This window comes from Candidatus Paracaedibacter symbiosus (genome assembly GCF_000757605.1).
Taxonomy (GTDB): Bacteria; Pseudomonadota; Alphaproteobacteria; order Paracaedibacterales; family Paracaedibacteraceae; genus Paracaedibacter_A; species Paracaedibacter_A symbiosus.
The window spans coordinates 1,500,739-1,558,409 of record NZ_JQAK01000001.1 but is presented as its reverse complement, the minus strand read 5'-3'; the positions used below and the strand labels follow the sequence as shown (position 1 = coordinate 1,558,409).

Sequence of the window (57,671 nt, the reverse complement as noted above, 5' to 3'; positions counted from 1 at the left end):
GTTCAGAGTGAAATGTCCCGTGTTTACCAGTAAATCCCTGACAAATCACTTTAGTATGACGATTAACCAGAATAGACATTAGGCAGCCCCCCTTATGGATTTAACAACGCAGGCTGCAGCCTGGGACAAATCGTCTTCAGAAATAATTTTAAGAGTTGATTCTTTAAGGATTTTTTTCCCTAATTCACCATTTGTTCCTTGCAAACGCACCACCATCGGGACCGAGAGATGTACTTCTTTGGCCGCTGCCACAATGCCTTCAGCAATCACATCACACCGCATGATGCCACCAAAAATATTGATTAAGATCGCCTTCACATTTTGGTCAGCCAGAATGAGCTTAAACGCGGCGGAGACTTTTTCTTTAGTAGCGCCACCACCAACGTCCAAAAAGTTGGCTGGCTCACCGCCATGGAGTTTGATAATGTCCATGGTTGCCATCGCCAGTCCCGCCCCATTGACCATACACCCAATACTGCCATCAAGTTTGACATAGCTTAGTTCATATTCGTGCGCCTGAGTTTCTGCGGGGTCTTCTTCATCCGTATCCCGAAGCGCCTCTATATCAGGATGGCGAATCAGACCATTATCATCAAAGCTCACCTTTGCATCCAAAGCGATCAGATTGCCTTGCGTGGTGAGGACCAGTGGATTGATTTCAATCTGGCTACAGTCAAGTTTTACAAAAGCCTGATACAATCCTGCTACCATTGTGATCATCTGCTTGATGGCCTGAGCTTCCAGCCCCAAGGCAAATGCTACTTTACGGCCATGGAATGGCTGGAATCCAGAAACGGGATCAATGGAAAAAGTCACAATTTTTTCTGGCATCGAAGCAGCCACTTCCTCAATATCCACGCCACCTGCTTGAGAGGCCATGACGGACACAGATTCTGTTTGGCGATTGACGATCATACTGAGATAAAATTCTTTATCAATATCGCAGCCTTGTTCGATATAAACTTTGCGAACCAATTGTCCTTTAGGCCCCGTTTGGTGAGTCACCAGGGTTTTGCCAAGAATCTTGCTTGTAGCGGCTTTTACTTCATCCAAAGATCGGGCGAGAATCACGCCACCCGCTTTACCACGCCCACCGGCATGAATCTGGGCCTTAACAACCCAAAGGGAGCCGCCAATTTCATCCGCTACTTTCACAGCTTCTTCAGCGGAAAAAGCAACTTTCCCTTTGGAAACGGGAATACCATATCCCCCCAATACTTGCTTTGCTTGATACTCATGTATATTCATTATAGGGAGTCCTTTAACTTGCCTGGCTGGTGATTTTTTGAGTATCAGCGATAAGAGATCTCACCCCAACAACTGATTTAGCGAAGGCATCTTTTTCATCCGCTGTGAGATCAAGTTCAATCACCTTTTCAACCCCACCAGCGCCAATGATCACCGGAACACCAACGTAAAGGTCAGAAACGCCATATTCGCCTGACAACCAAGCAGCACACGGCAAAATACGCTTTTGATCATGCAAATAAGATTCCGCCATCGCGATTGCCGAAGCCGCTGGCGCATAAAAAGCAGAACCGGTTTTAAGAAGGTTGACAATCTCACCACCGCCATTACGCGTCCGATCAATAATAGCATCGACCTTTTGTTGGCTAATCATCCCTTTTTTAATGAGATCAGGCAAGGCAACGCCAGCAACTGTCGTATAGCGCGGCAGTGGTACCATAGCATCGCCGTGACCACCCAAAACAAAAGCTTGGATATCTGAGACAGAAACTTTGAGTTCATCGGCTAAGAAATGACGATACCGGCCGCTATCCAAAACACCAGCCATGCCAACAACTCGGTTATGGGGCAGCCCACATTCTTGCCACATCACCCAAACCATGACGTCCAAGGGATTGGTGACAACAATCACGAAAGCGTCAGGACAGTAGCGTTTAATATTGCTGCCGACGGTACGGATAACACCAGCGTTAATCGATAACAGATCATCGCGGCTCATTCCGGGTTTACGCGGCACTCCAGCCGTAATAATCACCACATCAGCCCCTTTAAGGAGAGAATAGTCATTGCCACCGGTAATATGGACATCAAGACCATCAACCGCTGCAGCCTGGGATAAATCAAGGGCCTTGCCTTGAGGAATTCCTTCGGCCACATCGATGAGAGCAACGTCCCCTAATTGCCGTAAAGCAATTAGATGCGCCAAAGTCCCCCCAATATTTCCACTGCCAACAAGGGCGATTTTACGACGTGCCATTACACTCTCCTTTAATTAATTTTTCGATCCGATTTTATATCCAAAATATCTGAAGAAGCCGGTTGCTGGCTTCACATCTGCTTCCCAAAATCATGTTCCTTCAAGTATTTTGGATAGATGAAAAAACCTGGCCTAGAAACTGTCCGCCAAGTGAAATACCTTCCAGATCAATGCTATGTCCTAAGCCATGGCAGGTATGTGTTTTCGGCGTAAATCCTAAATGATGGAGCTGATTTGCACTTTCTCCCATCATCGCATAAGGAACAACCATGTCTGCCGTTCCATGCACGAGAAGCACTTCTGCTTTAGAGACACCAGCCTCAGGCGCTGACAATGGTGGATAGAAAGCCCCAGAATAGCCCAAAACTGCCTTCAATCCAGGCAAATGAAACAGCATCTCTAATGCCAACATTGTTCCTTGCGAAAATCCTACTAAACTCAGGTCCGATGATGTTAAGTCACGACTCCTTAATAAATGCTCAAGATACTCGCACAAAATAGGTGCTGCTCTTTCTAGACCAGCTCGCATATTAAAAGGATTAAAATCCGTCAAGCCAAACCATTGATACCCAAACGGAACTGACTCGCAAGGCTCATGGGCGTTGGGTGCATGAAACTCAACATCAGGCAGAGATGCTGCCCACATATCGGCTAAATCGATAAGGTTATCCCCGTTCGCTCCGTAACCATGCAATAGTACTACTAATTTTTTGGGAGAAACACCCGACTTAGATTTTTTTTGAGGACCTGATAACACGGCTGAAGACTCAATTACTAAAATTTTATTACATTCTTTCTCATCCTACTCCTTTCTATAGATGCCTTCAAGACAGTAAAATAATCCCTAAAGAAAATAATATTGCTGGCGTAAAGGGATACTCTTTCTGGCCATACCAGCGACGCCAAAAGACAGCTGTTACTCCTCCAAAAAAACCACATAAAATCAAAAATATGGACATTTTATCCATTGGCAGCCAGGCAAAACAGCTCGGGATCAACAGACAATCAGCCAGCCCCAACATCTTTTTGTGAACACAATAAAAAAGTCCACTAAAAGCCAGAAGCATTAGTAAGAAGAGATAAAATAAGTCAGGATGGGTGATAACACCATAAGCAACAGACGTCACCATGAATAGGAGGATTAAAAATAAAGGAATTGCTTTATCCCGCCAATCATAAAACAAAATCAGGCATGCATTCAGGACCACCACCATGGGGAGCCCTTGTAAAAAAACGGATATCAATGTAGAAGGCAAGTTTTTCCCCCATATTATAGTAACTTTAGATGGTAGACCCATAAGTGATGGGCCATCGATTTAAGATTAACTATTATCCACAGTATCTTCCTCATCCTCTGACAAATATTCTCCCGAGGGATTTTCCAGAGTATCTAATTTTTTTATCTGTTGAGAAAGCAGAGATGAAGCGGGAGAAGCAGGTGCTTCCTGCACTGCCTTTCTCTCAATCGTGGGGGAGGGAGTGTTTGAACTATCACTCCTTGATTTTTGAGAAGAAACTGAACTAACTGATACCTTTTTCAAGATTGCCATCTCAGGAGTACGCGCTTCTGAAGTTGATACACTAGATTACTTCCTAATTTGTTGTCTTTTTGGGAATTGCAATTGGCTGAGTTTTGTTAGTTGGATAAGAACCTTGTTCATTCTCATCTTTCTTTTCCTCATCTTGATCGTTATTGCTCGTTAAAATGAATCCTTTACCCATTGGAAAGTCAACATCTGAATTTATATTAAATAAATCTGAGCGTATGGTAACGGGGGTTGGAATTTCGTTATACCCAAATGTTTTGCTTAACAAGTCTTGATAATAAGAAATTCCTTTATCATTTCCTGGTTTTAACAAGACAGATTCATGCTGGCTTAATAGCTCAAGTGTTACCACATATTTTTCATATACAGATAAAATCAGTAAAATATCAGCCCTATTTTTATGTTTATTTTCTTCATCTCGTTCTTTTTTATATTGTTTTAATTTGCTCTCATAATCAGCAGAGGCTGCCCAATCTTTCTTGGATAAATTTGAATCGCCCCAAAGTTTTTTACGTCTTTTCTTAGCCCCCAAACTTGTAATACTACGATCCAGGGGGCCGCCTCCTCTGGTATACTTATATTGATCGCACAGTATAGCACCCAGCTTTTCTTGTAGGCCATTTTCTCCTCCAAGAAAATTTAAGCCTTCCTTTAAATCGTATTGAATCGTTTTATAATTCGGTAACTCAACTTGATTGGCTAAATCATTGATAACCCCAGTGATAGATTGAAGACAAGCATAGACATAATCTACCTTTAAAGAAGCAATTACCATCTGATTGTAAAGCCGCAAAGCAGTCTCTTTATGTTCCTCCAATACATGCTGATCCAATCCATTATAACTGGGGCTCATTGGTATCGTCTGCTCAAGTCTTCTAATCTCTTTTTGAATGATGTCGTGGGCATCTCGAACATTTAAAAGACTTATCTGTTCCTTAAACTGCTCCTCAGGTTTTTTTGGAACTTCGAGGTAGGAACCGCCAGCCTTGATAGCTCTTCCTACCCAACCAACCACTTGAGATCCAGGCCCAAGCCAGTCCATACCCTGACTTGGCATCACTGCTCCGGTAAAAAAAATTGATAAAACAGGTAATAAAGTAAGCAATGATAATCTTTGTTTTTTTAAGTGCATGAGACCAAACTCCCCCTTCTGATGAAATTTCAGAAAACATATAGTGCCTTATAATAAAACTAAATTATATCAAGTTAAAAAAATAAATTCACAAAATTTTAATATAACTGCAATCTTTTTTTAACGATATACTAATATTGTTAAGAAATTACTAGATTCTTGTAGAGCGATTCATGCTGAAAACTTATTTTGCTGTTGGATTAGGCGGCGCGCTTGGCGCCATGTCACGGGTTTTTCTTTGCCATATTATCCCAGCCAGCCTTTGGCGTTATTTGCCTTTACAAATTTTAACCGTCAATGTGCTTGGTTGTTTTATCATGGGATTGCTCACAGGAATTATGAGTTTTTATTGGCAACCCAACCCCGCTATAAAATCATTCCTCACCACTGGCTTTTTAGGGGGATTTACCACCTTCTCTTCTTTTTCGATGGAATTTGGTTTACTTATTGAACGAGATCTTATCTTCCCCGCTATTTCCTATGTGATTTTAAGTGTTGGTCTTAGTCTTATCTGCTTCTTTGTTGGGCTTAAACTGGTTGAAATCCACTCCTAAATTGCCTACCTATATATTAGGCAACCAAATTTAAGAAGCTTTTCCAAATGGACGTTGATATTTCTCTCCTTGACTGGGCAGCAATAATGGCACGATACGACACTTTTCTCGTCGATTTGGTCGGGGTGGTCTATAATGGCATTGATGCTTTCCCAGAGGCGATTGCTGCTTTAAATCAGTTCCCTCAAAATAAGAATCTTATCTTTGTTTCAAACAATCCACGCCCCTCAGAACTCTCCCTAAAGAAATTACAAAGCTTTAAGGTGAAACCGTCGTTTACTGTTGTGACGTCGGGTGATTTTACCAAACACAATTTGGACCTTGACCAAGAGGCTACCTATTATCACTGGGGGACAGAACGAAATACGGACATTTTAAAGGGGATTGATATTAAAATAACGGATACCCTTCCCCAAGCTGACAAAGTGCTTCTCACCGCCTTCATTGAGGCTGAGGAGGACGAATCACAGTTTGACGCTTTAATCGATCAGATCCTCGCGCGCAAGCTCCCAGTTTTTTGTGCCAACCCTGACCGGTTTGCTTTTTATGGTAAGGAAATACGTAAATGTGCGGGTTACTTTGCCGATAAGCTCATCGCTAAAGGCGGAGAGGTGACGATGTGGGGCAAACCTAATAAAAGCCTCTATGACTTTGTCGGCACTAAATTTCCAGAAGCAACTGTTGATAAAAAAAGATGTCTGATGATTGGCGATACGCTGGAAACAGATATTTTAGGTGCCCAGCACTATGGCATAGATTCTTTGCTCGTTTTGTCAGGCATAACAGGCGCATTGCGGCAAAAGAAGATGCTTTTCTCTCACGCACCTTTAGCAGACATTCATCCAACGTATATCTGGAATCATTTAGGTTCGGCGGAGCCAATTTATGTACAATAGCTGAAAGGGGAACCAAACTAGGCAGTGCCTAGATGCTAGATCCCTTTAAGAGCAAATACATCATCACGCAAAGAACACTTCCAGTAGCAAACACATACCTTTTTTTAATTCCATATTCTTGCCAAAGAGATCTCCAACTCCCTCGTCTTTCTTCCTCCTCTGGCGCCTCATCATTTAAGTTTGAGTGAAAAGACGACCTCGAAACTGGTGAGTTTAGAGGATCGTCTTCTAGGAGAACTGAATTTAATTTCAGAGATTTTGAATCACTGGGCTTTAGGTCATCTTTGTTGCTATCTTTCTTTCTTTCTTTTTCCGTTAAAGTTTCTATTTCTTTTTCCGTTAAAGTTTTTATTTTTTTTTGAGTTACTCCTTGCTTTCCGGTGTTGGTGCCTTTTGTGGCTGATGCCTCAGCAGGTATGACTTCCACACCGGTGGCAGTGGAAGAAGTACTGCTCTGCTCGGCAAAGTCTTGCCCCTTAACAATGGATTGAAGTACCCCGCCGCTAATATCATTGGATGGCCTAAGAGAACCTCCATTGGCTGCCAACGGGCTATTATAGATAAACCTGGATGACTCAGAGTCCAACATAGAAGAGTTTTCCTCCCTTCCGACAGATAATTGTCCTCCTAAAGCGTTACGTAAATCACTTAGATCATGGAGTAATTGAGCAAGTTGAGCCGAAGAGTCAGAGGATTTGGAAAGAGAAGGAGTAACCTCACTTAATTGAGGGACTCCTTCTAATTCAGCCTTGCTGTCAACACTAAGATCAACATTAGAACTATTGTCTATGTCATTTTTTTTTGAACCGTCTTTGCTACCGGTTTTTAGAGATGCCTCTTGCTTTTCAATGCTACTAACCACCTCATTGGTGAGCCCCGTCATAGCATTTTGCGTTACTGCTGTTTCGGGTACTTCCTCTCCTACTGCTTGTGTTACTGCAGGAGGTGCAGCATCAGTTTGTGGATCATCTTTTTTTTCGACTATGGGTTGTGTATCAGTTGTGGGTTGTTCAGAAGAAACACCCCGATGTTGCTCCTGACCGGAGGATGTTTCAGCACTAGGTTCAGTTGTGGGTTGCTCAGGAGAAACACCCTGCTGTTGCTCCTGACCGGAGGATGTTTCAGCACTAGGTTCAGTTGTGGGTTGTTCAGAAGAAACACCCTGCTGTTGCTCTTGGCCGGAGGATGTTTCAGCACTAGGTGTGGTTTTTGAAGGCTTTACGATAGGTTTCATCGAATTGAATTTCTCTTGATCTTCTTTACTAATTTCAAGATAACCTAACAAAATATCCAATGCCTTTTCATAGATCTCTAGCTGAGATTTTTTAGCTTCACCCACCTTAATAACCACTTCTTTTTTACTTGAAACGGCCTCCTTTAAAGCGTCATACATTGTTTTTTCAGCAACCAATTTAGCCTGGGGATTTTGGGCCACCATTCGATCTAATGTAATAAACTCGGGATATTTTGCACGATCAGTAGTGCTCCAAGAGAATATACTTACAAGCGTTTTTACTCCCCCCGAAAAACCTTTATACATAAAGATTTTTTTAAGCATAGCATCTAGATCTGCTAATGTCTTTGAATTGGCTTTTTCTAAGCTATCAAGGGCCCCTTTACTCTCTGCTTCCAGGTCAGTAATTTTCTTATCTAATTGCTTTATCTCTGTTTCATGCTCAGCCTCAGCTTTAGCAAGATCTGACTTGAATCCATCCAGTGATTCTTGCCAGAGGGCTATATCTCTTTTATTTTTGGTAGGCTTTTGATTCTCTTTGGCCACCAATGCTTCAGTAGTATTAATTTGGTCTTGGAACTTATCCTGTATTAATTTAAAGGTTGCTTTTTTTTCTATTTTTTCATTATTAACGGTTATCTTTAGGTTTTCTAATGAATCATCACATTTTTGTTTTTCTAACTCAAAAGCACCTTTACCTTTTTTCTTTCAATCTCGACCAAGTATCGATAAGTAGTAGCAGTCCCCATCATACTATAAAGCCGATCAAGTGTTTGTGCGTCTTTTGATCTTGCTTTCTTAACTTTTGTCTCAGTGGAGCCAATTAATGTCGCATCGAGCAGACCAAACAAAGTCTCAACAATTTCTTCTGTGCTCTTGTTAATGGCTCTTACTAAACTATTTTCACCGCCGTCGCTCAGCTCTAAAAGTAAATCATTTAATAATTTTGGTCTATTTCTATCGGTTAGAATTTGAGCCATCACATTAGTAGCTGCACCAAAATTGTTACCAGACTCAGCAGTCAAATCTCCAGTAGGTGAAAAAGTACTGGGAATAATTTTTCTTACTTTTCCATTATCGCTATCTTCTTCAGCAAGCTCTTTTAGCTTCTTAATAGTGTTTGCCACTACATCTTGGTCGCGAACATCTTCTTTTTCCGCTGCAATGGTTGATGGAGCAGAGATAATGGAAATGCACAGTGGCATGGCCGCTGTTAAAAACAGTCCCAGGATCGGTGTTAGTCCTTTATTTTTATTTGAAGCACGCATTCTTGATTTCTCCCAAATAATTAAGTTCAGTCAATCCAATTAGCTATTTTCAATGGAATTTGGCGTTTTCCATCCCAATTGGAAATCATCTCGTGGAACCGTTTTTAAAATCCACTTACCAAAGCCTAATGCAATTTCAAAACAAAGTTAAGAATAAAATTATTATTTTAGTAAAAATTTTACCTTAATTTAGTATAATACGGCAAATCTTTAGTATTATTTGGGTCGGATGCCCCAGCTGGAGAGAGGCAGTGTGACTTATAGCGAGTTGAGTTGGGAAATATACATTTTATAGCGCGATTTTGGAGGAATTTCGAGTCATAAAAACCATGAGTAGCAGTCTCTCTTTAAGGTTTTTAAGACAACGAAAGCACGCCAAAAATCAGCTTAGAAAAGGTAAGTTTTTGAACTCAATTCACTATTATATAGCCGACCGGATTTTACCAACGATCTGTCTATTCCAATTGTTAATCGGAAATTCTAAATAATTGGTAAAGTCTGCAATATTAGAAATAAGTTGAAGGCGGGAGAGCAATGACATCAAAGCCACTTCGGCCGCTTTTAAGTTACCATCATCGATTTTAAGAGCAATTCCCCACTTTCTTTTGGGGATTGCCGCTGAGAAAACGCCATCGGCACCCATCTTGACAAGAACCTCACCGCCTGTCTTTTCGATAATATCCGTGCAAAAGCGCCCGGTTCCGGCTATTAAATGAGGATACTGTTGCATCGCTTCCACCACGCGGGCGCATGACCGTTGTAAGGATTCACGCATATTCTTAGGGTCAACCAATTTGGCCATTGCCATGGCAAGCCCCTGGAGTTCCATTCCAATGACCGGAATCTGACATCCGTCAAATCCTTTAGGGGCCAAATCCACATCCGTTCCCGTCATCTCTGCGATGAGTTCATTGACCTTTTGTTGAGTTGAATGATTAAAGTCCGTATACCCTTTTAATGGAGCCTCTAAAAACTTCGCCAAAGTTAAGAATCCCGCATGTTTACCAGAGCAAGCATTATGCAACGTTGTGGGCTTTTCACCTCGAGCCGCTAATGCTTTAGCACTTTCCCTCCCCATAGGAGCATGAAGCCCACATTCTAAATCCCCTTGCGTTAAGTCTAATCGATTAAGCCAGGCGTGAACGACCTCCACATGCTGCTCCTCACCATTATGAGACGCGCAAGCAAGAGCTATTTCTTGTAAACTCACCTTATATTGATCAGCAGCCCCGGACTCTAACATTGCTAGGACTTGGATAGGTTTTAGAGAAGAGCGTGGATAAATAGTCTGGCGGAAATGACCAGTCGCAGTGATCAAATCACCCTCTGAATCCACTACAACATAACTACCGCGATAGCTATTTTCCACTAAATCGCCCCGAATTAAATTAACGAGAACTGGATTTGTATTCATTATTATTTTCTCTATTATTTTCTGTTAACTTACTATCAATTGTGAAGTTAACTATATCACAGCCCCATATAAAAACCTAGGTTCTGATAGAGCGCGCTATCGGCAGAAAATTTGAGTTCACAAATTCACTCAAACCCTATGGCTAAAATTCCTGATTTTCGTGTCACGAGGGGTATAGCTCCCTGTGTTCAGTGATAATTTTCTCTCCCAAAGATGTCAAAAAATCTGATAATTGTTCAATCATAAAAACAGATCGATGCTGCCCACCTGTGCATCCAGCCGCAATTGTCAGATAACTACGGCCAGATTTTTTAAAACCATAGATGGTTGGAATAAGCATTTGTTGAATTGATCGATACACCGTTTGCCAAGCATAGTCATTATTTAAAAACTCAACTACAGCTTCATCTTTTCCAGTCAAAGGGCGCAAACTCTCTTCATAAAAAGGATTTTCTAAAAAGCGAGCATCCAGCACAATATCTGCATCGGGCGGAATTCCGTGACGATAGGAAAAGGACATTAATCGGATTTCAAGATTAGGTGAATTTTCTTGGGCAAAAATATTGTTTAAAATACGTGTGAGAGTCATGGAGGTCACAAAAGAGGTATCGATGATGTGATCTGCATAGTTAACAACGGGCGCCAAGAGTGCTCGTTCACGCTGAATCCCCTCAAGAAGCGTTTTACTCCCCAATGGATGCCGATGTCGAGAGACATTATACCGTTTTATTAAAATATCATCTTGGCATTCCAAAAATAATAATCTAACGACAATGCCGTCACGGATTGAAGCAATCATTTCCATGGTTTTTGTTGCACAGCCAGCAAAGGATCTTAACTCAAAACCGACGACGAGGGGAAGTTGAACATGCCCCGCTTTAATCCCTTTTAAAAACTCAGGAAACAAAAATGCTGGCAAATTATCAATAACTGCGTAGCCAATATCTTCGAGAACCTTTAAAGTTGTAGAGCGTCCTGCCCCCGACATTCCGGTGACAAAAATCAAATCGACATTTAATTTTTTCTGCGTCATATTGCCCACCTTGATTTTGGGAACGTTTTTGGACGAGGATCATTTTAAGTCATTTTTTAAGCGATAATACCTTTAAAGTGTGCCCTACTCATACTCTTAATTCAAGAAATTTGGAAGGCTGCACAAAAAAAGCAAAAATGAGATCGCTTCGGATATGTTTCAGGAACTTGTCCTAGGTTCTATGCACCTAATTCGCGCAAAACACTGCCGGAAAAATCTAATTTAAAGATTGCGCTCCCCTGCGACAAGTTGTCTCTTATATGGATCTTTAGAAAGGAGTATGAAAGATCTACACTCAAAATACTTGAAAAAGTCGAGTTCTGGCTTCTTCAAGTATCTTGGGTATATCAAGAAAATTGACTAATTTGAGGTAATGATGCAACTTAAAACTTTCCTAAAAACTTTAGCCCTCTCCCTCATTCTGCTTTCCCCCGCCTTCGCTGACGTGATTGTCGGGAAGTTAACTTTGAGCAACGCCTGGGTTCGCGCTGGCACTATGGATAGAAATACAGCCGCCTATGTGACAATCAACAATCCTTCTCTCACAAAAGATAAATTAAGGAGTGTCACTTGCCAGGCGACGAAATTTACAGAACTCCATGATCACATTAATGAAAATGGCGTAATGAGAATGCGGCCAGTAGAGGCAATTGCTATAGGAGGCAGCACCGTTGAGCTTAAGTCAGGAAGCCTTCATATTATGTTGATGGGCCTTAAGAGAGATTTAAAGGATGGGCAAATTGTTACAATGACCCTTGAGTTTGAAAAAGCCGGTAAAGTCGATGTCGATTTTGCAGTGGTTGATCCCACAAAAAAAGCATCCTAAAGGAATTCTGCTGACCATTGATAGCCTAGAATGAATCCCAAGCCTTCGGTAAAAGGCTCAGGCATTTCCTTACTCTCAGACATCATTGCGCGGAAATTGCCCCATGCGCTTGGCTCATTCGCAATGATATCTTGGAGATTTCACATATAATCACGAACATATAATCATGATAAGTATAGCCAATCTAGTATAGATTGGCTAATCTCCCCACCGTGATTATGTTACTTGCTGCAGTTGGCGAACAATAAAGCTCAACAACCCAAAATCAGGACGAACAGTACCACCAACACCTGTCATCAGAGATTGTACTTGAATAAGATGGGTCTGATTATCATCAATCCAGCTTGTTGCATCGCCATTCTTTGATCCTGCCAGTGCCTGTTGCAAAAGTGACATTGCTACCATTCCCACATCATTCAAGAGACTAAGCTGAGCACTCCGTTGCCACTCTGTTTCGATAGCCAACTGGTGGATCATCGTTTCCAACCAATCAATCCCCACGGTTGATTTAATATTGAAATAGGTTTTAGCCGTCAGCAAGACATCTTCTTTTCCAGAAGCAACTGAAGCTATTTCTAAAATAGACGGTAAAAAGAGAATCGTTGCCAATTGTTGGGCGGTGAGCCGATCAACACCTTTGGTTTCAAGCTCGTGGATGCGAGCCTGCATCTCGATGACTTGTTTTGCCGAGAGCGTGGCAGGCAGATGGTGCACCAACTGGTCAATCACGTCTCTACTTGGCACTGAACATTGAGTCCCTAATAAATGAAGAACAGTAACACGCAGGCTTTGAGCAATTCTTTGATACGCATCAAGTTGCACATCTGAGATCATTTTCTCGTCGAGGACATCGATACGGGCCCATAACTCATTTAAATTAAATAAACGATTGGCAGTGAAGAAAGCTTCCACCACTTGGTGAACCCGCAAACCGCTAGCACTACAAATCTCGTGAGTAAAAGTAGGCCCTACACGGTTAATCAATTCATTTGCTAAAACAGTTGCGACAATTTCGGCGCGTAAAGGATGGCCTAAAATACCCCTTTCAAACTGTTCACGTAAAAGCGCAGGGAAGTAAGCAGATAGCAAAGGGTTAAAGATATCTTTAGTGACGTTGCCAGAATAAATCAATTGGTTATATAAATGAATTTTTGAATAAGCAAGAAGAACAGCCAGCTCAGGCCGGGTTAACCCTTGACTTTTTGTGCGACGGCGTTCAATTTGCTCGTCATCTGGCAAAAATTCAATACTCCGATCAAGCCCTGCTTCAGCTTCTAAAATCTTAATGAGCGCCTGGTAAGAGCTGAGTGCCGACACATCTACTCTTTCTAATATTGAGAGAATTAATGTCTGACGATAGTTATCCTGTAAAACAAGCTGAGCAACCTCATCCGTCATGTGGCGCAGGATTTGATCTCGTTTTGTCCGTTCAATTTTTTCTGGCAGCGCGTTAAAGAGAATTTTAATGTTCACTTCGTGGTCCGAACAATCAACTCCTGCCGAATTATCAATTGCATCTGTATTTATACGCCCCCCATTTAAAGCATATTCCACACGTGCCAATTGCGTCATCCCCAGGTTTGCCCCCTCTCCAATCACTTTAGCGCTTACCGATCTCGCATCAACCCGGACATTAAGATTTGCAACATCCCCTACTTCAAGATTCGATTCGGTGGTTGCCTTAATAAAGGTTCCAACCCCCCCAAACCACAACAGATCAACCTCTAGCTTCAACAACGCTTTAATAAGCGCATCGGGTGAGTATTGGCTCTCAGATAACCCAAAAGCACTTCGCGCTTCAGGGGTTAAATAGATAACCTTCTCATCACGCGCAAAAACGCCACCCCCTTTAGAAATAAGTTTAGGATTATAATCTGACCAACTGGAGCGGGGCAACTCAAATAGTCGTGCCCGTTCCTTAAAAGCAATCATCTCATCCGGATGAGGATCAAGGAAGATATGACGATGGTCAAAAGCGGCAAGTAAGCGTATTTTCTCGGACCGCAACATACCATTCCCAAAAACGTCCCCTGACATATCTCCAATACCAATAACGGTGAAGGGCTCATTTTGAACATCATGCCCCATTTCACGGAAGTGCCGCCTCACTGATTCCCAAGCACCCCGGGAAGTAATCGCCATTTTTTTATGGTCATAGCCCGCAGAACCACCTGAAGCAAAGGCATCGTCCAACCAGAATCCATATTCTTGTGAGATAGCATTCGCAATATCAGAAAATGTTGCAGTCCCTTTATCTGCAGCCACCACTAAGTAAGGATCATCCTGATCATAACGAATAACTTGCGCCGGCGGCACCACATTGCCATTCACCAAATTATCCGTTACATCTAAAAGCCCACGAATCATCGTTTGGTAACAGCAGATGACTTCTTGTTGCAGATCATTACGATTAACAAACTCAGGTTGGCGCTTAACAATAAAGCCGCCTTTTGACCCCAGGGGAACAATTACCGAGTTTTTCACCATCTGTGCTTTCATCAAACTTAGAATTTCAGTGCGATAATCTTCATAGCGATCAGACCAACGCAAACCTCCACGCGCAACTTTGCCGCCACGCAAATGAATCGCTTCCATACGGGAAGAATAGACATAAATTTCAAATAAAGGGCGGGGTTGCGGCAAATCTTCAAGCTCAGCACAGGTGAACTTAAAGGAAACATAATCTTTCTGGTTCCCCTGATCATCCAATTGATAGTAGTTGGTACGAACCGTTGCTTGCAATACATTTAATAAGCGGCGGAAAATCTTATCATGATCGAGACGCGTCACATTTTGTAATTGGGCTAAGAAATCCGCCTCAATGGCTTCGATTGGCCTTAAATTTTCTCGGTTGACTTGGAATCGACCTTCAAAGCACTCAACCAGCAAAGCACTTAAGTGAGGATAGTCTGCTAAGGTTGACTCAATGTACCCTTGCGAGTACGGCAATTTAATCTGTAACAAATATTTGCTATAAGCCCGCAGCAAAGTCACTTGACGTACCGTAAGTCCTGATTTCAAAATTAATTGATTAAAGCCATCGTTTTCAGTGGTTTGCTTCCAAATCTCTTGGAATGCTACTCCTAAGAAAACTTGATTTTTATGCCAATTAGCGCTGGTATCAAGATGAATATCAAAATCATGGATGTGAAAGTTCGTTTCCATTTTTTGAATATGGTAGGTAGTCTCCGATAAAACTTTAATACCAAAATTACTTAGGATTGGCAGAAGAACGGCCAAAGATAAAGCCTCACCCATATGATAAATTTTGACTTTTAATTGATCCGTCTTGGTCTGGTAAAGACGTAAATCAACACCATGCGAAGGGGTTAAAGATTCCAAAATTAAAATGTCAGCAAAGGCATCCTTAATACTAAAATGCTCCTGATAGGCTCCAGGGAACCCATGCCGATAGAGAGATAATGTTTGAGAAACAGCTTCTTCTGATGATTCTTGCTCGTTGTACTTATCAAATCGGTCAACCCAGCTTAAAGAAGCCTCCGACAATTCAGTTTCTAATGCATCAATATTGATATCAACATGTTGCGGTTTAATATAATTCAGCACAAAAATGATCCGCGCATAGGGCAGGTCACCTACTTGGGCTACACTAGAAGCCATATCCCCTTTTAGGCGATCACAAACGAGCTGGCCCAAACGCTCTTTGAGGCTGAAAGAATAACGTTCCCGTGGCAAATAGACCATTAAAGTTAAATAGCGACCATACAGATCATGACGGGCAAAAACAGCAACATCACCGGGCCGCTCTTGCAGCTCTGAAACCCGGCGGCAAATATGGGTGAGTTGATCCTGATCATGATAAAACATTTCATCACGGGGAATACTATCAATAATCGAAATAAGACTTTTGCCATCATACCAGGAAGGATCCACATTAAATTTGCTGAAAACAGTTTGCGCCTTTTTTTGAAGCCAGGGAATGTCAAAAGCCGAGATATTAAATAGCTCTTTTTTAAAGATCCCGATAAATTGGTAAACCCCTTGGATTTTACCTTCTTCTGACCAATCCAAGACCTCAACCGAATCAATACGAGAATGACGATGAATAGGAGAACGATGACTGGTTTTTAAGACAGATACCGATGGGAAAACAGCATTAGGGGAGGATTCTTCGTCTGGAAGAATCTTAGCCCGAGCAATGGCTGGCACCAAATCGTCAGCAGAGGCAATTAATTCATCCCGAAACAATCCTGTGATCTGACCTATCCCCTCTTCTTCTAAACAGAAAAAGGAATTATTTGTTTCTGAAACTTTTAACTTAAAATAGCGACCGCCTAAAAAGAGGAAATATTTACTGCGCAACCAATCAAGAAAATCCTTTGTCTCCTTGCTGTCATCCGGACACCATTTGGAAACATTTGCTAGATTGAGGCGCGATTCAATATGCTCAAGATTGCGATGCAAGGTCGCTTGATCATCCACAACCCAGCACAGTTGTTGCAACATGCGGTTGAGATCAGCCTCAAACTGAGACAACTCAACGTCAGAAAATTTATATTTGGCCATAATAAAAATGACAGATTCAAACCGTACTTTACCTGATTTTTGCGTCGCTTCATGATAATCGGGGTAAATTTCTTGTAAAATACCAGACTTATCTCGTTCTACCCCAATAACGGGGTGCAATAAAATCTGTGGCTTGAGATTCCAGCGCGCCAAAAACGACTGCAAGCTATCGATGATATAAGGCCGATCCACATTCACTAAAGTTAAAAACAAACGGGGTGTCTTATGAAGGGAGACAGCTTCACGACGAATAGAAACGATCGGGGCATTTATCAATGGCTTGCAAAAGCTTTCCCAGGTCACTGTAACAATTTTCTCCAAGTCCTCATCGGCCAATTTGTTTAAGAGATTAAAAGGGAGGCGGTCAAACAGCAAACCTGAAAATTGTGTTACTTCTGCAATACTTTGATCAGGAATATGTGTAGCAGCAGCCAAATTGGCGATGATTTTTTGTTTAAACTGATTGAGCATCATCTCGGGAACCTAACTTGTCGTTTTATAATAAATTTGAGTGTAGCATAACAAATCTTACTATAAAGTTGAACTAGCTTCTGTGCGTATAATCCATTCACAAATGATCTTGAGACATTTTTAGCCGAAAATGGTGGTAAATTCGATGGAATATTTTATTTATTTGTAGAAATTTGCAAGCAAACTTCTGTTAATCGATTTACGGAAATGAGAAGCGAAAAAACTTTAGACGTGAAAGTTATTTTAGGTGACAAACGAAAAGGATTTCACCGCTAAGAAGCCATTCGTCCTTATAAGAAAACTCCTTCATGTTTGCTGGGGTTGCCTAAACATAAAAGAGCTTTCAATCACCATACTAGACCTCTTGTTTTTAAAGGCAGCATTTAAACCGCTATCTGATTTAGTTACTAAATAAAAACCCTAAATCACTGAACATGTCTTTATCTTGCATATTATTAAGTTTTACCTTAAAAGAATCAATTTTTACTTCTAAAATAGCGAGGTTCACTAACTCATTGTCTGTTTTATAGACGGACATCTGCTTATGAGAGGATACATCAAGCTCCGTGACCTCCCCCCTTTTTTTCCACAAAAAGTCTTACCTCTCCACAATACGCAGATAAAGAAAACAGACATAGTCTGGTAATTGTTAAAAGCTTTTTTTATTTTATTTTGCCTAAATCAATAAACATGAAATGCTAAAAATAGTTCTTGTGATCCTTAGCATCCAAAAGATAAAATAAGCATGGTCAATAAAAATTCAACGTAAATAAAACGTAAATAATTTGATGATAGTTTACGGACCGATGAAAAAAGGGGATAGTCATGTATGAATGGAGCGGGCGAAGGGATTCGAACCCTCGACACCAACCTTGGCAAGGTTGTACTCTACCCCTGAGCTACGCCCGCTTAAGAAGAGATTATCACTACCTTTTTTACCTATTTCATCAACTTTTTGCAATAGTTTTTTTAAACATTTTATTGAGAACTTATTTATACCTTGTTTTTATTAAATTTTCCCCCTATTAAACCCTCCTTAAACCTGGCATTCACCTCCTTTTATATCGCTTCTGTTATATTAGCTCTTGAATTTGAGGCTAAAAATGTCCATGTATGGTGCAACCAAAGAAATCTAACTTTTTAAAACTATGTTGGCGAAATTAAAAAACATCACGTCTACAGATCAATTACCGACAGAAATCCCCCTCATTTTGCTACGCGGGGCTGTTTTGCTGCCTAAAGCCCATCTCCCTGTTCCTATTTTTGATACTGTTCATCTGTCTTTAGCTGATGAAGGATTAAAAGAACAAAAGTTAATTGGCCTGATTCAACCAAATGCTTCCTTAAGAGAAACTCCTAATTTTGATGATTTAGATCTTTTTTCCATTGGGACTCTTGCTCGCATTACAGAGATTGACGAAATTACCAATGAAAAAATGATCGTGACCTTGGAAGGGATTTGTCGCTTTAAGCTTGTGGAAAAACGTGAAACAGACGAGGGATATCCCATCGCTAAGGTGACTTATGAGCATTTTTCAGCAGATTTAGTGGAAGAAAATGACTTCATGCTGGATCGAGACCGCCTTCTCAAACTATTGAAACCTTATTTTGAAAGGTTGGAAATTAACCTTAATTGGGATGAAATTAAAAAAGTATCCAACCAAAAATTAGTTACAGCGCTAACAATGGCTTGCCCGTTTCGCCCCTCCGAAAAGCAAATTTTATTGGAAACACAAAATCCTAAAGATCAATCTTCAGTGATTACAACTTTAATTGAAATGGCGGTCTATTCGAGTCAGAATGACATTATCACTTATCATTAAGAGAGACTAAAATGAAACCAGCTGTTGACCCTAAACTTCTTGAAATTCTTGTTTGCCCGTTAACTAAAACCAGGCTCACCTATGATAAGGAAAATAATTTATTGATTAGTGAGGCAGCAGGACTTGCCTATCCAATTCAAAATGGAATTCCCATTATGCTCATTGACGAAGCCAAAATTATTGATGAAGCAAAAGCCGAAAAATATCGCCATTTTTTAAACGAAAATTCCCATGCCTAAACTTACCCATTCTTTTGAAGTTTGGCCGCTTAAAGTCACCCTAAAAAAGGAAGGATGTATCCTTGAAATTGAATTTGATGACGGGGAAAATTTCCATTACCCAGCTGAATATTTAAGGATAGAAAGTCCTTCTGCTGAGGTTCGGGGGCACGGGATGGCACAAAAACGCCTCATCGGTGGTTGTAAATATGTAACGATCACTGCCATTGAATCTGTTGGCAATTACGCCATTCGTATCCTCTTTGATGATGGCCATAGCACAGGCATTTATTCTTGGTCGTACTTACATCAATTAGGTCTCAATCAGGCTAGTAATTGGCAGCGTTACTTATATATGCTCGAAGCTTGGGGCCTCAGCCGCGAGGCTTGATAAAAGCGGTTGAGCTGTAATTCAACGCTTCCTTTTGTTTTATTAACTGATTGTTGTAAGAGTCAACTCTCAACCAATACACAACAACCGCTCTATAAGGCTGATTAATCCCGCCTGCGGCCTCTCGCTTCATACCTTGCTCTACAGGAAGGTCTTAGGCACTCTTATTGCGCGAGAAGGGCGAGAATTATGGATCTTAACTGCGGCCCATTGTGTCAAGGATAAAGGTCTGGATGATTCGAACTTTCCCGCAGATTTATTAAAGAGACTCAACATCCTATAAGAGAAAAATAATAAAGTTACCGAAAGAATGGTGGAGTTTTGTATTTTCATAGTAAATCTCCATTACAAATACGGCTTTAAAAACTGCCCAGTATAACTTGTTTCACATTGAGCCACCGTTTCTGGAGGACCAGAAACAACCACCTGACCACCGCCATTGCCACCTTCTGGTCCCATGTCGATAATCCAATCGGCGGTCTTAATCACTTCGAGGTTATGCTCAATCAAAACAACCGTATTACCCTGATCGACCAATGCCTGTAATACCTCCAGCAATTTACGGATATCCTCAAAGTGCAATCCCGTAGTTGGTTCGTCTAGAATATAAATTGTTTTACCTGTGGCTCGGCGGGATAGCTCTTTGGCAAGCTTAACGCGCTGCGCCTCACCGCCTGAAAGTGTCGTTGCCTGTTGACCCACATGAATATAACCAAGCCCCACCTGTTGCAATGTTTGAAGTTTTTCCCGCACGGACCGATGCGCATCAAAGAACTCCACTGCTTCATCGACTGTCATATTCAAAATATCGGCGATGGATTTTCCTTTGAAATTGATTTCCAAAGTTTCACGGTTATAACGCTGGCCATGGCATTGATCACACTGAACATAAACATCAGGCAAAAAATGCATCTCAATTTTAATAACACCGTCTCCCTGGCAAGCTTCACAGCGCCCCCCCTTCACGTTAAAGGAAAAGCGACCAGGCGCATAGCCACGGGCTTTACTTTCTGGTAGCTGCGCAAACCATTCACGTATCGGCGTAAAACATCCAATATAAGTCGCTGGGTTAGAACGTGGCGTCCGACCGATGGGAGACTGATCAATATCGATGACTTTATCTAAATGCTCGGTGCCTGAGATAGACTCATAGGCCCCCGCTTGCTCCCGCAGACCATGGAATTGTTTTGCCAATGCTTTATATAAAGTTTCAATAATCAGGGATGATTTTCCACCACCAGATACACCTGTTACGCAAGTGAGGGTTCCTAAAGGAATCTCAACAGAGACATTTTTAAGGTTATTGGCCTTTGCCCCGATAAGCTTAAGAGTACGACCCTCAAGACCAGATCTGCGCTGGAGAGGCACAGAAATCTGACGCACTCCCTTTAAATACTGACCCGTCAAACTTTCAGGATTATCAATCACCTCTTGCGGGGAACCCACAGCGATAATTTGTCCCCCATGTTGCCCTGCTTGCGGCCCCATATCGATGACATAATCAGCCGTGCGAATCGCATCCTCGTCGTGCTCGACCACTACCACCGTATTGCCGATATTACGTAAGTGTTTAAGGGTCTCCAAAAGGCGGTTGTTGTCTCGTTGATGCAAACCGATGGAGGGTTCGTCTAACACATACAACACTCCCGTCAGGCCAGAGCCAATTTGCGAGGCTAAACGAATACGCTGACTCTCTCCCCCAGAAAGTGTCCCCGACGAGCGGGAAAGAGTCAGATATTCTAGACCAACATTGACTAAAAATTCAAGACGGCTATTAATTTCTTTCAAGATTCGATGAGCAATGTCCTGTTGTTTTTGGGTAAGATCCAACCTCTTGAACCAATCGGCCGCATCAGTGATGGAAAAATCACAGACCTCGCCAATCGACAAGCGATTAATCTTGACGCATAAAGCTTCCGGCTTCAAGCGGTGGCCGCGACAGACCGTGCAAGGATTGGTTGTTTGATATTTGGCAAGCTCTTCACGCATCCAATCGCTTTCTGTTTCTAACCAACGCCGTTGCAAGTTGGGAATCACCCCTTCAAAGCTGCGCATTGTCTCAAACTTGCGATAGCCATCGTCGTAAGTCATAGCGATCTTTTGCCCCTCAGAGCCAAACAGTACAATCTTCTGCAAATCTTGTGGCAAGTCTTGGAACGGCTGGGTAATGCTGGCGCCAAAGTGCGTCACGATAGAGTCAAGCGCTTGCATATAAAATTCATAAATGTGCGCCTTTTTGCCGGCGCCATCACTGGACCACGGTGCAATCGCCCCCTGTTTAATTGACAACGCCGGATCCGGCACTACCATCGTAGAATCAAAGGAAATCTCAACACCCAAGCCATCACAAGTGGGACAAGCCCCGTGCGGGCTGTTAAAGGAAAACAGGCGTGGTTCTATTTCTCTTAAAGTGAATCCAGAAACCGGACAAGCAAACTTTGATGAAAACGTGCGAATCTCGTGGTTATCCGCATTTTCAAGGTAGACCAGACCATCGCTTAAGGCCAAAGCCGTTTCTAATGAGTCGGCCAAACGCGTTCTAATTTCACTAGCAATGGCGAGACGATCAACAACCACTTCGATATCGTGTTTGATTTTTTTATTGAGCTCCGGCGCATCATCAAGGTCATAAACAACACCATCAATCTTGACGCGCTGAAATCCTTTTTTACGCAAATCCTGCAGCTCTTTTTTATATTCGCCTTTCCGACCTCGAACAATGGGTGCCAGGATTAAAACACGTGTTTTTTCTTCCAAAGTCAAAATTTGATCAACCATTTGGCTCACCGTTTGCGCTTCAATCGGTAAACCTGTGGCTGGCGAATAAGGAGTCCCTATACGGGCAAAGAGAAGGCGCAAATAGTCATAAAGTTCTGTTACCGTCCCGACAGTAGACCGGGGGTTTTTAGAAGTGGTTTTTTGTTCAATAGAAATTGCTGGACTTAAACCATCAATGGAATCCACATCTGGTTTTTGCATGAGCTGGAGGAATTGGCGCGCATAAGCAGATAAACTTTCTACATAGCGACGCTGTCCTTCCGCATAAAGCGTATCAAAGGCCAGGGAGGATTTGCCAGAGCCACTCAATCCGGTAATCACAACCAATTGGTCGCGAGGGATATCAACGTTTAAATTTTTTAAGTTGTGTTCGCGTGCGCCACGAATCGTGATGTACTTGCTCATTTTAAATCTCTCTTGTTGCCGCGCGACTGAGGCGGTCATTAATCGCAATACCTAACCCCCAATAAGGAATAGGTGCAACTGCGATGGCACGGTTGACAGGATTATCCAACAGTCGCATCATGCGAAATAGATTAGCTGCGGCTTCTCCTAAATCACCTTGCTCGCTTAAGTTTAAATCGCCCTCGACGTTGCCAAAGCCGAGCATAACCTCATTTGCTTGTTTTTCCAAGACATTGAGACGCATCGGGATAGATGGCGCATAATGTCGCTTTAGCATTCCCGGTGCGGTGATCGCCGCGCCTACTTCCGCATACCGCATCTGGCCAAACACCTTATTTAAATCTTCAAAAGTTACACCACCCGGACGCAAAATTGTCGAAGTTTCCGAAGTTAAATCAACAATTGTTGACTCCAATCCTATCCTGGTTTGACCCCCGTCAATAATTAATGGAACGTCATTTCCAAGAGAGGCCGCCACATCCTCTGCTGACGTTGGACTAATACTATTGGATTTATTAGCACTGGGTGCAGCAAGTGGTTTACCATAAGCCTGGATCAATTCTTGCGCAATAGGATGGGCAGGTAGACGCACAGCCACACTATCTAAACCAGCAGTCACCAGATAAGATAGCTTTGCACCCGATTTACGCTTCAAAACAAGCGTTAAAGGGCCTGGCCAAAAAGCTGCTGCCGCCTTGGTCAATAAAGGAGTAACTTCGACGTAATCTGCTAATTGCTCCAAAGAGCTCACATGCAGAATTAAGGGATTAAATTGGGGCCGCCCTTTTACTGTAAAAATCTTAGCAACAGCCGCGTCTTGTTCGGCATCGGCGGCAAGGCCGTACACTGTTTCTGTGGGAATTGCCACAATATCACCCCGACGCCATAAATCGCAGGCAGCCTCAATAATTGCAGATGTGAGTTGTTTAATTGTCATGAAGAATTCCTTATACCCATTTCACATAGGGATATTCCCGTCAAAATCAAGACTTAAGTGACTTTTCCTTCTCGAATGCATCCCTCTCTAATGCCTTAGAACTACTCACCATTCACATCTTAGATTCATCCTTGCGGGCGAGCGTCCGCACTTGTGGCAAGATCTCCCTTACCTAATTCTCGAGAAGAGTGCCATCACGCAGCCCATCTTAACCATCACAATGATACCCTGGCGCTTGGAGAGGGGGTACACCACCCCCTCTTTCTTCGAAGGCCGAGGGAGAACAATATCTGGAATGAGGTATCTTAGCGTTTGAAAAGCCCTAATACCCCGTTTGAATTTGCTCTAATAGCTGTTTAACAGTGGGCACAAACCCATTGGCATAGAAAGGGTCTTTGGCAAAGCGATAAGCTTGGTGTCCAGCAAACATCAATTGGTGGTTAATATCATCACTATGGCTAATGGTTTGCAGTGTTTTTTGAATACAGAAAGAACGTGGATCCGCCTTCTTACCAGTGCTACCTGCTTCATTCTGGGCCCAGTTACTGAATGCACAAGCCGATAAACACCCCATACAGTTAATTTGATCTGTCAAAATTTCATTTTCAGATTCTTTGGTCACAAAAATCAGTGTGGATTCTGGAGTTCGCATTGCCTCCATGAAACCAGCAGCTACCCATTTTTCCGCGTTTTCCTTGTCACAAGACGTCAAATAAACTAACCGCCCCCGCGCGCCCACTGGAAACGCCTCAGTGTGCTCACCAAAAGCGTGGGGTGAGTACGCCACCTGCCGCTCAGAACGCAAGCGCAAATCTTCCAGAAAGTCATTACGCACTGCTGAAGAATAAAATCCAGTCGGGCTAAACCGATTCAAATAGACATCCCCTGCTTTCAGGTTGACTAACCGCTTCTTCCATTCGGTTGAGATTGGGCTTTCTTGGGTTAACAAAGGACGTGTTCCATATTGGAAAGCGATAGGTCCAAGCTCAGGATTATCAAGCCAATCTTGCCATTCACTGAGCCACCAAACGCCCCCAGCCATGATAATCGGCACATCACCTAACCCCACTTCACGCATGGCTTGGCGCAACGCCAGGACACGAGGGTAAGGTTTTTGCGGCACGAGAGGATCTTCGGTATTGGACAAGCCATTATGTCCCCCCGCCAGCCATGGGTCTTCATAAACCACGCCGCCTAAGTGATTGGGAAACTTGTTATAGGCGCGCTTCCATAAAATGCTAAAGGCCCTGGCAGAAGAAACAATCGGATAATAGAAAACATCATAATGAACACAGATCTCTGCCAATTTATAAGGCATCCCTGCACCACAGGTCACTCCATGAACGAGCCCCTTGGTTTCCGACAAAACGCCGTGCAAGATTGGCTCAACTGCGCCCATTTCCCACAATACGTTCATATGGATACGACCATTGCCCTTCGATCGCTCATGCGCGATCCGAGCTTGGGTGATCCCCCCTTTAATAGCATATTGGATAAGTTCTTCATGACGTTCACGGCGCGTTTTACCATGATAGACGACAGGAATTAGATTACCATTCTCGTCATGGGCGTCCGCATTCACTGCGGAAAACGTTCCAATCCCTCCCGCAGCAGCCCATGCTCCTGAACTTTCACCGTTAGAGACAGAAATACCCTTACCACCTTCAACCAGTGGCAGAACATCACGACCTGAGATTCTTAAAGTATTTAATTGTTTCATGGGTATGCCCCTTATTTATCATCCAGGAGTTTTTATTTGTTTACTTTTAGCCAATTTTTAGCGCAAAAGGCAATAGTTTCTTATTTTCTGACAAGTTTATTGACTTTAATGAGAGCATTTTGATAAATCTCAGGTGTTAATTTCTGCGCCACTTCATCCCTGTATAGTGCAGCGTCTTCAGTAACATCACCTAAATCATCCAGATTAAGAGCAGCTAAAGCTAAATAAACAAAGGCATCCTCTAAATCTTGTGGGGTCTTCTCACCATTTTTCAGCATAATCCCATAGTTAAACTGGGAAGGACCATAACCGCGATTCGCCGCCAATTGATAATATATCAAGGCTTTGTGATGGTCTTTAGCAACAAATTCGCCATGCAAATAATAGCCTGCCATCGCATCTAAAGCCACAGGCAGCCCAGCACTGACTGCTTGTTGCAACAGCTTCCACCCCTCTTTGACATTCTCAGGTTTAGCGCTAAAAAGCTTAATTTGGGAAAGATAAAAAGCAGCTTCTGAAGATTTCTTTTCGGCTTCAGTGCTTAACAGTTTTTCTGCCTCTGTAAGATTACCGTACTGAAGCAAATGGACAGCCTCATCAACCGCAGGCGTCGCTATGGCAGCCTGTGATAATCCAGCCCACAAAATTCCTATAAATTTTATCATCTTTATTAGTTACACCAACTAAGCAATGCCTTCTGACCAGAACAATAGCGGATTTTGATCACTAAAGCACGCTATTTTCACAATACTTTATGGATAACTTCTTGACAATTTTGCAAATAAATATATTTTTAATAATCTAAAATTAGTTATTTTTACAATTAATAACAAAGAAAGGTTTGCTGGAATGGCATCGTCTACCCGAATTCAGGACATCAACGCGCAAATTCACTTTCTCCAATCTCGTAAAAGAAAGTTGGAAGATCGTCGTAAAGATCAAATTACAACCATTCTAGCCCGTTGTGGAGCAAGTAATCTCCCGGATGATATTCTTGCAGGCGCGCTTCTTGAGGCAGTACAAGCGTTCACTAAAAATGATTCACGCATCCCTCAATGGCAACAGGCAGGTCTGAAAATCTTAAAACCAGGTCGTGGCAAGAAAAAATCCATTATAGGCAGTTAAGTAAGAAAAATAAAAAGTTGCTGACAAAGCAACTTTTTTCACTTACAAGTACTAAAAAAATTAATTAAAGTTTACCCTAGCCTTGCTTTCTAAGCTTATCTTATTTTTCTATGCTCTCACCTTGACTAGTATGGCTCAAGACCCCTCAACAGGAGAGGTCATCAAGCACAAAATCGAAGAGCTTCAGTCAATTCCGGCAGACTCCCCGAGACCTGCACCGGCCTATAAAAAAACACCTAAAAAACAACCACCCATCCCTCATAAGATGAAGCAAAAGATCTCCATCTCCATCAGTGATACTCTTCCTTTAAAAGAAGCCTTATTAACCCTTTCAGAACAAACAAAGGTGGATTTACAACTTGATCCCACCATCAAACACGCCTTGGTATTTTCCGCCCGCCAACGTCCTTTGATTGATATTATTCGTGATATTTGTGAGCTTGCAGGGTTGCGTTATCGAATTATTGAAGGCAGCATTCGCATTGAACAGGATACCCCCTACCCCGTCAACTACAATGTCCAGTTTTTGAATATGACACGCTCCAGCAATGCGCAGGTTTCCATCGCCACAGACGTATTTTCCAATGCTAAAGAGATCAGGAGTGGTCTAGATAATGGCTCTAATAGCACGGTGAGCGCTAAAAGTAATAATGATTTCTGGGAGGAAGTTACCGGCAATCTAGAAACAATCTTAAACGATGAAGACGGTAGCTCCTTTACCATTCATCGACAAGGGGGTGTCATTTCGGTGCGGGCTAACTCCAGGCAACACAAACTGATTGAACAGTATTTAGAAAACTTAAAGCGCGCTATTTCAACGCAAGTTTTGATCGAAGCCAAGGTTATTGAAGTTAATCTAAAAGATGAATTTAAAGCAGGCATTAATTGGCATAAACTTGCCGGTGGGGTCTTTCGCATGGATACGCCTTTGGGGGCTATTGGGCAACATGGAACGCATATGGACCCCGGCATGATGCATAAAGAAGTCCTTTCCTTTGGCGTTCGGAATCATGATTTCACCGCGATTATCAATGCGATCCAACAATTTGGCTCTTGTGAAACGTTATCCAGTCCGCGCTTAACAGTACTCAATAACCAACAGGCTATCTTGAAGGTCGCCCAAAATCAGGTCTATTTCCGCCTCAAATATGACAAAGAATATAATCTTAACATTGAACGAGAAAGCATTAATGTCTCAAGTGACATTCAAACCGTCCCTATTGGCCTAGTAATGGCCGTCCAGCCATCAATTGATCATGAAACGGGGGATATTGTGCTGTCCCTTCGTCCCACCATCTCACGACTCACACGCTCGGTCTCAGATCCAGCAGTTGATATTGCTCTTGCCAATTCAGGGGATCATTCTCTCCATCACACAAAATCCCTTATCCCCGTAGTGGAAGTACGTGAAATTGATTCAGTTTTACGGATTCCGTCAGGCGAGATTGCGGTGCTTGGCGGCCTGATGGAATCACGCAATAATGTGGAGAATACCAAGTTACCTATTGCCGGCGACATTCCTCTCTTTGGAAAACTCTTTACCGCTCAATCTGAAGTCACTGAAGTTGTCGAACTGGTGATTTTGTTGAAAGCAACTATTGTTCAAGACAACCACAAGGTACCCCTTGCCGACGTGCGCTTGATGGACGAATATAGTAAGGATTCCCGCCCCCTTAATTATCCTTAACCTCGTATGGCATCGAGAGTTTTGTTTTCTGACAAGTTAAATTCTGGCGAATAATTGGAGTTTACATAAATAAAATGAAGCTTGCGAGTTAGAATTGAGCTCATCAAGGAGCCAAACTCGACAATTCCGAAAGAGGGTCACTGTTATGTTGTTGCCTAAGCCACATAGCCATGTAAGTGCCATTGAGAGCCAATAACTCTTGGTGAGTGCCACGCTCAATAATTTCCCCCTGGTCCATTACTAAAATTTGATCCGCATCCACAATGGTGGAGAGTCGATGGGCAATGATAAGGGTCGTATAGTTCTTGGAAATATCTTTTAAGCTCGCCTGGATCTGCTTTTCTGTGCGTGTATCTAAGGCAGAAGTTGCTTCATCAAACAAGAATATTTTGGGTTGCTTTAATAATGTGCGGGCAATCGCCACCCGTTGTTTTTCGCCACCTGACAATTTAAGGCCACGTTCACCAACGTGGGTTGCATATCCTTCAGGCAAGGCCTCAATAAAATTGTGAATTTGAGCTGCTTCGGCTGCTTCAATAATCTCTTCGTGTGTCGAACCAGGACGACCATAATCAATATTATAGTCGATAGTATCATTAAATAGAACTGTATCCTGAGGCACCACCCCGATTAAGCGTCTCAGGCTTGTCTGGTTGACATCACGGATATCTTGATCGTCTATGAGAATTCGCCCTTGAGTTGGATCATAAAACCTAAATAAAAGCCGGCTAATTGTTGATTTCCCGGCCCCGCTGGACCCCACAATGGCCACGGTCTTTCCTGCTGGAACTGTAAAGCTTATCTGCCTTAAAATCTGCCTGTTAGGGTTATAAAAAAAATCGACATTTTCAAAAACAATTTTCCCATTCTTAAATGTAAGATCGGGGGCATTCTCCTTGTCATTAATTTCGCATGGCACATCCATCAGTTCAAACATTTGAGTGATATTGACTAAAGCAATTTTAACTTCACGATAGGCAAATCCCAACATAGAAAGCGGGGTGTATAGCTGAATCGCATAGGCATTAATCGCCACCAAATCACCGACAGTAAAAACTTGATTCTGCACCCCAGAACCAGCATAAATCATCACAAAAACTAAACCAATAGAGATAATTACTGTTTGTCCAATATTCAATAAAGAAAGGGAAAGACGATTTTTAACGGCCGCAACTTGATACCGCTCCAAAGCGTGGTCAAAACGAGTCGCTTCATGATTTTCGTTATTAAAATATTTGACAGTTTCATAGTTTAATAGACTATCAACCGCTTTCGTGGTGGCTTCATTATCGGTCGTATTCATTATGCGAACAAATTGGATACGCCATTCAGTAACCAATAAGGTAAATGCAATATAGATAATCATTGTTGTTAATGTAATAAGAGCGATGTAAACGTCATATAAATACCATAACACTCCCGAAACCATAAAGATTTCAACAGCAGTCGGGACAATGTTAAAGGTCAAAAACGACAAGAGACTTTCAATCCCCTTCGTCCCGCGCTCAATAGCCCGACTGAGGCCACCTGTTTGCCGGTCAAGGTGATAGCGTAACCCTAATTTATGCACGTGCTTAAAGATATTCAGTCCTACATAACGCACAGCTTTTTGGGCAACGGTTGCAAAAACACCATCCCGAATTTCCGCAAAGGCCGAAGAAAGAAGACGCGCCACACCGTAAGCAACAATCATGAAAACAGGAACAATCACCAAGCTGCCATAAGGGGGCGAGAGCGCGTCAACCGCTTCTTTAAAGAAAATTGGAATCAGAAGAGTCGCTAATTTAGCTAAGATCAACATCAGGCAAGCAATGGAAAAGCGAACTTTTACCTCTCGATCCTGTTTTGGCCACAAAAATGGCCAAAGACGTTCAAGGATTTTTGTATCTGCTCTTAGGGTTCCAGCGCTTGGGATCTGTGTACCAGCCATGTTTAGGAATCTTTCTATAAATGTTCCCGCAAAAATTCTTGCCGAGCGAGTTCATGACATTCGTTGAGCTTTTTATCCACATCATCAAGAGTTATCGTAATCCCTTTGAGATTAAGGTCAGTCATTGCTCTCCGTAAGAGGTTCGTATCATTGATTTCCTCCGTAATTAATTGACCGATTTCTTCAATATAAAGACTTCTTAAGTGTTCGTCCAGGTCCATATGCTCAACGATCCACTTTGCAAAAAGTTTATTACGCAAAGCAATTACCTGAAAATAAATCTCTTCTTGATGCATGAAATAATTTTCGAAAGCCCGTTCTCTCTCACTAAATATTGACATATATCCACCTTTACTTTTCGTACAGTCACCAATCTAGTATGCGCTGGATTTGGTTAAAATTTATTAACTGCTCCATCAGCAAAATTGGGTATGCATAACCAAATCAATCAAAGGTGATATTAAATTTTCAGTAAAACAACCTAAACTCAGGCTCCGGGATTGCGATAGGACTCATCTGACGACAAGCCAATCTAATCAAATAGAGGATGATGGGGGGATAGAAATTCCCAATATCAATTGGATTCACTATATAAGGTGGCTGGGTTCATTAAAACAAGGAGCATTCCTTCGTGGCAATCTCCTTGCTGCGTGCCTGAAGGAAGGAGAGCCCCTAAGTCACCTAAATGGTCCTCGTTTTAACACTTTGAGCATTAGAAATTCTTGCCTTTTTCTGCCTCTTCGAGAGTCTAGGCCATTGCGCCTGCGAGGACCTCAACATTTTTATGAATTAATAAACGTTTGACTCGGCGTGGGTCTGCTTCCAAAATCTCAAAAGTAATATTTTGGCTAGGATGTGAAATAAGCTCTCCCCTAGAAGGAACATGGCCAACAAGGGAAGTTACCAGCCCACCGATGGTTTCAACCTCATCTTCTAAGTCTTCAATTGTCAGATAGAGATCGAAAGTTTCTTCAATTTCCTCTAACATCACACGACCATCCGCAACAATTTGACCGTCGGGACGGCTAAATAAACGTTGTTGCGTGGGTTGATCTTGGGCATCTTGGATGTCTCCAATAATTTCTTCCATCAAATCGGAGAAAGTTACCAGCCCATCAATTCCACCAAATTCATCAACAACGAGTGCCATTTTAGTGCCGGATTCACGCATTTTAAAAATCAAATCCAACGTCCGCATAGCCGGTGAGATAAACAACACATCTTTCAGGATAGACCGAAGCTGCAAAGGTTTACCCGAGGACTTCCATGCAAGAACATCTTGGATTTGCACACTCCCCACCACTTCATCCAAAGTGTTGCGATACACAGGCAATCGCTGAAGCCTGGAACGAATAAACGTTCCTAACAATTCTTCTTCCGTTGCATCAAAAGGAATCGCAATAATATCCACCCGAGGAATCATCGCATCTTGAGCTGTGAGATCTCGTAAACTTAAAACATTACCAAGCAATGTCCGTTCATCTAATTCAATGGAGGATTCACAATTGTCGCTTTCTTCAATAAGCTCTTCAATTGTTTCTCGCAGGGAGCTTTCGGTATCAGCACGAAAAATGTAACGCCACTTTTTTTTGATCCAGTGGGATAATCGACTTAGCGGTGAAGGGTCAGAATCAGGATCTTGCATAGTACTCAGTTGACTCATGTTAATTATTAAATTTAGTTATAATTATAATACGCCCGGGGAGAATGTCCACCCCCGTTTGCTTTTTAGTCATTTTATACTGATTTTTCACTCTCACTCAAGAGTATTTTATTGATAAGGGTTTGCAATTCCTAATACGTCAAGAATTTCGATTTCCAGAGCTTCCATTTCTTCAGCCTCTTCATCGGTGATATGATCAAACCCTAAGAGATGAAGCATTCCATGGATCAGCAGATGTATAAAGTGGTCCCTAAATAGCTTTTTCTGTGTTTCAGCTTCCCGTTCAATCGTTTCATACGCAAGGGCAATATCACCCAGTTGACATAATTCATCAGCAAAAAAAATATTAAACTCGTCTTCAATATCAGCAGAAAAAGAAAGGACATTCGTGGGTTTGTCCTGCCCACGAAAATCCTTATTGAGCCTTTGGACTGTGGCATCATCGGTCAGCCTGACATTGACCTCTACATATTCACTAATCAGTTCCTTTTTTAATACTATCTCAATGATTGACATCACTAATTGAGAATAATCGAGAGATTGCTTTTGCCATACATCTCCATCAATAATTAGATTGATTTCGTGACCGTGGGTAATATCACATGTTTGCGGCATACCCATTTTCTCCGGTTTCTTTTTTTTCTTGAGTGTCTTTTTCATAAGCGCCAACAATAAGTGAGACGAGGTAATGTCTGACCACGTCTTTTTGATCAAACTCAACAAATTTAATTTCTTCCACTGGCTTCAAGATACGCATGGCTTCCTTCAAACCGGATTTAACACCAAAAGGCAAGTCAATCTGGGTAATATCCCCTGTAATCACCATGCGGGAGTTATTGCCAAGGCGTGTTAAAAACATCTTCATCTGCATCGGTGTTGTGTTTTGCGCTTCATCCAAAATAACAAAAGAATTACTTAATGTTCGCCCTCGCATAAAAGCAAGCGGTGCCACTTCTATTTCACCGTTAGTTAAGCGTCGCTGCACTTGCTCAGGTGGAAGCATGTCGTACAGTGCATCGTAGAGCGGGCGTAAATAAGGGTCGACCTTTTCGCGCATGTCGCCGGGCAAAAATCCTAGTCTCTCCCCTGCTTCCACGGCGGGTCTTGAGAGAATAATTCGCTCAACTTTTCCTGACATTAACATCCATACCCCCACAGCAGCGGCAAGATAGGTTTTGCCCGTGCCAGCAGGGCCAATTCCAAAAACAAGATCGTTAGTTTTTAAGCATTGAATATAGTCAGCCTGATGGGCTGTCCGGGGGAAAACCATTCGGCGTTTAGTGGCAATGGAAATCTCATCGGTTGTCCCGTAATCTGCCTCACTAATGGCCACTGTTGCGCTGGCCATACGGATCGCGGACTCCACCTCCTCGCTATCAACCGTGAACCCTTTTTGTATCTGCGATTGCAAGTAAAGCAGCGCCCCTCTCGCATAGGAGACTTCTGGTTCTGGTCCTTTAAGCTGAATGGTATTACCCCGTAAGATGATAGAGATACCTAAACGTTGTTCAATTCTGGAGAGATGCCGATCATGGGGGCCGGCAATGACCATTAAAACAATATTGTCATCAAACTCAAGATGTGTGGTAGCGTCTTTGTCTTTAGTCAAGTTTTCCTCTACACGTTTTGTGGATCAACCCTAGGTTCTGTGATCAAAATTTAAAAAGATTATTTTGTGATATCTTTAGCCGAAAATGAAGCTAAGTATAGCCAAAATGGACCCCTTTCAATTTTTGTGCATAGAGCCTAACCTAAGCAGCAGAGGCAATTTCTGTTGTGAGAATTGTTCCTGCTATACTATTAGGATGAGCTTCTTTTATCTCCACGTCAACTATTTGTCCGAGTAATCTTTCAGGCGCAAAAACGGCAACCGATTGCATGTAAGGAGAACGGCCCATGAGCTGCCCTTCAAGGCGACCTTTGCGCTCTAAAAGAACGCGAACTGTCTTGTTGATCGTCTGCGTATTAAACTCATGTTGATGTTGATTGAGAAGAGCTTGTAACTCTTGCAAGCGTTCAGCTTTAACCGCTTCTGGCACTTGATTTTCCATCACGCCTGCTGGTGTCCCTGGGCGAATGCTATATTTAAAAGAATAAGCCTGCGCATAACGAACCTTCTCCACGATATCCAAGGTTTCTCTAAACTCAGCATCGGTTTCCCCAGGAAAGCCCACAATAAAGTCAGAGGCAAGAGCAATATCAGGACGCGCCTCTCGCAACCGCTCCATAATGGCAAGATAGCTTTCTCGGGTGTGCTTGCGATTCATGGCCTCTAATACACGGTTGCTCCCCGCCTGAATTGGCAAATGCAGATACGGCATTAATTGTGGTACATCCCGATGCGCCTCAATCAACTCTTCTGTCATATCCGAGGGGTGAGAAGTGATGTAGCGAATACGCTCTAAACCTTGAATCTCCCCAAGTTCACGGGCTAGACGACCTAATCCCCATTCACCCGAGCCGTTAAGCGCCTCCCCATGATAAGCGTTCACATTCTGACCAAGCAACGTAATTTCTTTAGTCCCGAGCTGCACCAAATGCCGTGCTTCTTCTAAAATTTCTCGAACGGGCCTAGAAAACTCAGCACCACGCGTATAAGGCACAACGCAGTAACTGCAGAACTTATCACACCCTTCTTGAACCGTGAGGAAGGCAGCGGCGCGACTGATTTCTGTTTGCGGCAAGGCGTCAAATTTGCTTTCCATGGGGAAGTCGGTTTCAACGACCCCGCGACCTTTGCCTGTCTTTTTATCCGCAGCTCTTGTGGCTCTGGCAATCATTTCTGGTAAACGGTGATAGGTTTGAGGACCAAAAACCATATCAACAAACGGAGCTTGACGCATAATCTCAGCCCCTTCCGCCTGCGCTACACATCCACCAACTGCAATGATCATCGGCTCTTTTTTACCATCTTGGTTTTTGCGATGGTCCTTCAGACGTCCCAGATCAGAATACATCTTTTGTTCCGCTTTTTCGCGGATATGACACGTATTTAAAATAGCTAAATCAGCCTCTTCCGGTGAAGAAGTCAGTTCATATCCAAGCGGACTTAAGATATCGGCCATTCGTTCAGAATCGTAAACGTTCATCTGACAGCCATAGGTTTTGATATAAAGTTTTTTAGCCATAATCGTATCTTATTGTTCTATATAATAACTCTTAGGGTTAGTATTCACAAAGCCTCAAGAATTGCAATAATTTAATTAGCAAGAACAAAGTAACCGGAAATTGAGGAGATTGGCTAAAACAAGAATGAGCTTCTCTAGTTTTTTTGGGAGAGAGTCCCTTCCCTCAAAAAAACTACATTCTAATTCTTCCATTTAGAGGACCTTGTGGGCGAGAGCGTAAATGTTCATAGATCTCTGCAACCACTCTACTGCTTGATAAAGTTTTTGGATACATATAATATAAATCCATCGGGTAAGTTAAAATATCTGGCAAAATGGGCACAAGAGGAACTCTACTCATTTTGGCTGCCGCATGCGATACCGGCCCAATTCCCAGGCCATTTTCTATGGCTCTAAGAATCCCCATATAAGAGTTTATAGGTGTCATTTTTTTCCAAGCAGTAATATGAGGGAGGTGCCAGTTTAGAGGCGCATTATGGGGAATCAACAAATTATGTTGAAAAGCAAAAATATGATGTTTTTCAAAATCGCTTATCCTTTCTGGAAGTCCTTCTTTTTGGATATAGTCTCTCGTGGCATATAACCCCATATCATGGGTTGTTAAATATTTATATTCCACTCCTTCTTCTTTTCTTCTGAAGCTGCGAATATCTATATCTGCCTCACCTAATGTAAGATCAGGTGGATTATCAACCGCTGTAAATGAAAGGGAAAGCTGAGGATAGGCTTTCATGAAATCAGCGAGATCATCAAAAATCCACGAAGCGATAATGGAAATTGTTGCCGATATATTATAATGGCCTTCCATTTTTTGAGACATTTCGCTTAGTTCTTTGAGAGATAGGTCATATTGTGAAAGGAGCCGTTTGACAGAAATCAGAAAACGTTCGCCTTTTTTTGTGATGGCCATCCGTTGGAGAACGACAGAGAATAATTCATGACCTATCTCCTTCTCAAGACTGTCAATCAACCGACTAACAGAGGAAGTGCTGGTTCCTAACTTTTCAGCAGCTTTTTTGACCGAGCCTAGGGTAGCTGTATGATAAAAAGCGAGTAACTTATCCCAATTCATAAGTAGTCCGTTTTTTAATATGATTTAAAGGTAATCTATCTGTGATTTCTTTTATTTGCAAGATTTCTCCCAGATTCTCTTGCCCTTTAATTTACATAAAGATGTTTATGAGACATTGTCAGCCAAAAGTGAGACGGAATGAGGAGATAAGGGCCGAGAGTCTCCTCCCATCTAAAGCACCTCATTAATCTCCGTTCAATATAAGGAAGAAATAAATAAAACACACTTTTCCTGAGTGGCTACGTACTACTGGTCAGTGCGAGAAGCGCATACTCCAGGGCAATCTCCCACTTTATTTTGGAGGAGATTGCCACACTTTCTAATAAAGGTTCAAAATTACGTTTTTGCAAAAAAAGGCATGCTTGGCTGCTTTTCTTGTATTGAGTTGACCCTATTTATTTATGAATACAGGGCATTCAGTGGGATGGACGGGTTTGTTTTCAATAAAAATTTCTTGCATTTTTTTCTCTTGTTATTAAATTATTATTTTAAGTTTATGCTTACACTATTAAGCGGCCTTGCACGGCCTCTCAAACGAGAAAATTAGTTATTTTTTCTCAGCTCCCCTAATATATACGGGTCGACCGTTCCCTTATCTCCGTAACCCCCTCCTATAAATAAAATAGGTTGTTCCGTCGACGAGGTAAGGTTTAAAAACTTTTCTGTTTGGGTATCTCCAAAAGCCCCTGTTAGCCATGTTTCAAGGCCAAGAGCTGTTGCTGTTAAAAGAATTGACTGAGACGCATGACCTATATCTAATAAGACCACACGGTAGCCGCGAGAATGGGGATATTTCCACCATCCTTTTTCAAAACGCGCTGTTAAAAATATCCCAAAAGATAATCCTTCCGCAAAATATTGCCCATAGAGAAGCTTGACAAGATCCTCTTCTTTAACGTCAGCTTCTACCAACGTTAGATGATGCTCAACCGAATCATAGTGATAAATGCCAGGGATTAATCCATCAACTCTTAAAGCTATTATATACGCCTCTTCGGGATGTAGGCCGCCTGCCGAAGGAAAGGATTTGCGACGTCCCAAAATTTGGAGTCCATTATCTTCTAAATCTGACCACTTTTCATGAATAGGCCCTAAACTGACATAAAGAAGAGTGCTTAGCTGATCGAATGAAATTGCTTCTCCTTTAAAAGATCGACAGGTCTTACGCTCCCGCATCACTTCAAGAAATTTATTCTTATCAAGCAAAGAAAGATTAGGCTGAGGCAAAGAAACGGTGTTGCCTTCTTTTTTTATGTGAAAAGTGGGGGGTTGAGAAGAAATAGATTGGCAATAAGTGAGATAATTCTCAATCCAGTCTTCCTTGCTTAAGGTCATGAGGTTATCTGAAATATTCTTTGTTCCTATATGATATATTTTAGAAAGCTCATCCCATCCCCACTCACCAACCTCCTCAAAGGGTTCTTTGGCAATAAGATGAGCGTCCTCTAATTCATTATCTAAAGGAGATGGTTGACCAACGTTTCCTGACGACCATAATCGTAATCTATCTGCATGCTCTGGTTCTAAGGAAAATTGCTTATGATGCAAGTAATCCCAAACAATAAATTGCCCATCTTTTACTAAAAAAATAAATACGGATTGATATACATTAAAGTTAAGCCCTCCTTCTAAATGCCTCATACGTGCCTTACTATCTTATTTTTAGAATTTGTTCAAGAAACCAATGTCTCTTAATAAATGAAACATGCTCACTCAAAAAACGTAACACATCTATAGGATACAAGGTTTAAAACTCCTTTATACCCCTTTAATCACTATTAGGATACGTGAAAAAAATAAAAAATAACAATGGACGAAATAATATATTGCAATTATAGCAATATATTATTACATAAACAGCAACAAGTACTTTTAATGCTAACTATTAGTATACGCTCTGTTCAAAGACAGTAGATTTTGAAAATCCCCATTTAGGAGAAAGATAATGACCCCATCCTTGCAAAACCATCTTAGCCAAGAACTAAAGGCCTATCTTGCTTCAATTCAAGACAGTGGATTGGTGTTTTCTTACACCCTTGGCACCTCTTTTTCTTCGGAAGGAATGAGCCTGGTTTTGCAACAAAAAGAAACCGATTTTACTTTATCCATGGAATGGCAAGAAAAAGGGGATCGCCTTTTGATAAAAAGCTTTGCCCTTAAGGATAACAAGCAATTGGAAAACTTGAGCAGCGCGCTTTATGATGTGGCAGGTTTGGAGATTGTCCTGCAAGCTTTGGATTTACTGTTCTTTTTGGCCGAACAACAAGACCTGAACACGGCTCTTTTTATCTTAAACAACGACGAGGCTAACCACCTTACTCCTCTTGAGGGCTTCTTTAAATCCCTCTCTTCTCAAAGTATAATGGGAAGTAGAAAAGTTACCCTCACCCTGCCAACAACTCTGGATGCTTATGACTTGTTTGTCGATCAGGCGGAAAATATCAAAACCAAGATTCAACAACAGTTGTGGCAAGAACAAACAGATGATTATTGTTTGAGAGGTTATCTTCAAAGCCATAAAAAAGGGGAATCATTTTCGCTCAAAGATCTTATCCCTCAAGAAACAAAACCACTTTCCCCCATGGGACAAATTATTGTTTTTCCTAAATTTGCTAAGCGTGGGTAAAGAGACTTAAAGCACCTGAAAAAGCCGGTTTCTGACTTCGCATCTAAGTCTGTCTTACTCTCTCTTCGCTCAAGTCTATTTGAAGAAATGATGCATAAAAGAGAGGCAGATTACTCAAAAATAACGGTTGCGGTTGCCTGCACGGCCAACCCTTCGCCGCGCCCCAGAAACCCTAGCTTTTCTGTGGTGGTCGCTTTGATACCGATACGCTCTGGAGAAATCTTGAGTAATGTTTCTAGTGAGGCAAGAAACTGTTCCCTATAGGGTGAGAACTTTGGTTTTTCACCAATTAGTGTTATATCGACGTGATTAAGACGCCCACCTCTTTGCTTCATCCGTTCCAAAGCATAAAGTAAAAATCTGGTTGAATCAGCTCCGCGCCATTGAGGATCGGTCGGCGGGAAATGAGTGCCAATATCCCCATCTCCAATGGCGCCAAAAATGGCATCGGTTAAGCTATGCAACGCCACGTCCGCATCAGAATGCCCTTTAAGAGCAAGAGTTCCTGGAATAAACACCCCTAAAATCATCATTCCTCCCCCCGGGATTAACTGATGCACATCAAAGCCACTCCCAACACGTACATCAGGTGAAAATTTTGTCATCATGGTAAGATCCTCTGGGTAGGTGATTTTAATGTTTTTAGCGTCCCCTTGGCAAACAACAACTTTAAGACCTAACGCTTCAAATAAAGAGGCATCATCAGTAAAATGAAATTGCTCTTTAAACTGCTCATGTGCGTTTAATAACATGGGGTAGTGGAAACCTTGTGGCGTTTGGGCTAACCAAAGATGATCGCGGGAAATAGTCGCCGTAATCCGCTTCGTTGTATCTGTTTTTTTCACCGTATCACTGACGGGTAGCGCGGGGATACATCCAGCATTTTCGTTTAATTGATGAATAACGCGGTCAATGAGTTCTCCAGATACAAAGGGGCGCGCTGCATCATGAACCAGAACGAGGTCAGGCTTTTTATCCTTCAACGCTTTGAGCCCAGAAAAAACAGAAGCTTGGCGTGTGTCGCCTCCCTTAACAGGAGCGAGAAGTTTAGCGTGGAGATGGATGCATGCCTCATAATGCGCCCCGTCATTCTTACCAATCACTACTACCACATCCGTGATTTTAGAATGGTTTAAGAAAACCTCGAGCGTTTGACACAAAATAGCCTGGCCATTTAAATAATAATATTGCTTGGGCAATTCACCGCCTAAACGATTGCCCGAGCCACCAGCAACAATGACAACAGCAACTTTCATGGTCTATATCTATACCTCTTCTCTGGAAATCCAACCACCACCAAGGACGCGATCACCGTCATAAAGAACGCACGCTTGACCTGCTGAAACGCCATATTCCGGCGTCACAAACTCAATAACAGCTTGATGGTTACCCCGAACAGTAACCTTTGCCTGAAGCCCTGGTTGAGTGGAGCGAATCTTAGCATTTGCTTCTTTTCCGGTGATAAACTCAGATTTATCTGTCAGCCAGTTCATCTCATTGATCAACAATCTTGTTTTCGCCAACGCTTCTTTGGGTCCAACAACCACCTGACGATTTACAGGGTCAATCTTAACTACATAAAGCGGATCAGCAGCCGAGATACCAAGCCCCTTACGTTGCCCAATGGTATAGTTAATGATCCCTTGGTGCTGACCTAAGACACGCCCTTGCCCATCAACAATCTCACCTGGATCAAGAGCACCTGGGCGGAATTTCTCTACAACCGCGGCATATCCTCCAGTTGGCACAAAACAAATATCTTGGCTATCCGGTTTATCGGCAACAACCAGACCAAACCGACGCGCATGTTCTCTGGTTTCCGTTTTTGGCATGCCGCCTAAGGGAAAGTGGAGATAGTCGAGCTGCTCTTGTGTGGTGGTGAATAAGAAATAGCTTTGGTCGCGCGTATGATCATGGGCGCGGTGCATTTCAGCCTGACCATTGTGGACGAGACGACGCACATAATGGCCGGTCACGAGAGCCTCTGCACCTAGTTCCTTTGAAGTGGTCAAAAGGTCGCGGAATTTGACACGTTGATTGCAGCGCACACAAGGGATTGGTGTTTCACCTTGCAGATAGCTGTCCACGAAATCATCAATAACGTTTTGCTTGAAGATATTTTCATAATCCAAAACATAATGAGGAATGCCTAACTTATCGGCAACCGTTCTCGCATCATAAATATCCTGCCCTGCGCAACAGGCACCCTTTTTATTGACCATCGCCCCATGATCATAAAGTTGCAGCGTGATACCGATCACCTTATAACCAGCTTCTACCATCAGCCCAGCTGTGACGGAAGAATCAACTCCTCCCGACATAGCTACCGCCACCAGTGCCCCGTCAGCAACACCCTCAAGTTTTATTTTTGTCGACATTTTTTAGTTTTTACTTAAAATTTATAAATTATACCCATAATCCCATCGCTTCAAGTATTCTGGGTATACCATTAACGTAAGCACTATCCTATGAAATCTCAAGCAGCTTTTATAACGCTTCATGGCCCAAAATCAACGGATATTCCCGTGGTTTAAACAATTGATAGTGCCACCACTCATTGAGGTATAAATCCCACCCCGCACTCATCATGATACCAAGCAACAAATAGCGATTGTGGGCTGCTTGTTTGGAGATCATTATCGTACCGTGGTGAGAGGCAACTTCAAAGCTATCAAAAGGAGTCCCCATATCAAGCTCATTACCCTTCTCATCGATGAGAGTTAAATCTACCGCGATACCCCTTGTATGATGCGAGCCACTTTGTGGGGGAGCAATATAGTTTGAATCAGGACAAATTGACCAAAGTTTTTCTTGGGCTGCTTGCGGACGATAGGCATCTAAAATTTTAAAGCGCAATCCTTGCGCTGCAGCTAGTTCAATTGCCACCTCTAATCGAAAAAGCGCATCTTGGTGGAGAAAACAGCGCGGTGACGCATAAATAACCTCCGCCGTAAAATTATTAGGTGTTGCATATCGCATATCTAACACAATATTATGTGTTAATTCCGTAATTTCTATTAACGACATTTTATTTGCCTTTGTGTTTAAGAGAACCTCATGATGGAATTTGATCCCACAATTCTTGCCTTTGATACAACGGGGACTGAAGATTCAATCTCGTTATATCATAAAGGTGTGACCACAAGCAAAGTTTTACCAAGGGGGGGCAGTCAGTTGCAATCCTCCATTTTGGTGCCCAGCTTACAATCATTATTGTTGACACAAAACTTGAGCTTCAAAGACGTAAATTTTCTCGCGACAATTTCTGGGCCAGGTTCCTTTACAGGGATCCGGATTGGTCTTGCCACCGTCCAAGGATTGTTGATTGCCGGCCACTATCATCCAGTAGTGCCAACATTGTTGGAGCTCCTGGCCTTTGCTGCAATTGACAAAAAAAATCCATCAGCTAAAATCTTAAGTATTGTTGACAGCAAACGTGGCGATTACTTTTGTCAGACATTTACGACCCAGCTGGCCCCTTGCGATGAGGCCCAAATGCTGACTCTTGCCGAAATTCAAAACTTCAGCAAGGACATCTTATTGGTAAGCAATAAGGCTGTTTCGGAGCTGCCAGATCTGTATGTACCACAAGAATCTGTGGCCGCCTTACTCATCCAATTTTGCCAACATCAAGCAGCGGGCGAGAGAGGAGACCGGTATCAAAAGGTAGTTCCCTTTTACATTCGCAATCCTGAGTTTAAAAAGCAAAAACGGTTTACTTGAATGCTATTATCTCTCCGCGCACTCAACTACTCTGATGCGCCGCTATTGGCTGCCATTCACAAAAAGAGTGTGGAAAATTTATGGAATGAAGCGGAGTTTCTAACACTCCTCCAAAACCCTTGTTATGGCGGATGGTTGGCTGTATGGCAAGACCAACCCATTGGTTTTATTCTGGGAAGCTTTATACCCCCCGATGCAGAAATCTTAACCTTTGCGGTTTTACCAGAGCGGCGGCGTCAATCAGCGGGCAAACAACTTCTGACGCATTTTTTACAGGAATGCCCATCCAGTGTTCATACCATCTTTTTGGAGGTGGACCGTACGAATTTAGCGGCCATCCACCTTTACAAAAAATTAGGATTTAAAACCGTTGGCTCTCGGAAAAATTACTATCAACATACAGATGGAACAACCACCGATGCCAATGTGATGCGATTTAAAAAGATTTAATGAGCCTCAGTAGGGGATTGATCAACATTAACCTTTTTTAAAAAAGGCATAGCCAAAATCATTAAAAAGAAAATAATCGCCAATAACAAATAAAGGTTGTTAAAAGCAATAACTGTGGCTTCTCGTTGAGCCATTTGATAGATGAGCTTCACCGCTCCCAGATCATTATCTGGTACAGAACCGATATCTCCAAGCTTGGCACTAAACCCTTCATAAACTTGAAGAGCTTTCTCACTGGTGGCAGTGACATTTTGCCGCAAAATACCATAACTTTCTTTAGTCCAGTTAATCCAAAAAGTATTAAAGACAGCTAAGCCAATCGCACCGCCAAGGTTACGCATGAGGTTATAAATACCACTGGCATTTTTAATAGCGCTGACAGGCAACGTCCCAAGGGCAATTGAATTGATGGGCAAGAAACACAACATTAAGGAGAGACCCCGTAAAGCCTGAGGCAGGAAAAACTCCCAAAAAGCAGAATCAGAGGTTTGCGCCGAATTCAGCAATGCTGACATTCCAAACATGAAAAAGCCCATCCCGAGCATTATTCGCAAATCCATCTTTTTGGATAAAAAGCCAGCTATAGGGGCGGAGAAAAACTGAAAAATACCCGTTATTGTGACGTACATTCCTATCTGGAGACTATTTAATCCTCGCACAACACCCAGCTGTAGCGGCAACAAATAAACCATGACATAAAGACCAAGACCAATAATAAAACTAAATATACAGCCAACCGCAAAGTTAAAATTTTTGAAGGCATAAAAATCAATGACCGGGTTTTGAATAGTGAGTTCGCGATAAATCAATAAAATACCACTGCTGGCTGAAACAATAGTGAAAAAGATAATTTCTGCGCTATCAAACCACCCATCGCGCACGCCCTCTTCAAGAATATATTGCAAGCAACCAAGGCTAACGGCAATCAACAAAATCCCGGGTATATCTATTTTTTTAAAAGGTTGAGGTTAGGCTTGTCCACGTCCACAAAATACCACGTGACTAAAGAAACAGCAATCCCAGGAATAACATTGATTAAGAAGAGGTAATGCCAAGAGAATTGGTCCGTCAAATATCCTCCCAAAATAGGGCCAGTGGTCGGCGCAATGGTAACAACGCTGCCAACAATAATTGTTAAGCTCGCCTGGAGGCGTTTGGGAAAGGTTGTGTAAATAATACTAAAGACTGTCGGGATCAGAATGCCGCCAAAAAAACCTTGTAAAGCGCGGAAAACAATGATTGAGCCAATACTCCACGAACATGCAGTGGCCACACTCATAACCGTAAACATAAAGCAACAGCCAGCAAATAGATAGCGAGTAGAGAAGATCTGTACCAACCAACCTGTGAGCGGAATAACAATTACTTCGGCAATGAGATAGGCTGTTTGTACCCAAGTGATTTGATCGGAGGTAGCGGAAATACCCGCCTGGATTTCAGCGATGGAGCTGGCCACGATTTGAATATCAAGGACCGCCATAAACATCCCAAAAACCATCCCGACAAAGCCGATCCATTGTTTGGTGGTGGGCTCAGGAATGTCGTGCGTTGCTGTAGGTGCACTTGCCATGGGTTAACTCGTTCTTACATGAACAATGCTTGACATTCCTGGTTTCAAAATGGACAGATCCGTCCCTTCCTGAAAACAAATTTTAACTGGAATACGGCGAACAATTTTCGTGAAGTTCCCTGTGGCATTTTCGGGGGGTAGAATACTGAATTCAGAGCCACTCGCCGGCGCCAAACTATCTACTTTTCCTTGGAATGTTACTCCCGAAAAACTATCAATGGTAATTTTTACTTTTTGTCCTGGTTTCATGTTGCCAATTTGGGTTTCTTTGAAGTTTGCTTCCACCCAAATTTCATTATCTGGAATAAGATAAACTAATGATAAACCTGGGCGCGCTAATTGTCCCACCTGGACGCCACGATTACCAATAAGCCCATCTTTGGGCGCCACGATTATTGTATTTTGCAAATCAATTTGAGCCAGATCAATCGCCGCTTCAGCCTTTTTAGATTGAGCCTTAGCTTCACTCATTTGTGCAGTGATAACTTTGAGTTGAATGGTCGCCGCCTCATATATAGCTTGGCTTCTTTGAACCGACGCCACAGCATTCTTATGATCAGAAACCGCCTGGTCGTTCAATTGCTCAGAAATCGCACCATCTTTAATTAAGGATGTTGTACGCTTAAATTCTTTTTCGGCCCGAACAAGCGTTGCTTTCGCGGCATTGACACCAGCTTGAGCCTCTTTAATCGTTTCTTCTTGCGCAAGATGTTGATTTTCCAAGGTTGTCAGACGTGCCTTTAACGATTCGGCTTCAGCCTGTGCCCCATCCAGTTGAGCCTTAAAATCACGCTGGTCGATTTTAGCAATGACATCACCCTTTTTGACATGTTGGTTATCTTCAATCAAAACATCTGTCACATAGCCTGCTACTTTTGGGCTAATGATGGTCATATTCCCCTTAAGATACGCGTCATCGGTGCTTTCCATACCTCGGATAAAGAAAAACCAATAGAGGAGACCAAGGGTAATTACCCCTAGCACAATCAGAACGAGTCGTTTTTTAATTTCGTGCGAAAGTGGCATTTTGTTTACTTGATAAACTAAACTGTTTAGTTTAACTTAGTCTTAAAGTTAACAATTAGTCAATAAGTTTAATGAATGAGGTTAGGACGTATCGGCGTTTGGGGATGGGGATGATTTTGAGAGATTTTTATCTGAGAATCTTTCCAACTTTTGCCAGATGCGTTCCTTTCCTTCAAAAAACTAAAAAAAATTTGCAGGAAAAAAGGGTCACAATGGACTCCTATCACCAAATGTCGATACGTCCTAAGATATCTCGAAAATATGAGTCAATATTAAATGCGGCCACCCGCGTTTTTTCAGAAAAAGGCTATAGTATTGCCAGTATGGAAGAAATTGCAGCAGCCGCCCCCGTGTCCAAAGCGACTCTTTATTCTTACTTTAAAGATAAAAAACAGCTCTTTGCCGAAATGATTTTAAATCGATGCGGCCAACTCGCCCAAACCATTGATAGGGCGGTGGATACAGAAGTAGATTTACACAAGGGCTTACAGAAAATCGCCCGCCAATTTAATGAGCTCACCCAATCGCAAGAATCCGTTTGTATTCATGGCCTCATCATCGCCGAAAATAAACAATTCCCTGAATTAGCTGAGGTATTTTATTCATCGGTGAAAATGATTATAGAATCATTGGCAAAATATTTAGAAAGCGTAGCCGCCCAGGGCAGCCTTACATTTGCTAACCCTCGCCAATCCGCGGTGATGTTTTTGAACATGTTAAAAGGCGAATGTTTTACGAAACTATTGTTAGGAATACACTCACCACAAACAAAGCAAGAGCAAGAAGAACTGATTGATGCAGCTATTCATGTTTTTATTCAAGGTCATGTGTCCCCCTCAGGGGTAAAAACATGAATTCTCTCGATGTTATAAATTTATCTCTCCAATCATGATGAGTCTAAAATGCTAAATTCTCGTGCCATCGTTTTTTTTCCATTGGCTCTATTGCTGTCATCTTGTACCGTGGGTCCTGATTATGAACGCCCGTCAGAAACAGGTCCCAGTGCCTGGATAAACGGGGAGGCAAATAAGGCAGAAACAACAACAGCGACCGCTGATCATACGTGGTGGCATTGTTTTAATGACCCCCTCTTAAGCGACTTAGTGGGTCAAGCTTATCAGCAGAATCATGATATTAAGATTGCCATTGAACGGTTGCGTCAATCCCGCGCAGAATCGGGGGTAGCATTTGGTGATCTGTTCCCCCAGCTCGCAGTTTCAAGCCAGGTTGAGCGTGAACGCAACACTGTTACTGCCTTTCCGGTAACAACACCGTTTTCAGCATCTCAAGCTCACTTCGATATGTCGTGGGAAATCGATTTGTTTGGTAAAAATCGCCGCAAGTTGGAGGCACAAGAAGCTCTTTCTGAGGCTACGCTCGCCAATCTAAAAGCGGTTCAAGTATCCATTGTGGCGGAGGTTGCCCGCAACTATATTGATTATCGCTTGAACGAAGAATTGCTGCACATTACGGAAGAAAATGTGAGTACTCAGCAACAAACTGTTAACTTAATAAAGAAACAATTTTCCGCAGGTCAAGCAGCGCGTTTTGATTTCTTACGTGCCGATTCACAGTTAAAGACAACACGGGCACAACGACCCAGATACGCTGCCGCTAAAGCAGCAGCTCAGTATCGAGTAGAAGTCTTGCTAGGCTTGCGACCAGGCGCATTAACCACCACTTTAAGTCCAAAAAATAGTGTGCCTGTCGCGCCGCTTAAGTTTGCCTTACAGTCCCCGGTTGCGGTGATTCGCCAACGGCCCGATGTAGAGGCTGCCGAACGCCAACTCGCCGCCGCCACAGCAATGGAAGGCGTTGCGATCGCTAATATGTATCCGCATATCTCGTTGACTGGGTTCTTTGGTGCTTTGTCTGCCGGATCCTTAGGATTTGGTGTAAGTTCATCAGATACCTCCCGGTTATTTTCTGGGGAAAACCGTGCTTGGTATGGAGCAGGCGCTGTCTCGATGCCTCTCTTCACCTTTGGTAAAATTCAAAACGCCATTGAGTCAGCCAAATCAGAAGGCAAGCAAGCACTCTACATCTATGAACAAACGATCTTAAAAGCGCTGTCGGAAATTGAAACAGCACTCAAAGACTTTGACCAAGAACAACAGCGAACCCACTCTTTGAATGGGGCCGTCACTGATACCAAACAAGCTGTCGATATCTCGCACAAGCGTTATGTCCAGGGATTAACTTCCTTGTTGGAAGTATTGGATGTGGAGCGCAACCTCTTTGCCTTGCAAGAACAACTTGCTGAATCACGGGCGACTCAAGCCGGAAATCTCATTCGGCTCAATAAAGCGGTTGGGGGTGGTTGGCAAATCATTGTTGAAAAAAGCGTCGAAAAAGCAAATGAAGAGAAATAATCTTAGGAAGTCACTTCGAGTGATAAGATTTCTAGCCTCAGGTTTTGGCACTGGCCATCTCCCTTATATGCCCGGCACGTGGGGAAGTTTGGTTGCTATCCCGTTTGCCTGGCTTTTAGCACCGTTTGGTTGGCAAGGAATGCTAATTGCCACAGTCATTAGTTTTTTGCTAGGATGGGGGCTGTCGAATAAGCTGCTGCTTGACTCACCGGAAGACACAGACCCAAGCTATATCGTCATTGACGAAATTGCGGGGCTGCTATTCACTTACTGTCTCGTACAGCTAGTTAAGAGTGAGCTTTCTTCAGGGGCAATAGCTCTCGGATTTCTTATGTTTCGTCTCTTTGATATTTGGAAACCCTTTCCCATTGGGTGGGTGGAAATAAGGCTGGCAAGTTCTCCTAGAACTTCTGGCTTAGGGATAATGGTTGATGATATAATTGCAGCGATACCGGCAGCAGCACTTACCATTTTAGTCCTTTTTTTCTAAATTGCTTGAGATTTAGAAAAAAGCTGCTTATACCTAAAATACCTTAAGAAGGCGGATTTTTCAGGTGTTTTAGATATGTTTATTAGATATCTATTTTTAATTTGTGCGTGAGAGGAAAAAACGATGTCCAGTTATCAATATATTTATGTCATGAAGGGAATGACGAAAATATTCCCCGGCGGTCGTGAGGTTTTAAAAGATATTTGGTTATCCTTTTTCCCAGGTGCAAAGATTGGGATTATCGGCCCCAACGGGTCGGGGAAATCAACTCTCTTAAAAATTATGGCAGGGCTTGATACCGACTTTAATGGCGAAGCTTGGGCCGCCGATGGGGTCAAAGTTGGCTATTTGCCTCAAGAACCTGAACTTGATTCCACTTTATCAGTGATGGACAACATTTTATCTGGCTTGGCTGAAACCAAAGCATTGCTAGATCGCTTTGACCAAGTCAGCGCTCGTTTTGCTGATGAGCTTTCCGATGAAGAAATGAACGCTCTCATCAATGAGCAAGGGGAACTACAAGAAAAGATTGACGCTGCCGATGCGTGGGACTTATCCCGCAAAGTGGAAATTGCAATGGATGCATTGCGCTGCCCTGCCGGGGACGCGGACATGAGCAAACTTTCGGGTGGGGAAAAGCGCCGGGTGGCCTTATGTCGCTTGCTGATGCAAAAGCCAGATATGCTATTACTCGATGAACCAACCAACCACTTGGATGCCGAATCCGTTGCTTGGCTGGAACGCTATCTGAAAGACTATAATGGTACAGTGGTGCTCATCACCCATGATCGTTACTTCCTCGACAATGTGGCCGGATGGATCCTTGAATTGGATCGTAGCCAAGGCATTCCTTACGAAGGTAACTATTCTAGCTGGTTGGAACAAAAACAAAAACGACTTGAAGTTGAAAGTCGCCAAGAATCCTCACGCCAAAAACAACTGGCGCGGGAGTTAGACTGGATCCGCCAGTCACCAAAAGGTCGCCAAAGCAAGAGCAAGGCTCGTATCCAGGCTTATGAAAACTTGTTGAATCAAAATTATGACGAGGGCAAAGGTGATGGCGCCATCTTTATTCCTGCCGGTGCCCGTCTTGGGGATGTGGTGATTGAAGCAGAACACTTGCAAAAAGCCTTTGGTGGTCGTTTGCTCATTGATAATCTTGATTTCCGCCTCCCACGCGGTGGTATTGTTGGTGTCATTGGTCCTAATGGCGCTGGTAAAACAACTCTCTTTAAAATGATTTCTGGACAAGACCAGCCTGACAGCGGCACCCTTCGTCTGGGCGAAACTGTGGTCCTTGGGTATGTTGACCAATCCCGCGATGCTTTAAATTCAAACAAAACTGTTTGGGAAGAAATTTCCGGCGGCAATGATGAAATCACCCTCGGCAAACGCACGATTCCCAGCCGCGCCTATTGTGGACTGTTCAATTTTAAAGGGGCAGACCAGCAAAAGAAAGTGGGACAGTTGTCAGGTGGGGAGCGCAACCGGGTTCACCTTGCCAAGGTTCTGCAAACAGGCGCTAACGTATTGATGCTCGACGAGCCCACCAACGATCTTGATGTGGAAACCTTACGCTCCCTCGAAGAAGCGCTCCTCGATTATGCTGGTTGCGCCATTGTCATCAGCCATGATCGCTGGTTCCTCGACAGAATCGCCACCCACATTTTAGCCTTTGAGGGCGATAGCCAGGTTGTCTGGTTTGAAGGGAACTATGAATCTTATGAAGCCGATCGCAAACGTCGCTTAGGGGTCGCCGCGGATCAACCACACAGGATTCGTTTTAAGCCACTTGAACGCTCATAAAAAGTTATAGTTAGTGGCAGAAAAAAGGTCAAAATGGATTGGGGTAAGATAAGTTCCCCCAATTTACTTATCTCTCACAAGGAGCAAATGCCCCATGGTAATCTCCCTGTTTTATCTTCCTCGAGAGTCCCACGGTGCGCCGTCAACCTCACAATTGTAGGTTAATAAGAAAAATGCATAGTTTGCCTATTTCCTAATATTAAACTGGTGGTACGTTATTTGAAAAAAATAAACTATGGGTTTATTAACCCAATGAGATGCCTGGTTTTTGGGCTTTATTAAAAATAATTTTCCAATTCTATTTTAATTTTTGTAAAAAATCTTGCAAAACTGTCACACTTTCTTGTCAAGTACATGAAAAACCTCAGTTTCACCTTGGAGTGTTGCTCAAGCAATGCTATGACAAAGGCAACATTATTTTTATTTCCGTTTATTGAGGTTTATCTCGTGTCTAATTTTGATGAAATTGATTTGCAAATTTTAAAAGATCTCCAAAACGATGGTCGCTTGACCAACGTTGAATTGGCCCGTCGCGCTGGCATTTCTGCCCCTCCTTGCTTGCGTCGCGTACGTGCCTTAGAAGATCTAGGAGCGATCAAGGGTTATCACGCTAATGTAAATGCTCCTGCCTTGGGATTTGGTGTCTCCGTTTTCGCACAAGTGGGTCTCAGCAGCCAAAGTGATGCTGATCTGAGAGCTTTTGAAGCGAAAGTAATGGAATGGCCATTGGTTAGAGAATGTCACATGGTCGCTGGTGATGCTGACTTTTTATTGAAAATTGTTGCGCGCAACTGGGATGAATATCAACAATTCCTCTCCACTGAATTAACCGTTACGCCCAACGTTAAAAACATAAAAAGCAAATTAGTTGTCCGTAGCTCAAAATATCTTCCAGGCGTTCCCATCGAAGAAGTAAAAATCGGCTAAAAGTTAAATAGGAAATTCGCTCCCTATTATAGAGCCTCACCCTGAGGAGCCCTTTCATAAGTGAGGGCTTCTCAGGATTGTAACCAGTGAGCGACTTGTGTTTTGTAGACCTTAATAAACCACTGGTCCACCTCTTGCCCATCCTCAAGTGTTCCTAGCATATAAGGAAATAGCCCTTCGTGTGTCTGGCTCGGATAAAATGCCTGAACAAGTCAACGTCGTGGGGTGGGATCGCGTAACATCTGCCGTGATTTATCTTTAAACTCAAGCACTTGGGTACCAACTGAATAAAAAACTCCCATAGGTTTAGGGAGTATTACCTCTTTGGCAAAACTGCTAGTTGTAAATAAAAAAGAGAAGAATAGGAGAGTTATCATTTTTTACACCAAAGGATTAAGGAGAACAAGAGGGGCGCCCCTCTTATCTCAGTTACTGCGATTGAGCACCCAAGGAATCAATGCTTGAAGAATGCCGCCACCGTGGGGAAGTTGTTCAAGGAGATGTAAAGCATCACTCACTAGCTTCGCCAGCAATTCTTTCGCGCCATCCACCCCTAAAAGATTAATCAGATTATGTTTACAAGCGTCTTGCGCCACAGGTTTACCTGTTGTTGCTGTATCTCCTTCGACGTCTAACAAATCGTCGGTAATCTGAAAAATAAGACCAAACAACCGGCCAAATTGTTTGAGAAAGTTGATTTCTCCTTCTGAGGCGCCTGCAATAATCGCAGCAGCCTGACAGCTTGCGCCAATCAAACAACCTGTTTTTAGCTGCTGCATATCTAAAACAGCGTCGACATCATTGTTCTCTTTTGGAAAGAGATCATACATTTGCCCAGCAACCATTCCTTGGGCGCCAGATTGACAAGCTAACATTGCCACCAATTCAGCTCTGGTTGAGGGCCCAAGATAGGCTTCTTCTGCAATCACTTGGAACGCCAATGTCATCAAGGCATCACCCGCAAGAATCGCTGTTGGGACATCAAATTGCTTCCAGACACTAGGTTTACCCCGTCTTAAACAGGAATTATCCATGTCAGGGAGATCGTCATGAACCAAGGAATAGCAATGGATCAGCTCAATTGCTGCAGCTACTGAATCAACTTCTTCATGAGGGACATCATAAATATCCGCAACTGCATACGCTAAAAAGGGCCGCAATCGTTTGCCGCCATCCGTTAAAGCATACGCCATCGCCGCGTCTAATTTTTCGTGAGATTGAGATTTTTCTAAAAGGGTTGTGAGATATCCTTCGACACGCTGTTGAACCTCTCGTAAGCGCTGCTGAAAATCTAATTTTTCTGAAGATTTGGTCATAAGATTACTCTGATATGATTATGTTTATTCAGCATCGAAGGGAGCGAGAGAGGCTCCCCCAGGCCCAGTTAAGACGACCTGATCAACACGTAGTTTTGCTGCTTGCAACTTTGTCTCACAATGATTTTTCAAAAGCGTGCCCCGCTCATAGGCCTGAATCGCTTCTTCAAGAGGCAACCGTCCTTCTTCCAGGCGGCGCACCAAAATTTCGAGCTCCTGCATAGCTTGCTCAAAAGAGAGTTCGTCTACACCGTTTGTCGTTTTTTCTGTCATTAGCTTTCTCTATGTCACACCTAGGTTCTGTGAACAAAATTTAAGTATAACTATAAAATCCTTTACCGCTTTTGCGCCCTAACCAACCTGCATTCACATAATTGATTAATAGTGGACACGGACGATATTTACTATCACTGAAGCCTTGATGCAAGACTTGCATGATAGCAAGACAGGTGTCGAGGCCAATTAAATCAGCCAGTGCCAATGGGCCCATAGGCTGGTTAGTTCCCAATTTCATTGATATATCAATATCTTGCACCGTTGCTACACCCTCAAACAATGCATAAATTGCTTCGTTAATCATTGGCATTAAAATACGATTGACAATAAATCCAGGGTAATCTTTTGACACCACCATGGTTTTATTAAATTCCGCCACCAAATCAGACGCGATTTGAAACGTCGCTTCAGACGTTGCAAGCCCTCGTATCACCTCAACCAATTGCATCACCGGGACAGGATTCATGAAATGGAGTCCCACCACTTTGTCTGGTCGACTGGTTGCCGCGGCCAGCTCCGTAATGGAAATAGAAGAGGTATTCGTTGCTAAAATGCAATCAGAATTTACCACTTTATCCATCTCAGCTAGCAACTTTTGTTTAAGGGTGAGATTTTCTGAAACAGCTTCAATTATCAATTTGACCTTAGAATCACTCAGCTTTGACGTATAAGAAATATTGGCTTTCGCATTTTCCCATTGAGACTGGGTAATAAGATTTTTTTCAACTGGCGATCTAGATTAGCGGTAATGGCTGCTTCAGCTTTTTGGAGTTGCCCCTCAGAAATATCAATAAGCTCAACCTGGCACCCTGCTAATGCGGCCACATGAGCAATGCCATTCCCCATTTGCCCAGCTCCTAAAACTGCAATCTTTTCAATCATTAAGCACTCTACCTTTCAACCTCTATCCCGATCATCACCTGGCACCTAAGTGGTGGAATGACAGAGTATAAGCTCTCTACTTCTTAAAACTTTGAGTCAATTGTGGAACAACCTCAAATAAATCCCCAACAAAACCATAATCAGCAATTTGGAAGATGGGCGCATCGGGATCTTTATTGATCGCAATAATAGTTTTGCTCTCTTTCATTCCAGCCAAATGCTGAATTGCCCCCGAAATACCAACGGCGATATAAAGCTCAGGCGCAACCACTTTTCCAGTTTGCCCAACTTGATAGTCGTTTGGAACATATCCCGCATCAACAGCGGCACGGGATGCGCCAACAGCAGCACCTAAAGAATCGGCCAATTCGTCAATAATGTGGAAATTTTCTTTGCTTCCCACACCACGGCCACCAGAAACGACGATACGCGCAGAGGCAAGCTCTGGACGTTCACTTTTAGATTCTTCCAATTTAATAAAGCTGGAGGTCGTGATTTTGTCGGTGAATGCCCGCTTCTCAATGTTAGCACTACCTCCCATATCCGCTTTGTCAAAAGCAGTGGGACGGACCGTCATCACCTGCTGTTTATCCTGACTTTCCACAGTCATAAGAACATTGCCTGCATAAATTGGGCGTTCAAACACGGTTGGAGAAGCAACCTTAATCACATCAGAAATTTGCATCACATCCAATTTAGCAGCAATTCGTGGCAATAGATTCTTACCAAAAGTAGTCGCTGGTGCCAAAATGTGTGTATACTCTGACGCAATAGTTAAAATGGCTTTTTCGTAGGCTTCGGCAATCTGGTGCGATAAAGCAAGACCATCGATTTGGATAACCTTTTTAACGCCTTTAGTTTGAGCAATGTTACTCGCCAAACTATCAATATTGTGACCGCAAATCACCACATCCAAATCCGTGCTAATTGCTAACCCTGCTGTAATCGTGTGGAGGGTGGCAACCTTAACGGATTGACCATCTTGCTCAGCAATAATTAAAACGCGCATTAGATCACCCTCCGAATTTGTTCAACAATTTCACTAATATCAGACACTTTTTTGCCCCCTTGTCGTAGGGGAGGCTCAGACACTTTGACAACTTTCAAGTGTCGTTTAGAGTCAATGCCTATACTGTCTAAGGAAATTTGGCTGAGAGGCTTCTGCTTTGCTTTCATAATATTGGGGAGCGTTGCATAACGGGGAGTATTCAACCGTAAGTCGGTAGTAATGATCGCAGGCAATGTCAATTCAATTTCTTCTAAACCGCCATCAATTTCGCGCGCGACTTTTACTTTATCTCCCACAAGGTCAAGCGCTGAAATGAACGTTCCTTGCGGCCAATCGAGCAAGGCAGCTAACATTTGCCCAACCTGGTTACAATCGTCATCAATGGCTTGTTTACCCAATATCACTAAATCAGGTTTTTCTTCACTCACTACATGTTTGAGAGCCTTAGCAACAGTGAGAGACTCTGGTGATTCTTCGGATTCTATATGAATAGCACGATCAGCCCCCAGAGCAAGCGCCTGCCTTAAAGTGTCTTGTGCTGCTTTTGAGCCAAGACTCACCGCCACAATTTCATTAATCGTCCCTTTTTCTTTAAGTCGAACCGCTTCTTCCACGGCAATTTCATCGAAAGGATTCATCGACATTTTGACATTCACGATATCAACATCGCTCCCGTCACTTTTCACCCGAACTTTGACGTTGTAATCAACCACGCGTTTAACAGCCACTAAAACTTTCATTATCCCTCCACGGCCTAGCGATTGTCTCCAGGAATCCACAAGATATCATTCAAACCATTATGATTTGCGGCCCGGGCCATGACAAACAATAGATCCGACAATCGATTTATATATTTTACTATATCTAAATTTAACGGAAAATTTTCGTTTAAAGCAACTATATCTCGCTCAGCGCGACGTACAATTGCTCGGGCCATGTGTAAATATGCCGCAGCTGGGCTCCCCCCCGGCAAAATAAAAGAATTAAGTGGCGCTAGCTGCTCATTGAGGTTGTCAATCTGTTCTTCAAGCCATTCCACCTGTGTTGCAGCAATTCGTAAAGCCGGTTGAGCAAGGTCAGGCATACACAAATCTGCCCCCACATCAAACAAATCATTCTGGATGCGAGTTAATATAGCTTCAGTCTCTCTATTCCCCTGCACCCGACAAATCCCGATACTTGAATTTGCCTCATCAACACTTCCCAGCGCGGCGATGCGCAAATCAGATTTGGAGACGCGTGCCCCCGACCCCAGAGATGTTTTTCCCTTGTCGCCTCCGCGAGTATAAATACGAGTTAATATAACCATGCTAGCGCCCAAACCATAAGATTAAGAAAAAAATGCCTAGGGCTATTGCCTGTAGCAGAACGCGCCAGCGCATAGCTTCATTGGAATACTTAATGTCAAATTCCCCTCCTTTAAAAAAGCTAATCAAGCCAAATCCCAGTGCGCCCACAACTGCAGCTAACGCAATAAACATCAGAATTGTAAAAATGAGCCACTCCTTCTTGCTTAGATATTTTGCGGATTCTCCACACTACCAAGAACGATACCAGAATCACCTGCGCTAAAGTGTCGCAGTATTTCCTCTTAACGGCTGCTTTAAAAAGAAATAAAATTTCTAAAAACTCATTTTTTTAAGATCAAATATTCCAAATCAATTCCTACTTCTAATTTTTTACTTGCGTCTTACCCAAAAAACATTACATTGTTGGTAGCATGTCTGAAGATTAATAATCATTAATTTTGAGATTGATCCACAATATTTGAAAAAACGGAATTATGTCCAACTGATTTTCGGCTTCTTTAAGTATTTTGAATATAACTAACGAAATGGTTCTAAAAAAACAAAAAAATAAAGAATCATCTCCAAGTTCGTTCGAGGAAATTAGAGTTATTCTTGAACCTACTTAACCTAAACTGTTAGCATGGGGGAACTCCTCCCCAAAGTGAAAGGGAATGTTAATTATGAGCATAGCTGTCGAGCAAATAGACAAAGATAGCGAACTTCAACACCTGGAAACTGACAAAAGATCTTATCCTTCTGAAGTGATTGCCTGGACCATTTGGGGCTGCGCTGCCTTATTTTATCTCTATGAATATGTCCTACGTGTTTCTTTTAGTGTTATTACCGATGATTTGATGCGTGATTTTGGCGTTCAAGCCACGACTCTAGGGGTTTTGGTTTCTTGCTATTATCTCGCCTACGTACCACTTCAAATTCCATGTGGGGTTATCGTTGATCGATTTGGCGTCAGACCTGTTGTCACCTTTTCTGCTCTTCTTTGCTCAGTTGGCAGCTTACTTTTTGCTTACAGCAACAATTTATTTATTGCTGAGATTGCCCGTTTCCTGTTGGGCGCTGGATCTGCTTGCGCTTACCTTTCCTGCACCACTGTTGGGGCTAACTGGTTCCGTTCAGAACGCTTTGCCGTTATTGCAGGTGTCACAATGATGATGGGGACCTTTGGAGGGATGTTTGGAGGTAAACCATTCGCTATCCTAGCCAATGCTGTTGGTTGGCGCGATGCTATGCTCATTGCCGCAGCTGTTGGTCTTGGGGTTATGGCGGCTGCCTGGATTATCATTCGCGATCGCCAACCAGATCAACACTCGGTAAAATCCACTGCCATGATTCCAGCTAAAAACAATTTATTGCATGGGTTAAAAGTGATCGCTAAAAACCCCCAAAGCTGGTTGATTGGGGTTTACGGTGGCCTAATGTATGTGCCAATCTCGGCATTTGCGGAATTGTGGGGTGTCCCTTATTTAATGAAGGCACATGGCATTAATAACGAAACAGCTTCCTTTGCCAGTGCTATGGTTTTCCTTGGGATGGCAGCCGGAAGCCCCCTTGGAGCGATTCTCTCCAACATGATTAAAAGCCGGGTTAAAGTGATGTCTTGGTCGGCCATCACAACAATGGTTACTTTTTGCTGTGTCGTTTATATTCCCAATCTATCGTTAACAGTGACAAATGTCCTCTTATTTATGTCAGGCTTATTATGTGGGGGACAAATTCTTTATTTTGCTGCAGCTAAAGAGATTAATCCCGCCGAATATAGTGGGACAACGATTGGCTTTACCAATGCGTTGGTCATGTCCAGCGGCATTATTTTCCAACCCCTTCTTGGCGTTATCCTTGACTTTGTTTGGGATGGAACGATTAGCCATGAAGGAACCCCAGTCTATGA

At 42.7% G+C, this 57,671-nt stretch carries 54 protein-coding genes, 1 tRNA gene and 1 pseudogene (2 of these 56 only partly in view); 17 read left to right on the top strand and 39 right to left on the bottom strand.

Going from position 1 to position 57,671, the window contains the following annotated elements:
* The 7 genes from sucD to IG80_RS0107105 form a co-directional block, all read right to left on the bottom strand.
* Positions 1–79, bottom strand: partial view of a succinate--CoA ligase subunit alpha gene (gene sucD / locus IG80_RS0107135; protein WP_032113118.1) — the beginning only. The gene continues 833 nt to the left of window position 1, outside the view; 79 of the gene's 912 nt are visible here — the first part of the coding sequence; the start codon lies at positions 77–79; its stop codon lies beyond the left edge, outside the window.
* Positions 79–1,248, bottom strand: a complete 1,170-nt coding sequence (gene sucC, locus IG80_RS0107130) for an ADP-forming succinate--CoA ligase subunit beta (RefSeq protein WP_032113117.1) — start codon at positions 1,246–1,248, stop codon at positions 79–81. The genes sucD and sucC overlap by 1 nt, the downstream gene beginning before the upstream one ends.
* 13 nt (positions 1,249–1,261) lie before the next feature.
* Positions 1,262–2,224: a malate dehydrogenase gene (mdh, locus tag IG80_RS0107125; protein ID WP_032113116.1), complete on the bottom strand. Its 963-nt coding sequence runs from the start codon at positions 2,222–2,224 to the stop codon at positions 1,262–1,264.
* Positions 2,225–2,324: 100 nt separating this feature from the next.
* Positions 2,325–2,981, bottom strand: a complete 657-nt coding sequence (locus IG80_RS0107120; RefSeq protein WP_032113115.1) for an alpha/beta hydrolase — start codon at positions 2,979–2,981, stop codon at positions 2,325–2,327.
* Positions 2,982–3,048: 67 nt separating this feature from the next.
* A complete protein-coding gene (locus IG80_RS0107115) occupies positions 3,049–3,438 on the bottom strand; it encodes a prepilin peptidase (protein ID WP_198027257.1) in 390 nt (129 codons plus the stop codon).
* 108 nt (positions 3,439–3,546) lie between these two features.
* The gene (locus IG80_RS0107110; RefSeq protein WP_198027255.1) at positions 3,547–3,765 is read right to left on the bottom strand and encodes a hypothetical protein; all 219 of its coding nucleotides are present in this window, start codon (positions 3,763–3,765) and stop codon (positions 3,547–3,549) included.
* Positions 3,766–3,817: 52 nt separating this feature from the next.
* Positions 3,818–4,903: a hypothetical protein gene (locus tag IG80_RS0107105; protein WP_032113112.1), complete on the bottom strand. Its 1,086-nt coding sequence runs from the start codon at positions 4,901–4,903 to the stop codon at positions 3,818–3,820.
* 173 nt (positions 4,904–5,076) lie between these two features.
* Between IG80_RS0107105 and crcB the strand changes: the two genes are divergently transcribed.
* Together crcB and IG80_RS0107095 are read left to right on the top strand one after the other, a co-directional pair.
* A complete protein-coding gene (gene crcB / locus IG80_RS0107100) occupies positions 5,077–5,457 on the top strand; it encodes a fluoride efflux transporter CrcB (RefSeq protein WP_032113111.1) in 381 nt (126 codons plus the stop codon).
* 47 nt (positions 5,458–5,504) lie between these two features.
* Positions 5,505–6,353 (top strand): TIGR01459 family HAD-type hydrolase, encoded by an 849-nt coding sequence (locus IG80_RS0107095; protein WP_032113110.1) that lies wholly within the window; start codon positions 5,505–5,507, stop codon positions 6,351–6,353.
* 28 nt (positions 6,354–6,381) lie between these two features.
* Here the strand turns inward: IG80_RS0107095 and IG80_RS0107090 are convergent, their stop codons facing one another.
* The 4 genes from IG80_RS0107090 to rapZ form a co-directional block, all read right to left on the bottom strand.
* Positions 6,382–8,133, bottom strand: a complete 1,752-nt coding sequence (locus IG80_RS0107090; protein WP_156962084.1) for a hypothetical protein — start codon at positions 8,131–8,133, stop codon at positions 6,382–6,384.
* Positions 8,134–8,264: 131 nt separating this feature from the next.
* Entirely contained in the window at positions 8,265–8,855 is a 591-nt protein-coding gene (locus tag IG80_RS0107085; RefSeq protein WP_032113108.1) for a hypothetical protein, read from the bottom strand.
* Positions 8,856–9,276: 421 nt separating this feature from the next.
* Entirely contained in the window at positions 9,277–10,269 is a 993-nt protein-coding gene (locus IG80_RS0107080; protein ID WP_032113107.1) for an asparaginase, read from the bottom strand.
* Between the two features lie 163 nt (positions 10,270–10,432).
* Positions 10,433–11,302 carry an RNase adapter RapZ gene (gene rapZ / locus IG80_RS0107075; RefSeq protein ID WP_032113106.1) on the bottom strand — a complete coding sequence of 290 codons (870 nt, stop codon included), beginning with the start codon at positions 11,300–11,302 and terminating at the stop codon, positions 10,433–10,435.
* Positions 11,303–11,675: 373 nt separating this feature from the next.
* Between rapZ and IG80_RS0107070 the strand changes: the two genes are divergently transcribed.
* Positions 11,676–12,128, top strand: coding sequence for a copper chaperone PCu(A)C (locus tag IG80_RS0107070; protein ID WP_032113105.1), 453 nt, complete (start codon positions 11,676–11,678; stop codon positions 12,126–12,128).
* 216 nt (positions 12,129–12,344) lie between these two features.
* Here the strand turns inward: IG80_RS0107070 and IG80_RS0107065 are convergent, their stop codons facing one another.
* The 3 genes from IG80_RS0107065 to IG80_RS0107055 form a co-directional block, all read right to left on the bottom strand.
* Positions 12,345–17,129, bottom strand: coding sequence for an NAD-glutamate dehydrogenase (locus tag IG80_RS0107065; protein WP_084756215.1), 4,785 nt, complete (start codon positions 17,127–17,129; stop codon positions 12,345–12,347).
* Positions 17,130–17,526: 397 nt separating this feature from the next.
* On the bottom strand, positions 17,527–17,718 hold the full coding sequence (locus tag IG80_RS15695; protein ID WP_032113104.1) for a hypothetical protein: 192 nt from the start codon (positions 17,716–17,718) through the stop codon (positions 17,527–17,529).
* A 242-nt stretch (positions 17,719–17,960) separates the two neighbouring features.
* Positions 17,961–18,035, bottom strand: a tRNA-Gly gene (locus IG80_RS0107055).
* A 239-nt stretch (positions 18,036–18,274) separates the two neighbouring features.
* Between IG80_RS0107055 and IG80_RS0107050 the strand changes: the two genes are divergently transcribed.
* The 3 genes from IG80_RS0107050 to IG80_RS0107040 are packed head-to-tail and all read left to right on the top strand — an operon-like array spanning position 18,275 to position 19,558.
* Complete coding sequence (locus IG80_RS0107050; RefSeq protein ID WP_032113103.1) at positions 18,275–18,949, top strand: LON peptidase substrate-binding domain-containing protein; 675 nt, start codon at positions 18,275–18,277, stop codon at positions 18,947–18,949.
* Between the two features lie 11 nt (positions 18,950–18,960).
* Positions 18,961–19,188 (top strand): Trm112 family protein, encoded by a 228-nt coding sequence (locus tag IG80_RS0107045; RefSeq protein WP_032113102.1) that lies wholly within the window; start codon positions 18,961–18,963, stop codon positions 19,186–19,188.
* On the top strand, positions 19,181–19,558 hold the full coding sequence (locus tag IG80_RS0107040) for a gamma-butyrobetaine hydroxylase family protein (RefSeq protein ID WP_032113101.1): 378 nt from the start codon (positions 19,181–19,183) through the stop codon (positions 19,556–19,558). The genes IG80_RS0107045 and IG80_RS0107040 overlap by 8 nt, the downstream gene beginning before the upstream one ends.
* Positions 19,559–19,903: 345 nt before the next feature.
* Here IG80_RS0107040 and uvrA read toward each other — a convergent pair whose 3' ends face one another.
* The 4 genes from uvrA to IG80_RS13265 all read right to left on the bottom strand — a co-directional run bounded on the left by uvrA (position 19,904) and on the right by IG80_RS13265 (position 26,063).
* A complete protein-coding gene (gene uvrA / locus IG80_RS0107035; RefSeq protein WP_032113100.1) occupies positions 19,904–22,741 on the bottom strand; it encodes an excinuclease ABC subunit UvrA in 2,838 nt (945 codons plus the stop codon).
* 1 nt (position 22,742) lies between these two features.
* Positions 22,743–23,678: an L-threonylcarbamoyladenylate synthase gene (locus IG80_RS0107030; RefSeq protein WP_032113099.1), complete on the bottom strand. Its 936-nt coding sequence runs from the start codon at positions 23,676–23,678 to the stop codon at positions 22,743–22,745.
* Positions 23,679–24,000: 322 nt separating this feature from the next.
* The gene (locus tag IG80_RS0107025; protein WP_032113098.1) at positions 24,001–25,398 is read right to left on the bottom strand and encodes an NAD(P)H-dependent flavin oxidoreductase; all 1,398 of its coding nucleotides are present in this window, start codon (positions 25,396–25,398) and stop codon (positions 24,001–24,003) included.
* Between the two features lie 80 nt (positions 25,399–25,478).
* Positions 25,479–26,063 carry a tetratricopeptide repeat protein gene (locus IG80_RS13265; RefSeq protein ID WP_052046193.1) on the bottom strand — a complete coding sequence of 195 codons (585 nt, stop codon included), beginning with the start codon at positions 26,061–26,063 and terminating at the stop codon, positions 25,479–25,481.
* Between the two features lie 184 nt (positions 26,064–26,247).
* Here IG80_RS13265 and IG80_RS0107015 point away from each other — a divergent pair, with 184 nt between their 5' ends.
* Together IG80_RS0107015 and IG80_RS0107010 are read left to right on the top strand one after the other, a co-directional pair.
* Positions 26,248–26,523 (top strand): conjugal transfer protein TraD, encoded by a 276-nt coding sequence (locus IG80_RS0107015; protein ID WP_032113097.1) that lies wholly within the window; start codon positions 26,248–26,250, stop codon positions 26,521–26,523.
* Positions 26,524–26,605: 82 nt separating this feature from the next.
* Positions 26,606–28,210, top strand: coding sequence for a pilus (MSHA type) biogenesis protein MshL (locus IG80_RS0107010; protein ID WP_052046192.1), 1,605 nt, complete (start codon positions 26,606–26,608; stop codon positions 28,208–28,210).
* 103 nt (positions 28,211–28,313) lie between these two features.
* Here IG80_RS0107010 and IG80_RS0107005 read toward each other — a convergent pair whose 3' ends face one another.
* From IG80_RS0107005 to IG80_RS0106965, 8 genes are all read right to left on the bottom strand, one after another.
* Complete coding sequence (locus IG80_RS0107005) at positions 28,314–30,140, bottom strand: ABCB family ABC transporter ATP-binding protein/permease (RefSeq protein WP_052046191.1); 1,827 nt, start codon at positions 30,138–30,140, stop codon at positions 28,314–28,316.
* Positions 30,141–30,154: 14 nt separating this feature from the next.
* Positions 30,155–30,481, bottom strand: a complete 327-nt coding sequence (locus IG80_RS0107000) for a DUF1476 domain-containing protein (RefSeq protein ID WP_032113096.1) — start codon at positions 30,479–30,481, stop codon at positions 30,155–30,157.
* A 407-nt stretch (positions 30,482–30,888) separates the two neighbouring features.
* Complete coding sequence (locus IG80_RS0106995) at positions 30,889–31,803, bottom strand: hemolysin family protein (protein WP_032113095.1); 915 nt, start codon at positions 31,801–31,803, stop codon at positions 30,889–30,891.
* A 108-nt stretch (positions 31,804–31,911) separates the two neighbouring features.
* Positions 31,912–32,418 carry an rRNA maturation RNase YbeY gene (gene ybeY, locus IG80_RS0106990; protein WP_156962081.1) on the bottom strand — a complete coding sequence of 169 codons (507 nt, stop codon included), beginning with the start codon at positions 32,416–32,418 and terminating at the stop codon, positions 31,912–31,914.
* Positions 32,402–33,412 carry a PhoH family protein gene (locus IG80_RS0106985; protein ID WP_032113093.1) on the bottom strand — a complete coding sequence of 337 codons (1,011 nt, stop codon included), beginning with the start codon at positions 33,410–33,412 and terminating at the stop codon, positions 32,402–32,404. The genes ybeY and IG80_RS0106985 overlap by 17 nt, the downstream gene beginning before the upstream one ends.
* Before the next feature lie 142 nt (positions 33,413–33,554).
* On the bottom strand, positions 33,555–34,931 hold the full coding sequence (gene miaB, locus IG80_RS0106980) for a tRNA (N6-isopentenyl adenosine(37)-C2)-methylthiotransferase MiaB (protein ID WP_032113092.1): 1,377 nt from the start codon (positions 34,929–34,931) through the stop codon (positions 33,555–33,557).
* Positions 34,932–35,103: 172 nt separating this feature from the next.
* Complete coding sequence (locus IG80_RS0106975) at positions 35,104–36,003, bottom strand: LysR family transcriptional regulator (RefSeq protein WP_032113091.1); 900 nt, start codon at positions 36,001–36,003, stop codon at positions 35,104–35,106.
* 543 nt (positions 36,004–36,546) lie between these two features.
* Positions 36,547–37,644 carry a SagB/ThcOx family dehydrogenase gene (locus IG80_RS0106965; RefSeq protein ID WP_052046189.1) on the bottom strand — a complete coding sequence of 366 codons (1,098 nt, stop codon included), beginning with the start codon at positions 37,642–37,644 and terminating at the stop codon, positions 36,547–36,549.
* Between the two features lie 304 nt (positions 37,645–37,948).
* Here IG80_RS0106965 and IG80_RS0106960 point away from each other — a divergent pair, with 304 nt between their 5' ends.
* Positions 37,949–38,629, top strand: a complete 681-nt coding sequence (locus IG80_RS0106960) for a hypothetical protein (protein WP_032113089.1) — start codon at positions 37,949–37,951, stop codon at positions 38,627–38,629.
* A gap of 110 nt (positions 38,630–38,739) precedes the next feature.
* On the opposite strand, the gene IG80_RS0106955 is transcribed toward IG80_RS0106960, so the two are convergent.
* From IG80_RS0106955 to ddpX, 3 genes are all read right to left on the bottom strand, one after another.
* Positions 38,740–39,885: a bifunctional 2-C-methyl-D-erythritol 4-phosphate cytidylyltransferase/2-C-methyl-D-erythritol 2,4-cyclodiphosphate synthase gene (locus IG80_RS0106955; protein ID WP_032113088.1), complete on the bottom strand. Its 1,146-nt coding sequence runs from the start codon at positions 39,883–39,885 to the stop codon at positions 38,740–38,742.
* Positions 39,886–39,894: 9 nt separating this feature from the next.
* Positions 39,895–41,007, bottom strand: coding sequence for a tRNA 2-thiouridine(34) synthase MnmA (gene mnmA, locus IG80_RS0106950; RefSeq protein WP_052046188.1), 1,113 nt, complete (start codon positions 41,005–41,007; stop codon positions 39,895–39,897).
* Between the two features lie 109 nt (positions 41,008–41,116).
* Complete coding sequence (ddpX, locus tag IG80_RS0106945) at positions 41,117–41,656, bottom strand: D-alanyl-D-alanine dipeptidase (RefSeq protein WP_032113087.1); 540 nt, start codon at positions 41,654–41,656, stop codon at positions 41,117–41,119.
* 30 nt (positions 41,657–41,686) lie between these two features.
* Between ddpX and tsaB the strand changes: the two genes are divergently transcribed.
* Entirely contained in the window at positions 41,687–42,352 is a 666-nt protein-coding gene (tsaB, locus tag IG80_RS0106940; RefSeq protein WP_084756212.1) for a tRNA (adenosine(37)-N6)-threonylcarbamoyltransferase complex dimerization subunit type 1 TsaB, read from the top strand.
* Complete coding sequence (gene rimI, locus IG80_RS0106935; RefSeq protein ID WP_032113085.1) at positions 42,353–42,802, top strand: ribosomal protein S18-alanine N-acetyltransferase; 450 nt, start codon at positions 42,353–42,355, stop codon at positions 42,800–42,802.
* Here rimI and IG80_RS16560 read toward each other — a convergent pair.
* Genes IG80_RS16560 through IG80_RS0106925 form a run of 3 tightly spaced genes read right to left on the bottom strand, consistent with a single transcriptional unit; the run spans position 42,799 to position 45,398 of the window.
* Complete coding sequence (locus IG80_RS16560; protein ID WP_198027254.1) at positions 42,799–43,731, bottom strand: MFS transporter; 933 nt, start codon at positions 43,729–43,731, stop codon at positions 42,799–42,801. The genes rimI and IG80_RS16560 overlap by 4 nt on opposite strands.
* Before the next feature lie 17 nt (positions 43,732–43,748).
* Positions 43,749–44,372: an MFS transporter gene (locus tag IG80_RS16555; RefSeq protein ID WP_198027253.1), complete on the bottom strand. Its 624-nt coding sequence runs from the start codon at positions 44,370–44,372 to the stop codon at positions 43,749–43,751.
* Positions 44,373–44,375: 3 nt separating this feature from the next.
* A complete protein-coding gene (locus IG80_RS0106925; RefSeq protein ID WP_032113084.1) occupies positions 44,376–45,398 on the bottom strand; it encodes an HlyD family secretion protein in 1,023 nt (340 codons plus the stop codon).
* 212 nt (positions 45,399–45,610) lie between these two features.
* Between IG80_RS0106925 and IG80_RS0106920 the strand changes: the two genes are divergently transcribed.
* From IG80_RS0106920 to IG80_RS0106900, 5 genes are all read left to right on the top strand, one after another.
* A complete protein-coding gene (locus tag IG80_RS0106920; protein WP_232224346.1) occupies positions 45,611–46,252 on the top strand; it encodes a TetR/AcrR family transcriptional regulator in 642 nt (213 codons plus the stop codon).
* Positions 46,253–46,300: 48 nt separating this feature from the next.
* The gene (locus tag IG80_RS0106915) at positions 46,301–47,770 is read left to right on the top strand and encodes an efflux transporter outer membrane subunit (protein WP_032113083.1); all 1,470 of its coding nucleotides are present in this window, start codon (positions 46,301–46,303) and stop codon (positions 47,768–47,770) included.
* A complete protein-coding gene (locus tag IG80_RS0106910; RefSeq protein WP_052046186.1) occupies positions 47,757–48,260 on the top strand; it encodes a phosphatidylglycerophosphatase A family protein in 504 nt (167 codons plus the stop codon). Before IG80_RS0106915 ends, IG80_RS0106910 begins: the two co-directional genes overlap by 14 nt.
* Positions 48,261–48,383: 123 nt before the next feature.
* The gene (gene ettA / locus IG80_RS0106905; RefSeq protein ID WP_032113082.1) at positions 48,384–50,066 is read left to right on the top strand and encodes an energy-dependent translational throttle protein EttA; all 1,683 of its coding nucleotides are present in this window, start codon (positions 48,384–48,386) and stop codon (positions 50,064–50,066) included.
* 399 nt (positions 50,067–50,465) lie between these two features.
* Entirely contained in the window at positions 50,466–50,993 is a 528-nt protein-coding gene (locus IG80_RS0106900) for an Lrp/AsnC family transcriptional regulator (RefSeq protein ID WP_052046185.1), read from the top strand.
* Between the two features lie 425 nt (positions 50,994–51,418).
* On the opposite strand, the gene IG80_RS0106895 is transcribed toward IG80_RS0106900, so the two are convergent.
* From IG80_RS0106895 to IG80_RS0106865, 7 genes and pseudogenes are all read right to left on the bottom strand, one after another.
* Positions 51,419–52,309 (bottom strand): polyprenyl synthetase family protein, encoded by an 891-nt coding sequence (locus IG80_RS0106895; RefSeq protein ID WP_052046184.1) that lies wholly within the window; start codon positions 52,307–52,309, stop codon positions 51,419–51,421.
* Positions 52,310–52,333: 24 nt separating this feature from the next.
* On the bottom strand, positions 52,334–52,582 hold the full coding sequence (locus IG80_RS0106890; protein ID WP_032113081.1) for an exodeoxyribonuclease VII small subunit: 249 nt from the start codon (positions 52,580–52,582) through the stop codon (positions 52,334–52,336).
* Positions 52,583–52,622: 40 nt separating this feature from the next.
* A pseudogene (locus tag IG80_RS16795) lies at positions 52,623–53,467 on the bottom strand (3-hydroxybutyryl-CoA dehydrogenase).
* Positions 53,468–53,543: 76 nt separating this feature from the next.
* Complete coding sequence (locus IG80_RS0106880) at positions 53,544–54,476, bottom strand: electron transfer flavoprotein subunit alpha/FixB family protein (protein WP_032113080.1); 933 nt, start codon at positions 54,474–54,476, stop codon at positions 53,544–53,546.
* Positions 54,476–55,216 carry an electron transfer flavoprotein subunit beta/FixA family protein gene (locus IG80_RS0106875; RefSeq protein ID WP_032113079.1) on the bottom strand — a complete coding sequence of 247 codons (741 nt, stop codon included), beginning with the start codon at positions 55,214–55,216 and terminating at the stop codon, positions 54,476–54,478. Before IG80_RS0106875 ends, IG80_RS0106880 begins: the two co-directional genes overlap by 1 nt.
* Positions 55,217–55,230: 14 nt before the next feature.
* The gene (locus IG80_RS0106870) at positions 55,231–55,785 is read right to left on the bottom strand and encodes a cob(I)yrinic acid a,c-diamide adenosyltransferase (RefSeq protein WP_032113078.1); all 555 of its coding nucleotides are present in this window, start codon (positions 55,783–55,785) and stop codon (positions 55,231–55,233) included.
* 1 nt (position 55,786) lies between these two features.
* On the bottom strand, positions 55,787–55,957 hold the full coding sequence (locus tag IG80_RS0106865; protein WP_032113077.1) for a twin transmembrane helix small protein: 171 nt from the start codon (positions 55,955–55,957) through the stop codon (positions 55,787–55,789).
* Between the two features lie 488 nt (positions 55,958–56,445).
* Between IG80_RS0106865 and IG80_RS0106860 the strand changes: the two genes are divergently transcribed.
* On the top strand, positions 56,446–57,671 hold the 5' portion of the coding sequence (locus IG80_RS0106860; protein WP_032113076.1) for an MFS transporter. Its footprint extends 106 nt past the window's final position; the window shows 1,226 of its 1,332 coding nt (coding positions 1–1,226); it begins with the start codon at positions 56,446–56,448; the stop codon falls past the right edge of the window.

Excerpts from the sequence above, each read along its gene's own strand:
- sucC (WP_032113117.1), bottom strand. The coding sequence starts at position 1,248 with ATGAATATACATGAGTATCAAGCAAAGCAAGTATTGGGGGGATATGGT.
- mdh (WP_032113116.1), bottom strand. The coding sequence starts at position 2,224 with ATGGCACGTCGTAAAATCGCCCTTGTTGGCAGTGGAAATATTGGGGGG.
- IG80_RS0107115 (WP_198027257.1), bottom strand. The coding sequence starts at position 3,438 with ATGGTGGTGGTCCTGAATGCATGCCTGATTTTGTTTTATGATTGGCGG.
- IG80_RS0107105 (WP_032113112.1), bottom strand. The coding sequence starts at position 4,903 with ATGCACTTAAAAAAACAAAGATTATCATTGCTTACTTTATTACCTGTT.
- crcB (WP_032113111.1), top strand. The coding sequence starts at position 5,077 with ATGCTGAAAACTTATTTTGCTGTTGGATTAGGCGGCGCGCTTGGCGCC.
- IG80_RS0107095 (WP_032113110.1), top strand. The coding sequence starts at position 5,505 with ATGGACGTTGATATTTCTCTCCTTGACTGGGCAGCAATAATGGCACGA.
- IG80_RS0107085 (WP_032113108.1), bottom strand. The coding sequence starts at position 8,855 with ATGCGTGCTTCAAATAAAAATAAAGGACTAACACCGATCCTGGGACTG.
- IG80_RS0107080 (WP_032113107.1), bottom strand. The coding sequence starts at position 10,269 with ATGAATACAAATCCAGTTCTCGTTAATTTAATTCGGGGCGATTTAGTG.
- rapZ (WP_032113106.1), bottom strand. The coding sequence starts at position 11,302 with ATGACGCAGAAAAAATTAAATGTCGATTTGATTTTTGTCACCGGAATG.
- IG80_RS0107070 (WP_032113105.1), top strand. The coding sequence starts at position 11,676 with ATGATGCAACTTAAAACTTTCCTAAAAACTTTAGCCCTCTCCCTCATT.
- IG80_RS0107065 (WP_084756215.1), bottom strand. The coding sequence starts at position 17,129 with ATGATGCTCAATCAGTTTAAACAAAAAATCATCGCCAATTTGGCTGCT.
- IG80_RS0107050 (WP_032113103.1), top strand. The coding sequence starts at position 18,275 with ATGTTGGCGAAATTAAAAAACATCACGTCTACAGATCAATTACCGACA.
- IG80_RS0107045 (WP_032113102.1), top strand. The coding sequence starts at position 18,961 with ATGAAACCAGCTGTTGACCCTAAACTTCTTGAAATTCTTGTTTGCCCG.
- IG80_RS0107040 (WP_032113101.1), top strand. The coding sequence starts at position 19,181 with ATGCCTAAACTTACCCATTCTTTTGAAGTTTGGCCGCTTAAAGTCACC.
- uvrA (WP_032113100.1), bottom strand. The coding sequence starts at position 22,741 with ATGAGCAAGTACATCACGATTCGTGGCGCACGCGAACACAACTTAAAA.
- IG80_RS0107030 (WP_032113099.1), bottom strand. The coding sequence starts at position 23,678 with ATGACAATTAAACAACTCACATCTGCAATTATTGAGGCTGCCTGCGAT.
- IG80_RS0107025 (WP_032113098.1), bottom strand. The coding sequence starts at position 25,398 with ATGAAACAATTAAATACTTTAAGAATCTCAGGTCGTGATGTTCTGCCA.
- IG80_RS13265 (WP_052046193.1), bottom strand. The coding sequence starts at position 26,063 with ATGATAAAATTTATAGGAATTTTGTGGGCTGGATTATCACAGGCTGCC.
- IG80_RS0107015 (WP_032113097.1), top strand. The coding sequence starts at position 26,248 with ATGGCATCGTCTACCCGAATTCAGGACATCAACGCGCAAATTCACTTT.
- IG80_RS0107005 (WP_052046191.1), bottom strand. The coding sequence starts at position 30,140 with ATGGCTGGTACACAGATCCCAAGCGCTGGAACCCTAAGAGCAGATACA.
- IG80_RS0107000 (WP_032113096.1), bottom strand. The coding sequence starts at position 30,481 with ATGTCAATATTTAGTGAGAGAGAACGGGCTTTCGAAAATTATTTCATG.
- IG80_RS0106995 (WP_032113095.1), bottom strand. The coding sequence starts at position 31,803 with ATGAGTCAACTGAGTACTATGCAAGATCCTGATTCTGACCCTTCACCG.
- ybeY (WP_156962081.1), bottom strand. The coding sequence starts at position 32,418 with ATGCCGCAAACATGTGATATTACCCACGGTCACGAAATCAATCTAATT.
- miaB (WP_032113092.1), bottom strand. The coding sequence starts at position 34,931 with ATGGCTAAAAAACTTTATATCAAAACCTATGGCTGTCAGATGAACGTT.
- IG80_RS0106975 (WP_032113091.1), bottom strand. The coding sequence starts at position 36,003 with ATGAATTGGGATAAGTTACTCGCTTTTTATCATACAGCTACCCTAGGC.
- IG80_RS0106965 (WP_052046189.1), bottom strand. The coding sequence starts at position 37,644 with ATGAGGCATTTAGAAGGAGGGCTTAACTTTAATGTATATCAATCCGTA.
- IG80_RS0106960 (WP_032113089.1), top strand. The coding sequence starts at position 37,949 with ATGACCCCATCCTTGCAAAACCATCTTAGCCAAGAACTAAAGGCCTAT.
- IG80_RS0106955 (WP_032113088.1), bottom strand. The coding sequence starts at position 39,885 with ATGAAAGTTGCTGTTGTCATTGTTGCTGGTGGCTCGGGCAATCGTTTA.
- mnmA (WP_052046188.1), bottom strand. The coding sequence starts at position 41,007 with ATGTCGACAAAAATAAAACTTGAGGGTGTTGCTGACGGGGCACTGGTG.
- ddpX (WP_032113087.1), bottom strand. The coding sequence starts at position 41,656 with ATGTCGTTAATAGAAATTACGGAATTAACACATAATATTGTGTTAGAT.
- tsaB (WP_084756212.1), top strand. The coding sequence starts at position 41,687 with ATGATGGAATTTGATCCCACAATTCTTGCCTTTGATACAACGGGGACT.
- rimI (WP_032113085.1), top strand. The coding sequence starts at position 42,353 with ATGCTATTATCTCTCCGCGCACTCAACTACTCTGATGCGCCGCTATTG.
- IG80_RS16555 (WP_198027253.1), bottom strand. The coding sequence starts at position 44,372 with ATGGCAAGTGCACCTACAGCAACGCACGACATTCCTGAGCCCACCACC.
- IG80_RS0106925 (WP_032113084.1), bottom strand. The coding sequence starts at position 45,398 with ATGCCACTTTCGCACGAAATTAAAAAACGACTCGTTCTGATTGTGCTA.
- IG80_RS0106920 (WP_232224346.1), top strand. The coding sequence starts at position 45,611 with ATGGACTCCTATCACCAAATGTCGATACGTCCTAAGATATCTCGAAAA.
- IG80_RS0106915 (WP_032113083.1), top strand. The coding sequence starts at position 46,301 with ATGCTAAATTCTCGTGCCATCGTTTTTTTTCCATTGGCTCTATTGCTG.
- IG80_RS0106910 (WP_052046186.1), top strand. The coding sequence starts at position 47,757 with ATGAAGAGAAATAATCTTAGGAAGTCACTTCGAGTGATAAGATTTCTA.
- ettA (WP_032113082.1), top strand. The coding sequence starts at position 48,384 with ATGTCCAGTTATCAATATATTTATGTCATGAAGGGAATGACGAAAATA.
- IG80_RS0106900 (WP_052046185.1), top strand. The coding sequence starts at position 50,466 with ATGACAAAGGCAACATTATTTTTATTTCCGTTTATTGAGGTTTATCTC.
- IG80_RS0106895 (WP_052046184.1), bottom strand. The coding sequence starts at position 52,309 with ATGACCAAATCTTCAGAAAAATTAGATTTTCAGCAGCGCTTACGAGAG.
- IG80_RS0106890 (WP_032113081.1), bottom strand. The coding sequence starts at position 52,582 with ATGACAGAAAAAACGACAAACGGTGTAGACGAACTCTCTTTTGAGCAA.
- IG80_RS0106880 (WP_032113080.1), bottom strand. The coding sequence starts at position 54,476 with ATGCGCGTTTTAATTATTGCTGAGCAAGATGGTCAATCCGTTAAGGTT.
- IG80_RS0106875 (WP_032113079.1), bottom strand. The coding sequence starts at position 55,216 with ATGAAAGTTTTAGTGGCTGTTAAACGCGTGGTTGATTACAACGTCAAA.
- IG80_RS0106870 (WP_032113078.1), bottom strand. The coding sequence starts at position 55,785 with ATGGTTATATTAACTCGTATTTATACTCGCGGAGGCGACAAGGGAAAA.
- IG80_RS0106865 (WP_032113077.1), bottom strand. The coding sequence starts at position 55,957 with ATGTTTATTGCGTTAGCTGCAGTTGTGGGCGCACTGGGATTTGGCTTG.